Below are 57,671 nucleotides of genomic sequence, written 5' to 3'. Positions count from 1 at the left end.
TTTCAGCTGTTCGCACTTTTGGTTGCACGCTTCGTCAGCCCCTTTCACTTGAAGTATTGTACCATATTTTTATTGGATTCATGGAATTGGATTAGAAGCATGATTTCTTGGGAATGGAATAAAGAGTTAATATTTTGAAGGAGGTTTTGCCGTGATGTCAGGCGGTGGTATCGGATTAATTTTAGTCATTATCTTATTTGCGGTTCTAGCGATTGCTGGTTTCGTCTATCTCATCATCTCACTGATTGATATGTGGAAAGCGTATTCGCGTAATCAAGATCAAACTGCCCTCTTATTCTTCATCATCTCGATTATCGGGATCTTCATCAGTGGTTCATTCATTTCCTACGTCCTCGCGATCATCTTCTATTGGAATCGCGCACGTGGAAAGAGTTGGCTCGGAATCGGTCTGATTCTCGTTTCGATCGTTCTTGCAATCATCGGTGTCATTGCCTTACTCTCGTTCGGTTACGATATGAATAATATCGAGAACATGAACTTCGACGAGCCGATGATGGATCAGGACTACGATTATTGATGTAAGCTACACCCATCTTCTTATGAGGATGGGTGTTTGTTTATCTAAAGGAAAACATAGCGATATATCCTTTTCTTCTACTTGCTTTCCTCAGGCGAGACACGAGCCGCGGCTGCATCGTTCGAACGAACGAGTAGCCGGGTCTCGTTTGTCTCTGACAGCGCGGATCACCGCGCTTTTTCCTGCAGGAGTCGCGTAAAAAGCAGGATACAAAAAAAGCAGCTACCTGATTCGATTAAGAATCAAGTAGCTGTTATCTATTTCTTATAACGCTTGTGGACTGAGGTGAACACCATGCGTGACCGAAATCGTACCTGTCTTCGTATCCGCTTCAACCTCGATTTTTGGTGAGCGACCGCGACCTGATACGAAATGGAGCTTCCGGTTGACAATCTCTTTTTGATCCCGGATTAATTCCATGTCATCGAGGTTGCAGTTGAGACCACCAAAGTTTGTCTCAAGCTCCCCGTAGACTTCAGCGCCGTGCGGCAACATCAGGGCGATGCTTCCAGCAAGCGACGACGCTTTGACCTTCGCATTTTGCGCTGTCTTCAGCTCGCAGCGGACGTTTCCGTTCGCTGTTTTCAGTTCTGAACGTTCGAAGACACCTGCCGTGATGATTTGTCCATTAGCTGTCTTCGCCTTCAAGACCTTCAACTCCGACTCTTCGATTTCAATCGAACCGTTCGCAGTCGATACTTTGACATCCTCACTGAACAAATCACGGACGTTGACCCGACCGTTCGCTGTCATCAGTTGAGCAGATGTCGTATCGAGTGACGTCAACGAAATTTCCCCATTCAGTGTCTGTAAGACGAATGATTCGTAATGACGGCGCGGAACTTTCAGATGGACTGTCGCCCGGACACTCTTATCCTTCAAACGGATCGAGAGTGTGTTCGCCGAGACTGCGTGTTGAACAGCGGCCTGAAGTTGCTCAAGCGCCTGTTCTTCCGTCACTTGTTGGCGGCGGAGCGGACGTCCTGTCACCGTCAATTCGCATTCTTCGAGATCACTCGGTTCGACGACCAAGTTTGCATTGAACAGATCGACGTGAACCGTCTCTCCGCTGAATGGGAATTGTTTGACGTAGGTGACGTTCGGACCGGACGCCTGATTAAGCGAAAGATCACTGTCCTTGATCCGGCTGACGAGATTATCGAACGCTGACATGACTTTCGTCGTCAGTGAATCGACGGAATACTGGTCGACCCGATCATATTGTTCTGGTTCATCGACGTACTTATGTTCACTGGCAGAAGTTGCACGTTCGTCGATCGCTTCGAGCCGCTCGAGTTTATCGAGTGCCTCATCAATCGTTAACTTTCCTTCTTTGACTTGCTCCAATATCAATTGACGCATATCTTGCTTCATGAACCGTTCCCTCCTATTCTTGAACCTCAAACGTGTGTTACATGATACTTTCGTTTAAGTTCCCTTAGTTCCTTCCTACGAATCCTCATCCACAAAAGTTTCACGATTCAATTCGTGCCGCATCGCGTTCAAGGACAGGTGCGAGGTATCGTCCCGTGTAGGATGCTTCGACTTCAGCAATCTGTTCCGGTGTACCGGCAGCAACAATCGTTCCGCCACCGTCGCCACCCTCTGGTCCTAAATCAATCAAGTAGTCGGCCGTCTTGATGACATCCAAGTTGTGTTCGATGACGAGCACTGTATCACCATTGTCGACGAGACGTTGCAAGACTTTCAAGAGACGCGCAATGTCGTGGACGTGGAGTCCTGTCGTCGGCTCATCGAGGATGTAGATCGTCTTCCCAGTCGAGCGTTTATGCAACTCGGACGCCAGTTTAACACGTTGCGCTTCCCCGCCGGACAGTTCCGTCGCGGGTTGACCGAGACGCATGTATGTCAGACCGACGTCAGCGATCGTCTGCAATTTACGCGTGATCTTCGGAATGTTCTCGAAGAAGGCGAGGGCATCTTCAACCGTCATCTCAAGCACGTCGGCAATCGTCTTGCCTTTATATTTCACTTCGAGTGTTTCGCGGTTATAACGTTTCCCATGACAGACTTCACACGGTACATAGACGTCCGGTAAGAAGTGCATCTCAATCTTGATGATCCCGTCGCCACGACAAGCTTCACAGCGTCCACCCTTGATGTTGAAACTGAAGCGTCCTTTTTTATAACCACGCAGTTTCGCTTCGTTCGTCGAAGCAAAGACGTCACGGATGTCATCGAAGACACCGGTATACGTTGCTGGGTTCGAACGTGGTGTCCGACCGATCGGCGACTGGTCGATGTCGATGACCTTATCGATTTGATCCAGACCGGTAATCCCTTTATGGGCACCCGGTTTTTCTTTCGCCCGGTTCATCTCGTGCGCAATCGTCTTATAGAGAATTTCATTGATCAACGTCGATTTCCCGGAGCCCGAGACACCGGTGACGGCGACGAACAGACCCAGCGGAATATCGACATCGACGTTCTTCAGGTTGTTTTCCGATGCTTTGTGGATATGGAGCATCCGACCGTCCGGCTCTTTGCGTGTTGATGGAACAGGAATGAACTTCTTCCCGGACAAGTATTGACCAGTCAACGAGTTCGCATCCTGCATCAACTCTTCCGGTTTCCCGGCTGCCGTGACGAATCCACCGTGATCGCCGGCACCAGGTCCGATATCGATCAAGTAGTCGGCTGCCATCATCGTGTCTTCATCGTGTTCGACGACGATCAACGTGTTGCCGAGATCACGCATCGCCTTCAGCGTATTGATCAGACGATCATTATCACGTTGGTGTAAACCGATCGATGGTTCATCGAGAACGTAGAGGACGCCCGTCAGACGCGAACCAATTTGTGTCGCAAGACGAATCCGTTGCGCTTCCCCACCGGACAACGTACCGGCTGCGCGTGAGATCGTCAGGTAATCGAGACCGACGTTCTCGAGGAACGACGCCCGTTCGTGAATCTCACGGACGATCATCCGCGAAATCGTCTGATCCTTCTCACTCAACTTCTCCGGTAGTTCGTCGAAGAACATGACCGCTTGTTTAACAGACATCTTCGTCACTTCACCGATATGATGATCGGATACTTTGACGGCAAGTGATTCCCGTTTCAAGCGGTGTCCTTGACACGTCGGACAAGCTTTCTTCGCCATGTAGCCTTCCATCTGTTCCCGGATATAATCAGACGACGTCTCCTTGAAGCGACGTTGTAAGTTATTGAGGACCCCTTCGAAGTAGAGGTTCGTATTTCGGACCATCCCGAAGTCGTTCTCATAACGGAAGTGAATCTCTTCCTTCGTGTTTCCGTTCAAGATCGTTTCACGGTGTTCTTCTGACAATTGTTCGAACGGTGTATCCATATCGATCTTGAAGTGGTCGCAGACCGCTTTGAGTAATTGTGGATAATACTGCGAGCTCGTCGGTTCCCACGCCACGATTGCCCCTTCGTTCAACGACTTATCGGGATGCGGCACGACGAGATCAACATCGACCTCAAGCTTCGTTCCGAGACCATCACATGACGTACAAGCACCAAACGGTGAGTTGAACGAGAACATCCGTGGTTCGAGTTCGCCGATTGAGAAGCCACAAATTGGACAAGCATGATGTTCACTGAACAACAGTTCGTTGCCGTCCATCGTATCGACGATGACCCGACCATCCGCGAGGCGAAGGGCAGTCTCAAGTGAGTCCGCAAGACGGGCTTCGACGTCTGGTCGCACGACGACACGGTCGACGACGACTTCGATCGAGTGTTTCTTGTTTTTCTCAAGCGTGATCTCTTCGGCGAGATCCATCGTCTCTCCGTTGACACGGACGCGGACGAAACCTTCTTTCTTCAAATCGTCGAGTACCTTGACGTGCGTTCCTTTTCGTCCGGAAACGATTGGCGCGAGGATTTGCAGACGGGTCCGCTCCGGTAACTCCATCACTTGGTCGACCATCTGACTGATCGTCTGGCTCGAAATCTCGATTCCGTGATTTGGACAAATCGGTTTACCAATTCGTGCATACAACAGACGCAAATAATCATAGATCTCTGTGACCGTTCCAACCGTCGACCGTGGGTTTTTACTCGTCGTTTTCTGGTCGATTGAAATTGCTGGACTCAGTCCTTCAATCGTATCGACATCCGGTTTATCCATCTGTCCGAGGAACTGACGGGCATAGGCAGATAAACTTTCGACATAACGCCGTTGTCCTTCAGCGTAAATCGTGTCGAAGGCAAGCGACGATTTCCCTGACCCGGACAAACCCGTCAAGACGACGAGCTGATCGCGGGGGATTTCGACATCGATGTTTTGTAGATTATTGACGCGAGCGCCTTTGATGATAATCTGATTCTTCTTTTCTCCCAACTTAGGCACCTGCTTTCAATTCTAATATGAGGTCGCGGAGCTCAGCAGCTCGTTCGAACTGCATGTCCTTCGCCGCTTGACGCATCTCTTGGTCGAGCTGCTCAAGCAACGTTTCGCGCTCCGGTTTTTTGAGTTTGTTGAACTTCTCGAGTTTTTCGACGGTGTCGTCGCTCTCGATCGTCGTACTGATGACACCACGAACATCTTTTTTGATCGTCTGCGGCGTGATGCCATGTTCTTCATTGAACGCCATCTGGATCGCGCGACGGCGTTCCGTCTCATCGATCGCGCGTTGCATCGAATCGGTAACTTTATCGGCAAACAAGATGACGTGTCCTTCCGAGTTCCGAGCCGCCCGACCAATCGTTTGAATCAGCGAACGATCCGACCGCAAGAACCCTTCCTTATCGGCATCAAGAATCGTCACGAGTGAGACTTCCGGAATATCGAGTCCTTCTCGTAATAAGTTGATCCCGACGAGGACATCGTATTTCCCGAGTCGTAAGTCACGGATGATTTCAATTCTTTCCAGCGTCTTGATCTCCGAGTGCATGTAGTTGACCTTGACACCATTCTCTTTCAAGTAATCGGTCAAGTCTTCTGCCATCTTCTTCGTCAGTGTCGTCACGAGAACACGTTCGTTCTTCGCGACCCGGTCACGGATGTTATCCATCAAGTAATCGATTTGTCCCGTGATTGGATGAATCTCGATCGTCGGATCGACGAGGCCGGTCGGACGAATGATTTGCTCGACCATCTCTTTTGAATGTTCGAGTTCATATGGTCCTGGTGTCGCTGAGATATAGATTGCCTGACTGACTTTTTCCTCGAACTCCTCGAACCGTAACGGACGGTTGTCTTTTGCCGATGGAAGACGGAAGCCGTGATCGACGAGGACTTGTTTCCGTGCCTGGTCTCCGTTATACATCCCGCGAATTTGCGGCAGTGTGACGTGCGACTCATCGGCAACGAGCAAGAAGTCCTTCGGGAAGTAATCGAGCAACGTATACGGCGTTGCCCCTTCTGGCATCAAGTTCAAATGACGCGAGTAGTTCTCGATTCCGGAGCAATAGCCCATCTCACGCATCATCTCGAGATCGTAGTTCGTCCGTTGTTCGAGCCGTTGCGCTTCGAGCAACTGATTGTCTTCGCGTAGCTTCGCAAGCTGGACCTCTAGTTCCTTCTCGATGTTCGCGATCGCTTTCTGCAGACGGGTATCCCCCGTCACGAAGTGGGACGCCGGGAAGATCGAGATGTGCTCGCGGTCCGCGACGATCTCACCTGTCAGCGGATCCATGTCACGAATCCGTTCAATCTCGTCACCGAAGAACTCGACTCGGACACACTGTTCGTCGCGTGACGCCGGGAAGATTTCAACGACGTCTCCGCGGACACGGAAGCGTCCACGCTGGAAGTCGATGTCGTTACGCTCATACTGAATGTCGATTAAACGATGGAGCATCTCGTTACGCCCCATCTCATTGCCGACACGCAGTGACAAGACGTGGTTGTTGTACTCTTCCGGGTTACCGAGACCATAGATACACGAGACAGACGCAACGATCAAGACGTCCTCCCGTTCGAACAGGGCGGACGTCGCCGAGTGACGTAGTTTATCAATCTCATCGTTGATCGAAGAGTCCTTCTCAATGAACGTATCCGTCGATGGGACATACGCTTCCGGCTGATAATAATCATAAAAACTAACGAAGTATTCGACCGCATTGTTCGGGAAGAATTCCTTGAACTCCGAGTAGAGTTGTCCCGCTAGTGTTTTGTTGTGGGCAAGGACGAGCGTCGGTTTCTTGATTTCCTTGATGACGTTCGAGACCGTGAACGTCTTCCCGGTACCAGTCGCCCCAAGCAACGTCTGATGTCGTTCGCCTTGTTTTAGCCCAGTCACCAATTTTTCGATTGCCGTCGGCTGATCACCGCCTGGCTCAAATGGTGAAACGAGTTCAAATTCCATCGTTTGCTTCCCCCTCATCACGTAAAAAATCTATTTTTATTGTACCACTTTACGAACAAACATTCGATTATGAAGTGCTCCTTTTAGGAAGTTACCCTTTTTTTCGAAAATGCAAAAGTTTCTTTTTTGCTTCGAGTGTTGATCCTCGATTTTTCTGCCGACAAAAAAATCCCCGTCACGGCTGTTCCGTGACAGGGATGTACTCGTTAATGCAAGGACCGCACTTTAGTGCGACCATGGACCGGCTCATTGACGAACAGGATGCCGAGCTCATGATGATCTTGTTCATAGAAGGCACGTTGCGCAAACCGGATGTCTCCGTTATGGTTCATGACTTCAAGACGCAGATACGGTTTGTGTTTTTGGATGGCTTCGTAGAACGATGTTTCCGAATCGACCTTTTCACCATTGACCTTATAAATCGCTTCGCCCGGAATCAAGCCCATCTCGGCAGCTGGTTTATCAGGTAGCGTTCCGAGAATGACGGCACCACGCGTTCCATTGAGGAACAATGGTGTCTGTGCCCGGTTCAATCGCTTGACCCGCTGATGCAACACAATGTGCAGGACGAGCAACAAAACGATCCCGTACAGCCATTCAGCTTGTCCGGTGACGTATGCAAGAACCGTCAATAGAATTGCAACGAGGCTCGTAATTAAACGTCCTTGAACGAGTGGACGCATCAATTCTTTCGGTAACTTACCCGTAAAGAGGAAGCTGAAGCCGATCGGTAACCAGAGAACGATCGGAACGAGTTCTGGGAAACTGTAACGTGGCCACCAGGCTTCAAGCACGTCGCCCGGAACAAAGACGAGCAAAGGCAATAGCCAAAGTTTATTCGCTGACAGCCCACCGATGAAGCGACCACGCTTCGAGACGACGAGTGACGGTGACAGGCGTCGTTGCCCGCGCCACCAGACGAGTAGACATTCCGCGACGAGCGTTAACGTCGCAAGCAATAAAATCATTTTCGGCTCAACCGCTCGAACCGGATCAAGACGCGAATCCATTAGGAACCAGCCAGCAAGTCCAAGCAAGACGATCGGCCAAAGCGGTACGTTCAAGCGAACGATGCCAATCAACAACAACACGCTCGAAAGCGCTAGTAACAACAAAGCGTATTGTGGTGTCACCGTCAATCCAAGCCAGCCACTGACGACGGATAAGACGAGACCAATTAGTAACCCGGGTAAAAGTGTTTCGAGGACATCGCTTCGTTTACCGTGTGTCCGGGAGCGGAACAATCCGCGTTCCCGTTTGACACGCCGGATGCCGATGACCCAACTGACAAGGAGTGCTAACCACAAGGTCGGACTGGCGATGAGACTAATCGCGGTCCAACCAATTTCATCGAGTAATTCCACGCGCATTCAGACCTCTTTCCATTCCTTATTATTGAGCAGCGACCTCGAGTGCTTTTTTCCGCTGGACGTCATTTTTGTCGTCCTCGAGTTTCTTCAGGAGACGCGTCTCCATCTCACCCGCTGTCTGCTGATCGATTTTTCCAGTGACGTCGAGTTTCGCATCCTTTTGTAAGGCTTCGACGGCTTGTTTCATCGTGTCACCGAAATACCCATCCTGTCCTTTTGGCTCGTAACCGATCGCTTCGAGGACTAAGTGAGCGTTTTCGACCGATTTACCGTAATCGCCGACTTCAAGCGACTTTTTGTCAGTCAGGATCTTCGTGACGTTGAAGTACGCTGGTTGCTTGACTTCAATCGTTGGCTTGACCCCTTTTTTATGGATCCAGTTACCGTCCGGCGTCAGCCATTTGTTTGTTGTCAACTTCAAATCACTACCGTCCTTTAAATCATACGCACTTTGGACGATGCCTTTACCGAACGATTTTGTACCGACGACCTCAGCCCCGGCACCTTCCTTCAGACCGGCTGCCAGAATCTCGGATGCTGACGCTGATCCGCCGTCTTCGAGCACGACGATGTTATAAGGTTTCTTCTCGTCTGCCTTCCCGAATTCCTGCTGCCGCTCGCCTTTATTGTTCTCAACTTGATAAATCGGAACGTCTTTCGGAATGAACGGTGCAATCATGCTTGAGACAGCCGTCAAAAGACCGCCCGGATTTCCGCGAACGTCGATGACGAGCCCATCGATATTCTGACTCTCGAGTTTCGCGAGCCCCTTCTCGAACTCTTCTGCCGTCGGTTCTGAGAACTGCGTCACTTGCAAGACACCAATCTTCTTCCCGTTGACGTCCTCAGTCGACGTATAGACCGTTTCGATCGGAATCGTATCCCGTTTGATCGTGATGTCCATCGCGTCTTGTCCACTGCGCTGAATCGTCAGGACGACGTTCGTTCCTTTTTCACCACGGATTTTCTTGACCGCTTGATCCGTCTTTTGCCCTTTCGTCGACTTGCCGTCGATTTCTAAGATGACGTCACCCGGTTTGATCCCGGCTTTTTCAGCAGGTGATCCCTTAATCGGTGAGACGATGACGATCGACTCGCCCTTTTGTTCAAGCGTCGCACCGATCCCTTCGAACGAAGACGATAGATTCGTATTGAACGATGCCGTCTCCGACTCATCCATATAGACGGAATACGGATCGTCAAGCACTTCCGCCATGCCGGACAACGCACCGTCCAGCAGTTCTTTATCCGTTACGTCCTCTAGATAGTTCTGTTCGATCATTTGACGGACCTGATCGACTTTTTTCCAATCACCCGTCGCATTCGCCGACGACGATGACGTCGAGACAGAATCCGTTCCGCCAGCCGCTAGCATCCCGACGGCGCCTGCCCCTAAACCAAGCCCGAAGGTACTGACCGCGATGACTGCTGTTGTAGATTTTTTCACGCTTGATTCCCCACTTCCGTTAAAAAACGCAGTATTTTTTTCAGTATAGCAAAAAAAGATAGGTTACCCTATCTTTTCGGTATTCTATGGGATGTCAAAAGATGTACGGTGCCGGATCCACCGCATTTGGTTGTCCGACCGCCCATTCTCCCTTATGCAATTCGAAATGCAGATGCGGTCCTGTTGACCAGCCAGTTGAGCCAAGCGTCCCGACCGTTTGACCTGGCATGACCGTTTGACCCGCCGACACACTGATCGAGTCGAGATGCGCATAAACGGTTGTATAGACCTGTCTGTCGATCAAATGCGTCACCATGACGACATTTCCGTACCCGGTCGCACTACCGGCACGGAGGACGATCCCACCGGCTGTCGCATGAATCGGAGTCCCTTTCGCATTGACGAGATCGATGCCCGTATGCAACTCCGGCTTCCCTGTCAATGGATTGTTCCGCGGACCAAATGGTGACGAGACATAGCCTTTGACTGGTAAGTGGAATGGTCGACTGACGTCGACATCAACACTCGAATCCGGTGTTGCACTTGGCGTCTCAGTCTCAGGAACCGACGTCTCTGTTTTTGGTGTCTCTGCTTTCGGTGTCTCTTGTTTCTGTTCCTGTTGCGCTGCTGCCTCTCGTGCAGCTTCAGCAGCTTCTGCTTGACGTTTGGCTTCTGCTGCCCGCGCGGCTTCTTCGGCTTTCCGTTTCGCTTCTTCTTTTGCTTTTCGTTCCGCTTCTTGCAGGGCAATCAATTCGTTTTGGATCAGACGGCGCTGATCCGCGAGGATTTCCGCCTCCTCGGCTTTCGAGAACTGCTCTTGTTGCAGTTCCTTGACCTTCGTGTTCAACTGGACGACGAGCTTCCGCTTCAAATCAGACTCCGCGATGATTCGCGTCTGAAGCACGAGTAACTTCCGTTGTTCCTGTTTCATGCTCTCCAGTAATAAGGCCTGCTCCGAACGTTGTTCGTTCAGTTGTTTGACGTTCGCCTTATAGGCTTGCAAGACATTATCATCTTGTTTGATGATCTCGCTGACCGTACTGAAACGCGAAATCAAATCACCGAAGTCCTTCGCGTCGAGCAGGACCTCGATGTATTTGACGTCTCCTTTTTGCTGGACGGCACGCAATCGGCTTCCGAGCAACTCTTCTTGCTGATGCAGTTCCTTCAACGTCTCGGAAATCGCTTCTTCCGTCAGACGCAATTGTTCTTTAGATGCAGCAACAGCCGCTTGTTGATCGGCTATTTTAAGCGCTAAATCATCCAAACGGCTGTTGACTTCATCCAGTTGCGCACGGGCTTCCTTGCGCTCCTGTTTCGTCAAGATTAACTTCTCTGATGTCTGATTCTGTGATCGTTCCGTCTCTTTCAGACGGCTTTCGACCTCCTGTTGTTCCTTCAGCAAATCTTCTTTCGACGTGGCATCAACGGACACACTAGTTCCAATCAAAGCTAAGCTCAGGACGGCAGAATAGAATCGGACTTTCATGAGAAGCATCTCTCCTCTATTTTATTTTTGAGTGAATCACTTAAATCTTCAAGAAACGACCGAGTGATGTCGTAGATCCCCATACACCGATGAATGCACCGAGTCCGAGTAGGATCAAGACGACTTGTGCCGACAGTTCACCTGGTGGAATCAGCGAGAAGATTCCCGCATTCACGGTAGCAAGTTGCGGTTGGATCGCGTTGTAAGAGACTTCGTAACCGAAGTAGACGACGACGATCGGGATGATGGCGCCTAATATGCCCATCAGTAATCCTTCGACGAAGAACGGTGCACGGATGAATCCGTTTTTCGCTCCGACGAGGCGCATGATCTCGATTTCCCGGCGACGGGAGAAGATCGTGACTTTGATCGTGTTCGAAATGAGGAACATTGCCATGAATGTCAATCCGACGATCAGGATGATTCCACCGATCCGAACTCCTTCAAGGAAGTTAAACATCTTTTTAACATAGTCCTTACCATATTCGACACTATCTACATTTTCCATTTTTTTGATGGAATTTGCAAGTGTTTCTGTCTCTTTTGGTGAGGTAGCTTTGACGATATATCGGTCGTGAAGTGGGTTATCCTTTTCAACCGACTGATAAGCTTGTGAGCCTTCGCCAAGTTGCTCCTTGAAGCGGTCCAGTTCTTCTTCTTTCGAACTATAACGAACAGAGTTGACACCCGGCATCTGCTTGAGGGAGTCACCCACTGCATTAATCTTCGACTGGTCTGCTTCTCGTTCGACGAACACTTGAATTTCAACGTCTTTTTCGACGTTATCGGAAATCTTGTTGACGTTGAACATGAGCATTGCGAATATTCCTACGAGAAGTAAAGTGACGGTAACAGCACTGACAGAAGCGAATGTCATCCAGCCGTTCCGGACGAGACCTTTTGCCCCTTCCCGTAAATGACGGAATCCATTAAACTTCATAGCCGTACATTCCTTTCTCTTCGTCTCGGACGATTTTTCCTCCGTCGATTGCTAAGACACGATGACGCATCTTGTTCACGATGTCTCGGTTGTGTGTCGCCATTACGACCGTTGTCCCACGGCGATAAATCTCTTCAAATACTTCCATGATCTCCCATGCTGTATCCGGGTCCAGGTTCCCAGTCGGCTCATCGGCGATGACGAGTGACGGACGATTGACGATGGCTCTCGCGATCGAGATCCGTTGTTGTTCGCCCCCAGATAATTCGTCCGGATAGTTGCGCTCTTTATGTTTGAGCTTCACGAGATCGAGAACCTCGAGGACTTTCTTCCGGATTTGTGATTTGTCTTCTCCTACAACTTCTAGCGCGAAGGCGACATTTTCATAAACCGTCAATGACGGGAGTAGTTTGAAATCTTGGAAGATGACGCCGATTTGGCGACGAAGTTCGGGGATTTGACGGTTCTTCAGCTTACCGACTTCGATTCCTTTAAATAAAAATGAACCGCTCGTTGGTTTCTCTTCGCGGTACATCATTTTCATAAATGTTGATTTACCCGCACCCGACGGACCGACGATATAGACGAATTCGCCTTGATTGATCGTCAAATCGACCTCACGGAGTGCCGTGACGCCGTTCGGATAAATCTTACTGATTCGTTGCATCTTGATCACGTACTTCACATCCTTATTTATTTACTGATGCTGATGGATAGGTCTAAAAACCTACCGACCACCATTATAACAGGGACAAAATTGAACGCACATTACAATCAAATGTCATTTCAGGCGATTATACCATAAAAAAGAGGCACGAATGACGAACACGTGTCGTGTGTCATCTCGTACCCCATCATATCCCATAATTACTTTTTATCAGCGAGCCAGTCGGCAACGGCAACGATTTCTTCATCCTCTTTCAAGAGTCCGGCAGGCATTTGCCCTTTCCCGTTCTTGATGATTTCCTGGATTTCTTCTGAAGAATACTTCGAGCCGACCTTCGTCAGGTTCGGTCCGACGTTCCCTTCAAGGTTGTTCCCGTGACACGATGCACAGTTGTTCGCGAAGATTTTTTCCGCATCGACTGCTGTTTCCGTCTTCGACGAATCATCGTTCATCGTCGACTCTTCCTTCGTACTTGACGAATCGCTAGAGCTTGAATCGTCACTGCCGCCACACGCCCCGAGCGCAAGCGTTGTTCCTAAACCTAACGCAAGTAACAAGTTTTTCAGCTTCATCCGGATATCCCCCTCTTGTAAGTATCTGCAAAAACACTTCTGACCTAGTTAGAGTATAACCGTTATCCGGAAGAGTTAAGCGTGATTTCACAAAAACTTCACGAGTTCGGAACAATTACGGCACATTCCGGTAACGTTTATCATCGGTAAAACCGAGACCGAGCACTTCGTGGGCTTCACTGACGACGAGAAACGCCGACGGATCGATGTGTTTGACGATCTCTTTGAGCGTCGTGATCTCCCCTTGGCGAACGACGACCATCAGCATCGGTTTCCGTGTCCGTGTGAACGCACCTGCTGCCTCGATCTCCGTCGCCCCGCGATCGAGCGTCTCGAAGATTTCCTTCACTAACGCTTCCCGTTGATCGGAGATGATATAGGCGAGCTTGTCGTTCGTGATCCCGAGCTGGACGACGTCGATCATCTTGATCGTGATGAACAAGGCGACGAGCGCATACAATCCGATCTCGAGCGAGAAGATCGTCGCCGCACTGATGACGATCGTTCCGTCGAGCAAGGCAATACAGAGATGGAGCGGCAACTTGGTGAAGCGATGCAAAATTTGCGCAATCAAATCCATTCCCCCGGTCGACGCCCGTCCCCGGAAGATCAGACCGAGTCCGATTCCGACACCGGCACCGCCGAAAATCGCGGCAAGCATCGGATTCATCGTCGCAGCCGGAACATCGAACCGCTCGTAGACGAGGATGACAACCGGTAAAAAGATTGAACCGACGAGTGATTTGACACCAAACCCCATCCCGAGGATCATCCACCCGATCGCTAGTAAGACAACGTTCGCGACGAGTTGGAATAACCCGGGCGAGATCCCAAACAAATCGTTCAAGACGATCGATAAGCCACTGACGCCTCCTGAGGCGAGTTGATTCGGTGCTAAAAATAAACTAAAGGCACTTGCGACGAACAAGGACCCGATTAACAAATACGCATAATCGCGCACGACTTCCTGACGTGTCGATGTCATGACATTCCATTTCCCCTTATCGATTGATTCTCGTGTTTCATTTTAGCGGAAAAGTCAGACAACGACTAGATAGGCGGAACAACTCACAGTGTTCCCTTTATACCGCACTAAAGGGCGGACTATAGCGGACGATGCCGCTAACACCGCGCAACCCATTTCGTTCAAGCGCAAGGACGAGAAAGACCTCTGGCGGAACGGGGAACGGTGGGTGAATATCATAGTCGATCGCCCGTTCGAAACCGAACTGTGGATAGTAGCTGTCGTGACCGAGCACGACGATGTGTGATTCACCGGCGTCCCGCGCATCCTCAATCACTTGACGGATCAATTCGGAACCAATTCCTTTTCGTTGCCAGACCGGCCGGACGCCGACTGGTGCTAAAGCAAGCGACGGAATGTCATCGATATGGATCCGGCTTAAGAGGACGTGTCCGACGATTTCTCCTTTATCAGTTACCGAGACGCGACCGAAGACCGGTTGCGCTGCTTCATCCTCGCGTAAGGCATCGACAAGGTTTGCCTCGTTCGGTTGTTCGAATGCCGCTTCGTGAACGAGCCGGATTCCCGCTGCATCCTTGAAGCCTTCTTTACGAATGATCATCAGATATTGCTCCCTTCGAGTGGTTTTGTTGCAAGAAGCGTAAATTCCTTCGGAATGTTCTCACCGTTCCAGCCCCGATGCTCATCGAATCGCTTTAATGTGAAACCTGTTCGCAGGACACCGTTTAAGATTTCGCTCAGTGTAAAATAGCGGACGGAGACATCCGGAAAATCGGTTTGTTCCGCGTCCGTAAAGTGTGTCTTATACGCCAAATCACCCGCTTGTACCGCTTGATCGAAATAACGCGGTCGATACGTCAAGTCCGCATCGATCCAGCGACCGACCGGGTGAAAATCACTAAGGATCAACTGTCCACCGGGTCGCAAGATTGTAAAGAGAATCTGCAGAAAACGCTCGAGATCCGCAAAATAATGCAAAATCCCGCCTTCTAAGTAGAGGAGATCAAACGTATCGCGATATCTTTCAAGGTCAATCGCGTAAAGATCGCCGACGACATAGTGGATTGATGTCTCAGCATGGTGCGCCAGTTCAAGCGCATACTTGGCATTCTCCTCCGAGATATCGAACACCGTGACGTCTGCCCCGAGTAACGCTAACGGCACCGCCTTGCGTCCGTTCGAACCACAGATGTTCGCGATCGTCTTCCCGGCGACGTCCTCGAGATGACGACGATGTTTCTTTAGGCTTGCGGCTGGATCTTGTTTGATGATCGCAGCATATTCCGCCGGTGTTCCGTCGCGCTTCTCCCAAAATTCATACGCCCGGTACTCCCACGCTTGTTTGTTGATCCGACTTTGCTCCTGCATCACTGTTCCCCCTTTGACGGTCAAAAAACCAGTCGAACATCGTCCGACTGGTTGGTTGTCTTACATATTCATGAGACGGAGGTACGCATCGATGAAGCCCATGATGTCACCATCCATTGCCCCTTGCGTGTTCCCGACTTCATAGTTCGTCCGGTGATCCTTGACCATGCTGTATGGGTGGAAGACGTACGAACGAATTTGGCTACCCCATGCGATATCCGATTTTTCACCACGGATCTCGTCGAGTTTCTTTTGTTGCTCTTCGATTTCGCGTTGGTAGAGTTTTGCTTTCAACATCTTCATTGCCGCTTCACGGTTTTTGATCTGCGACCGTTCCTGTTGACAGGAGACGACGACGCCTGTTGGAACGTGGGTGATCCGGACAGCCGAGTCTGTCGTATTGATGTGCTGACCACCGGCACCAGAGGCACGGTACGTATCGATCCGTAAATCTTCCGTACGGACTTCGATGTCGATGTCATCGTTGAATTCCGGCATGACGTCACACGAGACGAACGATGTATGACGGCGACCTGACGAGTCAAATGGTGAAATCCGGACTAAACGATGGATCCCTTTTTCGGCTTTTAAGTATCCATAGGCATTGTGCCCTTGAATACGGAGCGTGACTGATTTGACACCCGCTTCATCACCCGGTTGGTAGTCCATCGTTTCGACTTTCCAGCCTTGCTTGTCGCAGAAACGTTGGTACATCCGGAGAAGCATCGATGCCCAGTCTTGCGACTCGGTCCCACCCGCACCTGGGTGTAACTCGAGGATCGCGTTGTTTGCGTCATACTCACCGTTCAAGAGGATTTGAAGTTCGAAGTCTTCGAACTTCTTCTTGAGATCGCCAAGTTCTGACTCGAGCTCTTCTTGAAGATCCGCATCCGGCTCTTCCTTGATCAATTCGTACGTCAAGGCGACGTTCTCATGACCTGCTTCGAGTTCTTTGTATTTGTCGACCATTGCTTTTAAGCCGTTCGACTCATCGATGACTTTTTGCGCCGATTCCTGATTGTTCCAGAAGTCTGGGTACGTCATCTCGTTTTCAAGTTCTTCGATCCGAGCAATCTTCGACTCGAGGTCGAGTGATGCCTTATATTCGTCGAGTTTCTTTTCCATCCACTCGGCGGTGTTGCGAATTTCTGCTAATTCCATGTGTTCCACCTTCTCTTTCCGTGAAAGAGAGGCAGGAATCTCCTGCCTCTCTTTCAGTCGATTCATCACTTATGCCTGACGGCCGTGACAGTTCTTATATTTCTTACCGGATCCACACCAGCACGGATCATTGCGTCCGATTTGATCGTTAGGATTTTTCCGGACCGGCTTTTTCTTGACCGCTTTGTCTTCCTTACCTGAAACGGCGACTTCGTCTTGGACGACTTTTTCACGTTTGAGGTTTGGATCGAGATCCGCACGAAGGACAAATTGTGTCACTTCTTCTGCGATCGCAGCGTTCATCGCATCAAACATCATCGAACCTTCCGATTGGTATTCACGGAGCGGGTCGTTTTGACCGTATGCCCGGAGGTGAATCCCTTCACGGAGTTGATCCATTTGATCGATGTGGTTCATCCAGTGTTGGTCAACGGCACGAAGAACGATGACTTTTTCAAACTCATCAAATGCTTCGGCTGGTACTTCTGACCGTTTGTGCTCGTAGTGTGCGAATGTCCGCTCTTTGAGCAACTCGATGATTTCTTCGCGTTCTTTTCCGAAGAGGTCGCTTTCCGTGACCTTCTCTTCGATCGCAAGCGTCTGGTTTGCCCATTCTGCAAGCGCACCGATGCTCCACTCTTCCGGTACGAACTCGACCGGTGTGTACTGATGGACGCCTGCTTCGATCGTCTGCTCGATCATCGGACGGACGATATCTGACACGGAACCCGCATCGAGAATTGCTGCCCGGTCCGCGTACATGACTTTCCGTTGGTCCGCCATGACGTTATCGTAGCCGAGGACTTGTTTCCGCGCATCAAAGTTATTGCCTTCAACGCGTTTTTGAGCCGATTCAACGGCGCGAGACACCATTCGGCTCTCGATTGGTTGTGAATCATCCATTCCGAGACGATCCATCATCGATTGCAACGAATCGGAACCGAAACGACGCATCAATTCATCTTCAAGTGACAGATAGAATTGTGATGCCCCTGGATCCCCTTGACGACCAGCACGACCACGGAGCTGGTTATCGATCCGGCGTGATTCGTGACGCTCTGTTCCGAGGATGAAGAGACCACCTTTATCTAAGACACCTTCACCAAGCTTGATGTCGGTACCACGACCAGCCATGTTCGTTGCGATCGTGACTGAGTTCGCTTGACCCGCGTTCTCGATGATTTCCGCTTCACGTGCGTGGTTTTTCGCATTCAAGACTTCGTGACGGATGCCACGTTTCTTGAGGATGTTGCTGAGCAACTCTGACGTCTCGACGGCAACCGTACCGACGAGGACCGGCTGTCCTTCGCGGTGGGCACGTTCGATTTCGTCTGCGACAGCAGCGAACTTCCCGTTCATCGTTTTGAAGATCAAGTCCGGCATATCGTTTCGGACGACTGGTTTGTTCGTCGGAACCGGTACGACGTGCATGTTGTAGATATTACGGAATTCTTCTTCCTCCGTCTTCGCTGTACCGGTCATCCCAGCAAGCTTTGTATACATCCGGAAGAAGTTTTGGTACGTGATCGTCGCAAGCGTCATCGATTCGCGTTGAATCTCGACGCCTTCCTTCGCTTCGATTGCTTGGTGCAGACCTTCCGAGTAACGACGCCCTTCCATGACACGACCTGTGAACTGGTCGATGATCATGACTTCGTCTTCACGAACCATATAGTCGACGTCGCGATGCATGACCGCGTTCGCTCGTAGTGCGAGACTCAAGTGATGGTTGAGTGAGACGTGCTCGAGACCGAACAAGTTATCGATGCCGAAGTATTTCTCAGCCCGGTCGATCCCTTGCTCCGTCAACAGAACACTTTTCGTTTTGATGTCGACTGTGTAGTCTTCATCTGCTTTCATGATTTTTGCGAATGCATCCGCTTGCGAATAGAGCGCTGTCGATTTCTCGGCAGACCCTGAGATGATGAGTGGTGTCCGTGCTTCATCGACGAGGATCGAGTCGACTTCATCGACGACAGCGTAATGGAGCGGTCGTTGTACACGGTCTTCTTTATAGAGGACCATGTTGTCACGCAAGTAGTCGAAACCGAACTCGTTGTTCGTTCCGTACGTGATGTCACAGCTATAGGCTGCTTGTTTCTCCTGACGCGACATGCTTGAGAGGTTCAAGCCGACCGATAGACCAAGTGCCGCATAAAGAGGCTCCATGATGTCACGGTCACGTTTTGCGAGATATTCGTTGACGGTAACGACGTGAACGCCGTTGCCAGCGAGGGCATTCAAATAAACAGGGAGTGTCGCAACAAGCGTCTTACCTTCCCCGGTTTTCATTTCGGCGATGTCCCCGTTGTGCAGGACATATCCACCAATCAACTGAACGCGGTAGTGGCGCATGCCGAGAACGCGTGTCGAAACCTCGCGACAGACCGCGAAAGCTTCCGGTAAAATATCATCTAAGTCTTCTCCGTTAGCAAGACGCTCACGGAATTCAACGACTTTTCCTTCAAGTTCTTGATCCGATAACGCACCGATTTGTGTCTCGAATGCTTCTACAGCGTCTGCTGCTTTTTCGGCTTTCTTCAGGACACGTTTCGTTGGTGCAAATAATTCTTTTAGAAAATTAGCCATGCCTTACAGTCCCCTTACTTCGAACGATTCTTTGAACGAACAGAATTCCGAGATTTTTCCTTTATTCAGTGTACCGAATACGACGTCAAATTTCAACAAGCGGACCAAGCAGCGGTCTCGGTCTTTTGTCATAAAGCAAACGTATCGTGTTTAAAAATAGTTTTCCATCATATCAAAAAGGGACCCGCCCGTAAGAGCGAGTCCCTGTTGCATTCATTATTCTGGTTCAATCAAACCGTAACGACCATCTTTACGACGGTAGACGACGTTCGTGTTGCCCGTTTCTGCGTCTGAGAAGACGAAGAATGCGTGTCCGAGCATGTCCATCTGAAGAATCGCTTCTTCCGTGTCCATTGGTTTGAGTGTGAAACGCTTCGTCCGAACGAGTTCGAGTTCTGCCTCGTCCTCTTCATAGACTGGCGCTTCCGCTTCCGGTCCTTCGAGCGTTTTGAAGTACTCTCCGATGCCGCCTTCTTTAGCGCGTCCTCTCCGGTTCAACTTTGTTTTGTGTTTCCGGATTTGACGTTCGAGCTTATCGACGACGAGGTCGATTGCTGCATACATATCGCCATTGATATCCTCTGCACGGAGCAAGAGGTTTGGCATTGGAATCGTCACTTCGACTTTTTGCTTCTCATTGTTGACTTTGAGATTGACATAAGCCGTTTGCGCTTCCGTAGGAGTTGTAAAATAACGAGTTAACTTTTCAAGCTTTTTCTCGACGTAATCCTTGAGAGCATCTGTGACGTCCAAGTTTTCACCGCGAATGTTGTAGATCATGTAAACTCCTCCTTAAGTAACCGGTTGAACCTATGAATTCGAGATGCTTCAGTCGTTTCCTTCTGAATATTCGAAATTCTTTGGTTCGTTTTTATTATAGCACGATAAGTGAAGGAAGACCATGAAAACGATGACATTCTCATGAACGTTCCCACCTGTTCTTAGCGTACGATAATATTGAAGCATGTTGATGTTAACGTATATACCCGTTTTATTCGAACTCAAAACAAAAAACCGCTTTTAGGCGAATAGCCTAAAAACGGTGGCGGCTGCTATTGGATTAGATCTTTGAAACGTTCGCAGCTTGTGGACCACGATCGCCTTCAACGATTTCAAATTCCACTTCTTCGCCTTCTTCAAGTGATTTGTAACCATCGACTTGAATCGCTGAGAAGTGTACGAATACGTCTTTCGCGTCAGACGTCTCGATGAAACCATAACCCTTTTCAGCATTAAACCATTTTACTTTACCTTGTTCCATTCGAATTCACGTTCCCTTCGCAAACCAGAGTTCGAGAGCAAGCTCTCTACGGCTTAGTCTATCAAAAGAAGGAATTATTGACAATTAAAAATTCTGATTAATTTGAATTCATTCCGAAAAATGAATAATATTCCCTACTTATTGGTCTATATTTTAAAAAATTACGTTGTCATTACAGTTGTATTATTGTATTATATCGTTAGTAATTACCTATTTTATCCATTGTCCTATCTTAAGGAGGATGTAGTCGAATGCGACCATTCCATAATGACGAAAAGTATCGAATCACGAAACGGACGGTGGCGATTCTCCCGTGCTACGACATGATGAAGCAATCCATCATCGTACTCGAGGATGGCTCGACCATCATGACACCGCTTCGGCCGTATCAACTACTGCAGCTTTCCTGCAGGCAATACAACAGTTCCATTGAGGAACGCATCGTGACAGCAAAACGTGTCGCATCTGTGAAAGGAAAAGTCCCAGTTGTTATTGAACCGACACTTGGCCTCGTGTTTTTCCCAACGAAATCACCGAAACGTGATGATTGCGAGTGGTACGCTTGGAGCCACATGTCCGAAGTCATCGAGGAAGACGGACAGACGAAGCTCAAGACTCGTAATGGCATGATCCTTCCCGTAAACGCCTCTCCTTACATCGTCCGCAACCAAATGAAAGCAACTGGCGAGCTGATGGCTCGTTATCAACAATTGAACGCGATGACATTAGAGGAACGCTTTAATGCAATCAAATCTTAAAGATTAACCGTAAAAAAATCAGGGTTGGGCGATGAATTCGCTCAATCCTTTTTGGTTTCTGCCGATATATAATGAGATGATAGTTTTAAAAAACAAGGAGGCTTCTCGATGAACATCCAATTGAACCCGGCACGTCCGGCGCAATCCCCTGGTCAGACGCCGCTTTCGGAGACGAAGACCTATAAGGGAACGGTCCTTGAGCAGACCGGACCACATACGGCTCTCGTCCAGGTCGGTCGGGATAAGATCGAGATGACCTTCACGGGCGACGTCCCGACAGGTGATTTTCAGTTCAAGGTCAAAGGACAGACCGCAGAAGGTTACTTGATCGAACAACTGACACCCGCGACACCGGATGCGGAAACCCCACCTGTCCTGTCCGTTCCGTCAAACGTTGATCCTGCTTTGCTAGAAGGCGTGCCGGCTGAACTAAAGCAAGCTGTTGCGAAGTTACTCGCAAGCGGTCAACTGCCGCAAACACCGGAAATCGTCGCTCAGCTCGTGACGGCATTGCAAGGCACGTACAAGAACTTAGCACTCGAACTCGTGTCGCGACCGGACACGACACTGCCCATTGACGCTGACGTCTTGATCGCAAGTCTCCTCGCGACGACGGAAGATTATCCGGACGTCCTGCCGGAACGAGACGCCTTAAAGGAGCAGCCGACGTTCGAAAAAGCCGTCGCGCTTGACGTCGCTCGCGTCACACTACCGACGCAACGCGAGATCGAGACAGCGTCGCCCTTGCATATCCGGCAATACATTGAACACCTTCCAGCGGAGAAACGCCCGGCACTCGTCGCTACGCTTGAACGAGGCGATGTTGAAACAGTTCGCAAACAGCTGACGCCCTACTTCCCGCAAGCGCCGCTCGAGCCAAAGACGAGCGTCCGCGAGCAACTGATCGGTCTGACGGCACGGGCAAGTCAACCGGAACCAGTAACGGGGCAAACGGCACCGGTCCGTTCTGCTTTGACGCTCGTCCGCGAAGTAACACCACGTCTCGCTGAAATCACCAACGATTTCAAGAGCCAACAGCGAACGATCGTTTCGCAACTCCGGCAGATCGAACCGCTCGTCGAGACACGTCCTGTCCAGATGGTCGCCGTCATCGAGAGTACCGCACAACGCTTAAAACAAGTCTTCCAACAAACGGATGCTCTGTTGCATACCTCGATGAAAGATGAAAAACAGCTGATTCATTTCTTATCGAAACTCGAACGGGGCGCGGAACTGGCGCTACTCGGACGCGGCACGGAAGCAAAAGCCGTCTTACAGGAAGTTCGCATTGCGTTTGAAGCATTCCGTTATGCGCCAGCAAACATTCGTCCGACTTACTTACCGGAGATGCAAGGATTACCACCGCAAGCACCAGCGTTACCGGTGCCGGTCGCAACAAAAGCTGTTCCGTATGAGCCGCAACAGAACAGTCCACGCCTTTTGCAGGAGACCGTCCAAAAGACGCTTCAGCTCCAGACAGCGGAACTGAAACTCAGTACGCCGGCAGCGAATCCGGAAGCCGCCAAATTGCAGACGTTCCTCGCAGCACAACAGCAAGTTAATAAACCGGACAGCCAGCAACAGTTGAACCAGATTCTGCTGGCGTTGCCGGTCCAACTCGTCGAAGCGACGGAAGGACTACATGTCCATTTACAGAACAAACGCCCGGACGAAGTGATCGACTGGGAAAACAATACGTTGTATGTCCAGCTCAATACGCCACGCCTCGGTGAGATTGGTGTCCGCGTCGAGACCGTCAATCGAAAGATGCAGATCACGATTGAAAATGATTTTCCCGTTCTTGAACAACTGGCGACCCCGTTCCTCGAGCGGACGACGGACGCCTTACAAGCAACTGGTTACCAAGATGTCCGGATCCAGTTCCGTCCATTCACGCGCGAGCAAGTGACGGAGACCGTCAAACAAGACGAGACGCCACGTGGCTACGACTATCGTATCTAAAAAGGAGAGACCGTTATGTATCAGAAAATCGATTTAACCGGACGCAAGACCGCTGCCGTCCTCCGCTACGATGAAGCATCCGGTCAAGCACCGGTCGTCGTCGCTCGGGCCAGCGGACAAGCCGCCGATCGAATCCTGCAAGAAGCACGGGCGAACGGCGTCGCGATCGAACACGATACGTCCTTGCTCGGTCACTTGCTTGATCTCGATCTCGGGACAGCGATTCCGCCGCAACTGTACGACGTAATGGCAGAACTGCTCTTATTGATCGAAGAACTCGACAACGCGAAAGGACGGCAGACATGATAGAACAAGAACTTTACGCGATGACCCCGCAACAGCTGACGGAAGTGATGTTGACGGGACTCGTCCTTCAATATGACCAGGCTATTCTCGCACGTGACGCGAACCGCTTTGACGAAGTCAACGAACGCTTACAAAAAGCCTATCAGTTACTCGACAAACTGCAGGCAGGGCTAAACGACGACGGTGGTATCATCACCGCACAACTCGATGCGCTCTATTACTATCTTGCCGAGCAGACGTTACAGGTCTATAAGACACCACGTACCTTAGACGAACTACTCGAACTGGCAGAAGATTTACGCGTCACTTGGCAAGCGGCACAGACCGTCGATCGACCGCTCGTGCGCGCCGCACATCATCAACGATACGAAGGGATGGAATACGAATGAGAATCACGAATAACGTCCAAGCCTTAAAGGCTTATCGCAATCTCAGCATCAACCAGACGAACGTCAAGACGACGATGGATAAACTGTCGAGCGGTCAGAAGATCAACCGGGGCGCGGATGATGCAGCTGGTCTCGCGATTTCAGAGAAGATGCGTAATCGCTTGAAGGCGCTCGATAAAGCGGAACAGAATGTCCTCGATGGTATTTCGATGGTCCAAACGATCGAAGGTGGACTCAGTGAGACACACAATCTATTACAACGGATGCGCGAACTCGCCGTCCAAGCGGGCAACGGCACGCTCGCAACGGAAGACCGGACAGCAATCCAAGAAGAGATCAACCAGCTGACGAACGAAGTTTCACGGATTGCGAAGACGACACAGTTCAACGGCAAGGAATTACTAAGCGGTAAGTTCAACGATGCCGATAGCGCCCTGTTCATCCAGACGAACGCAGGAGCAAACGAAGGCATCTCGATCACGATTGACGACATGCAAGCTCTCGCGCTTGATATCAGTTCAACGACACAAACGAATCCGTCGATTCGTCCACTTGATTTTCCGAGTGGGAATGCACCCGAGTACGCCCTTAGCGTCATGACGGCTACGGACGCAAACGACGCGATCAGCCGGTATACGAAAGCAATCGATACGATTTCCCAGCAGCGAGCACAGCTCGGCGCAATCCAGAATCGATTTGAAGCGACGTCATCCGTCCTCAGTGTCAGTGTTGAGAACTTAACAGCATCGGAATCACGAATTCGCGATACGGATATGGCGCGTGAGATGATGGAATATGCGAAGTACAACATCCTCAATCAATCGGGGATGGCAATGATCGCTCAAGCAAACGCCTTGCCGCAAGGCGTCTTACAATTACTCAACTAAGGAGGCAGACCCGATGGATATCCGCCGCATCCAAGAAACGCAACGACTCCAGTCCTTAAAAGGTGGTCCGCGTGAAGTCGAGGCGTCGACGACGTTCTCTGCCTTGATGCAAGAGAAGCGCGACCATAAAGGTTACGAGCGCCTGCAACAGAAGCTCGCCCTCGTCGAAGAACATGGACAACTGCTCGCTGAAAGTCAGACGATCGAGCATCTCGAAAGCTATAAGGAAAAAATCAAGGACTTCTTAAAAGACGCCCTCGACCAATCGCAACAACTCGAAGAGAAGCGCGGCTTCAACCGCCGCGGTCGGACGAAGATTTATAAAGTCGTCGAGCAAGTCGATGCGAAGCTCCTGCAGTTGACAGATACGGTCATCTCTGGCGAATCGCGCCGGCTCGATATCCTCGACCAAGTCGGCGAGATCAAAGGCATGCTCGTCAACGTCTTCGTGTAATCTAGAATTAGAGGAGTTCCCCTACATGCCAGACTTATACCTTAAAAAATGCACCTGCCCCTACTGCTTGAAGACGACCGAGACGAAACGTGTCCTGTCACGACATATCCGTGTCGCCTCGACCGACTTTGATGGCTTCATCCGCCATCAAGGCGTCAATGTCTATCTGTACGAACCGGTCCAGTGTAGCCATTGTCGATTCTTCTTCCACGAGTCGTTCGGAAAATTATCGCCGGACGTTCGGGCGACCTTGCAAAATCACATCCTGCCGACGCTTCCCGTCTTGCCGTTTGTTGGCACAGAACGGACGATCGAGCAGGCGATCCAGCTCTATAAGCTGTGCCTCTACACGGCTCAAGTGACAGAGCAAAAGCCGGCGATCCAAGCAATGCTCGGCGTTCGTCTGTCTTGGTTGCATCGCTTAACCGGTCAATCAGCGGAAGAACAACTCTGGGCCAACCGAGCAATCGAGAAGTATGTCTCGCTTTACGAAAATTACACATCCGTTAAAGAAAGTGGTATTCCAGAAGATGTTCTATGGCTTCGGATTGCTGATTTATATGCTGTGACAAAAGACAAAGAACATGCCCGTTTATGGTACAGCCGTTTGTTCCAAAGTCAAACGGCGACCGACAAAGTTAAAAAAGACGCACGAACCCACTGGGAATGGGTGCAAGAGCAGGATTGATCCTTGTTCGTCAATAGACGCAACAAGGATTTTTTTCACCACTCGTCGAAAGGAGCCAACACACCGCTTCAGGAAAGGAGGTCCGCGATGCGACCGACGTTACCACTTCTTTATTTACTCATCACCTATGGGGTGATGTTGCTCGTTAGCAGAACACCATTCGTTCCAATAATTGCCGTTCTTGCGACGCTACTTGCTGTGACGTTCGTCGCTGTTAAAGCCAGGCGTTGGTTCTTTCCAAAACACCCGGAACGTTCGGTCGGCATCGCGATTCTCTTGTTCGCAAGTGGTCTCTGGATCAACTTTATCCTGACCTTCTTCCCGCACCCACCGGAAGTTGACTCTGCTGCGAACCTGACATTGACCGCCTTTTTAATGTTGACGGCCATCGCCTTTTCCCGATTGATCGACTGGTCATCGATCCGTCATGCGCGGCTTCTCTACGTCGACGGTATCCTCTTATTCGGGATGGTCTTCGTCTTCGGTTACACGGTCATACTGCAACATGTACCGATGTTCGCTCGCTCCGACATCGAGTTCGTTGCCATGCTCGGCTACGCGATTAGTTTCATTGCGCAGTTGTTCTTCTTTCTGGTCTTATATGCGACAGGACTTCGTGGACCAGCACACAGACGACTGATTCGGGCGATGATGGTATTCATCTTGGCGAACTTCGGTTATTACACATTCTTCATTCGCGATCAATTAACGTTTGCCGCTTGCTTCTTCCCGCTCTATGCAGTCAGTTTGTTTGAGCTAGCTATCTACTTTAAAGATGTTCCACCGAAACAGCCGGCACGCGATCGGCTCGGTCGACCGTATTTGCCGTACATCAGTCTGCTCGTTCTGTTGACGGGCATCACGTTCCTCCCGATGGCGCAGGATGTCTACTTCCCGACCCTGATCATTTTGTTCTCGTTGTTTACGTTCCGGCAGTTTTTCTCCGAACGTCTCAATCGTCAGTTACTAACGGAACTCGAGACGTTCGAAGTCGATTTGACACACCGGATCGACCGCCATACAATGCAACTCGAACTCCGGAAGGAAGAGTATCGCCGCCTGTTCCTCGCCCACCCACAACCGATCATTCGCTTCGACGGCAATGGGCATGAGAAAGCGATGAACCCGGCAGCAGAACGTTACTTCCCGCACGGGTATGTTCCTGATGCGTTAGTCGATCAATTGATCGCGGCATTTCTGAAACTCGAGACTGGTGAAAAGCAATTATTGATGCGTCCTGTCGATGGACGGACGTTCGAAGTAACCTTGATTCCGATTCCGGGTGAAGCGGATTTATACGTCATTCTGTCCGATTTAACAGAAGCCTTATCGCAAGAAAAGTGGCTTCAAGAGCTCGGCTATCACGATGTATTAACGGCACTTCCAAATCGCCGTTATTTCGAGGATCACCTTGGAGCGCGGCTCGCAACCTTAACCGAAGGATCGCTGCTTTTCATCGACCTCGATGGCTTTAAGCAAATCAATGACCGCTACGGCCACGACGCCGGAGACTACGTCTTGCAGGAAACAGCACGTCGGTTGCAGCTTGATTTAACGCAGGATGATTTAGCGGCACGCCTCGGTGGAGATGAATTCATCGTTTTCCTCGCTCGCAGTCGCGCGGAGACGATCACCTACGCTGAGAATGTCCTCCTTCGCTTGAACGATCCCTTCTTCTTTGACGCGACTGCGATGCAGGTCACGCCGTCAATCGGCATCGCCCGTTATCCAGACGATGGTCGGACGACGAGTCTACTCTTGATTCGCGCCGACGAAGCGATGTACACCGTCAAGCAAGAAGAGAAGAACGCCTACCGCTTTAAATGAACGGCAAAATGCCCCGTCCACAGAAATGGACAGGGCATTTTTTGTCATGAGCTTACGACTCACGACGATATTTTTCTTCTTCGTAGGCATCCGGTGCATCGGAGACAGGGCGTTCGAATTCTTCCCATGATTCCGATTCAACGTCCGGTTCAATGAACTGATCGTACGAGCCGTCCGATTGGAAATACGGCTGCGGTACGGGACGCTTCTTGTCTTCCCGCTTGGTCACGAAAGATCCCTCCCTCACACAAGAAAGTTACTGACGAGAATCAAAATACGGTGAAAAACTATGATCGACTTCTTCGTACGGATCAACGTACGATTTACGACTCGTTTGCGTCTGACGCAACTGACTGATTTGTACCCCTAATTTAGCCGTTTCCGCTGATAATTTCAAGTCGATTTTCCGACTATCAGCGACGAGCTCCTGGATGACGGCTTGATTGGCACCAGCAAGCAGATTCGAGTGCGCCGCGATGAATGCTTCTCGTTCGTTCAGCAGACCTTGAATCTTCTCGATCCATTCGTCATACGTCTCTTCATTCGGCGTTTGATCAAGCAGTTCAATCAGTCGTTTCGTCTTCAGGCGAAGCGGATCGAGCGGACTCATCGTTGCCGTGCGAGTTTCATCGCTTCTTTCCACGTTTCGCGGAATTCTTCCGCAAAACCGATCACTTCGTCGATTGCAACGAGGTCATTTTTGACATTCGCATCAATCAGGCGTGTTTGCATGTAGTCATACAGGCTATTCAAGTCTTTCGATAGCGCAATCGATTGATTGAGCGTCAATTGTAACTCCGAAATAATTGCTTGTGCTTTTTGGATGTTCGTATTTTTTTGTTCGATCATCTTCTGTTCGATCGCTCGTTTCGCAAGCATCGAGAATTTGATCAAACCTTCGTATAACATCAGTGTTAAATCTTGAGGTAACGCTGTCGTTACCGAGTTCGTTTGATACGTCGCATAAGGGTTCATCGCGTTTCCTCCTTTTTATTGTCCTTGTCCGAGATAGCCAGCAAGCGTTGATGACTGACTGTTTGCTTGGTTCATCGCTTGTTCCATCGCCGCGAATCGGCGATAGTAACTGTCTTCTTTTCGTTTTAGCTTGTCTTCCCACGACAACATACTCTTATCGAGATCAGCGAGTGATTTTCCGAGCCGATATGTCGTTGAAACTGCACCGTCCCGACCGGCGACTCCAGAAATCTTATCGCGGAGTGTCGTTGCGAAGCCTTGAATCTGACGAACGAAACCGTCAATTCCGTTTTGACTTGGAACTGGATTACCTTGCCCATCCTTCGTCGGTTCCGGGGCGTCAGCAGTAAACAGTTTAAAAACACCTTCCGGCTGTTCTTCAAGCATCTTCTTCAGTTTCGTCTCATCGATTTTTAGCTTCCCACCGTCACGGAAATCACTCGTTGAAGTAATTCCGATTTGTGACAAGTACTGGAGTTGAATCGTATCCGTACCTGACGTATACGAGTAACCCGTATCGATTTTCGACGAGATCGCACTCCGAAACTGATTCAGTCCGTCCTGTAAGTAGCTATCGTTCTTCAAAACACCACTCATCGCTTTTTCTTCCCACTTCTTGACTTCATCCTCGCTCAGTTCCTTGCGTTGCGCATCCGTCAATGGTTGGTAATCACGGTATTTTTCTTCACGGACTTTTTTGTTCATCTTATCGATAACGTCGTTGTATTTATCGACGAAGTTTTTGATCGAATCAAAGTTTTTCTGTGTATCGAGCGTCGTATTGATCGTCGTCGCTGTCGTCGTGACATTGTTCAAGGTGATTGTCAGACCGTTCTGCGTAAAGGTATTCGTTGTTTGTTCGAGTTGTTGTCCACCAATCGTGTATTTAGCGTTCTGACCTTCACGACCAAAGGTTTTGTCCTCTGAGTTAATCTTTACGGTGTTATTTGAAGCATCAACAATCGAGATGTCGGCACCGTTTGGATTCAAGTTACCGGTACTCGTTTTCGTTAAGACCAGTTTTCCTGTTAAATCGTTGAAGACCGCGTTCATACTAAGACTGGTTTTACCGTTGATTGCTACTGTCAAATCCGAGATTTTTTGTGTTGCATCCAGTTGTAAAGTTTCCGTCACCGCTTTGCCTGTTGCATCGAAGGTATTGATTTGGACGTTGATTTTTCCATTTGCGTCTTTCGTGAACAATCCACTCTCTTCAAGTGTGGCATCACTTTTCTTCCCACTTGCTGCGACCATAGTTATCGAAGCCGCACTAGCCAGTTGATCAATGCTGTCAATCGTTACACTACCTGCTGCCGCAACTGGACTTGCCGTTACCGTCAGCGCAATCGGATTAGAACTCGTGACGGTTTTCGATTGATAGTTCTTCGACAACAGCATATCGCTTGCCGCTGTCCGAAAATCAAGTAACGCCCGGTTCATCTCTCGGTACGCATCACGCTGCCATGTCAGTGTCTGCTTTTTTTGCGATAATCGATCGACCGGCGCTCGTTCCGCCTGCATCAGTTGTTTAATCATCGTTTCTGTATCTATGCCACTTGCAAGACCACTCAGTCGAATACCTGCCATCCAATCAGTCCTTTCCGTTAAATCCGTTTATCGATTAATTGATTAAATTCCATGAAGGCCGCAAAGAAATCGAGTTCCTTTTTACTCGGTATTTCCTGAACGACGTTATTGTTCGTATCGACAACTTGAATATAAAATTCGTTTAATTTTTCATGCTTGACGAATTTCAATCCTGTTCGTTGAAGCTCAAGTTTGATGTTTGCTTGTTCCATTGCTGTTTCAAGTTTTGTAATATGCTGTGGTGTCGGTAGGACAACGACTCCTTCTTCTGCTAGCGCTTCCTGATTCGCTTCCACAAACACATTCCGTGTCGCTTCGTACGGTAGGACGTTCGAAGGTAGATGAAGGCGAATTTCCGTATTGATGGAATTCATAGTCGGTCACTCCTTAAATATTCTCTATGTAGTATATCGGTCAATTCATCTGATTTGTTAGAGTTCTAGTACAACAAAACAAAAAAGGCCACGGAACGAGTCCGTGACCTGAACAATCGATATGTTCCAATTACGATTAACGGAGTAATTGGAGAACGCCTTGCGGCTGTTGGTTCGCTTGCTACGCGCATTAGCTTTCGCTAATGATAAGACTATATCTTCATCCTAGATATACTAGGAGCTGGGCACTTCCCCCGCCGTTTACGGAGTACGGATTTCATAACCATCGGACAAGTCCATTAGGTCGTCTATCCTAGTCGTTGAACCTTCACCAAGGTTTCCCTACAGGTGCTTGGCTGCTGATTGTCCAATCCTCAATGTTTTTCAAAACGATCACGCTCGCCGTTTCCAGCCACGTTGTCGTACATCAAGGCTCTCAGGAGTTCCAGCAATTCACCCAGTCATGATCTAATCCGTTACCAGATTAGACGCCCGGTAGTATCAATCATCGGAGGAGTTGAAGAACGCCCTGCGGTGTTTGATTCGATTGAGCCAACATCGCTTGTGCAGCTTGTCCAAGAATCGAGTTTTTTGTTTGGTTCATCATCTCTTTCGCCATATCAACGTCACGGATACGTGATTCCGCAGCTGTTAAGTTTTCAGAAGAGGTTTTGAGATTGTTAATTGTGTGCTCGAGACGGTTTTGGTTCGCACCAAGTTTTGAACGTTCAGCTGAAACCTTCTCAATCGCTTTATTAATTGTATCGATTGCAGCCGTTGCAGTTGCTGAATCTTTACTAATATCTAAAGCACCAGCAGTAGTTGCTGCAGCGCCGGGAACATCATCAGCTGTTCCAAGAATTGTATCTGTACCTGCAGTAGTTGCTGTAGCAGCTGTTGCTGTAGTATCACCTACACCTAAAGATTTAGCATCCATTGCCGAAATGCTAATCGCCATTGTTTGACCTTTGTTAGCACCAATTTGGAATGTAAGTGCACTAGCACCTTGACCATCCAGTAATTTTTGGGTGTTAAATTCAGTAGTATTTGCAATCCGTGTAATTTCTTTTGCTAGTTCGTTAGATTCTTTTTGCAATTCTGCACGGTCTGCTCCAGTGTTCGTATCATTCGATGATTGAACTGCTAATTCACGCATACGTTGAAGGATGTCATGAGTTTCATTCAAAGCACCCTCAGCAGTTTGAATCATTGAGATGCCATCTTGTGCGTTACGCGAAGCTTGATCCAAGCCTCGAACTTGTCCGCGCATTTTTTCAGAAATTGCAAGACCTGCTGCATCGTCTCCTGCACGGTTAATGCGAAGACCTGAAGCGAGTTTCTCCATTGATTTGCTTTGCGCACCAGTTGCAGCTGAAAGTTTGTTGTGCGTGTTAAGTGCTGTTACGTTGTGATTGATAATCATTGTAATTTCCCTCCATAGGATAAGTTTTTTGTCTCTTTGAAGATCCGTCTTCTCCGAGATGTGCCCCCTGGCCGGCCCAAGGGTGACACGGTAGAATTAGTCGATGACTGCTTCCACCTTATATATCGTCGCCCATTCAAAATATTTAACAACTTTCTTCAAAAAAAATGCAAAAAAAATCGCACATCCATGTCGGATGTACGATTTCTAATTAATTACAGACGCGTTGCACCTGTCTCTTCTTGTAATTGTTCTGCTACTGCTACAAGCTCTTCCATCGCCCCGTTCACTTCGCCGAGTGATGCTGCTTGATGGCTTGACGCCTGCAAAACTTGCTCCGCGTGCTTCGATGCTTCCTCAACCATTGCAAGGATATTCGCTGTCGTTAAGCCAACTTGATCGATTTCTTGATCCGATTTGACAACGAGTTGATCGACCGATTTAACGCGTGAGTAAACATTTTCTGTAGAATGATGAATCTCTTCGAACGACGATCCTGCTTGTTCTACGAGTCCGACACCTGTAGCGACTTCACTCTGAACATCCGTCATCGCGTTCGCTGTATCGTTGACGAGACGCTTGACGCCAGAAATCAAATCGGTGATTTCTTTCGCTGATGTTGCCGTCTGTTCAGCGAGTTTTTTAACTTCTGCTGCAACAACGGCAAATCCACGTCCTGCTTCTCCTGCTCGTGCCGCTTCAATCGATGCATTCAAACTGAGTAAGTTTGTTTGTGCCGAAATATCACTGATGACATCCGTGATTCGTGAAATCTCACCTGTCATATCCGTCAGACGACCGTTTAGTGTCGCCGACTGTTCCATCTTCTTCGAAATCATGTGCATCGCTTCGACAGAATCTGTTGCGAGTGTCTTCCCGTTTTGGGCTTCCGTCTGCATGACTGTCGCTGATTTCAAGGCTTCGTTCATTTCTTTTGCTACTTCATCCATCGTCCGTTTGACGGCACCGAGGGCATCCATTGATAAGTAGGCTTGATCGACATTTTCGTTCATCTTCGCGGACAGTTCTGCCATTGCTGAACGAATGCTTTCACCCGACGCATTGCCTTCCTGGACTGCTGCTGCAATCTCTTGCGCGGACGCTGTCAGCTTATCGCTCGAGCTTCCCATCTGTGTCGCTTGTTTACGGATATGTAAGACCATCACTTCTAGTTCGTGCATCAGTTGGTCGACTTCATCCCCGCGCTTCGCTTCTTCAAAATCGACGTTGAAGTTGCCGTTCGCGACTTCGCGTGCCGTCTCTGTCGCCTTTTCGATTGCTTTGATCGGTTGACGTAGAATCAATTGCGTCAACGACGTCCCAATCAACGATAATAGTAAGCCAATCCCTGCTCCAATCCAGATCGCGTTCGTATCCGCGACATCAAGTCCACGGTGGAGATAGAGCACGAGCTGAGCTGAGATGCCGCTCGTGATGACTGAGATCGCCAAGACCCAAAAGAATAACCGTACCTTCAAGTTGCTTCGTAATTTACGCATAACCGAAACTCCCTTTCCTGTATCTTCTTTCACCGTCCTCTCTATCGGTTTCTTTTGTAACCGTTTTAAGTCAGTTGACCCGATTTTCAAAAACGATTCCCAGTGAACTGACAAAAACACATCAAAAAGAGTGATGGATCAAATCTTCCATCACTCTCTTTTTCTTATTTCCGCTCAATCTCAACATACTTATACGAGATATCCGTTCCGACATTATGACGGGCGAGATTCTTCACTTCCGTATTTTGCAGGAAAGCATTCTTCCGTTGGTAGACAGGCGAGATCGCTTGATCGTCGAGCAACACACTTTCCGCTTTACTGAGTAACGCGAGACGTTTGTCTTGATCGAGTTCACTTTCAGACTGCTTCAAGAGACGATCATATTGTTTATTCGAGTAATCCATCATGTTGAACGGGTTACCTGTCGTGAACAAGTTCAAGTATGTCGTTGCATCCTGATAGTCCGGCGCCCAGCTCGCGAGCGACAGATCGTAGTCCCCGCGCCCTTCACGGGCGAGACGTTCTTTCTTCGGGAGTGACAATAGTTTGACGTCGACGTTCTGTTTCTTCAACGCCCCTTGGATATACTCACCGATTTTTTTCGAGACGTCGTCATCTTCGATCAACATCGTCAACTCAAGATTTTGCTTCGCAAGCACTTTTTTTGCCGCTGTTGCATCATATGATGATTTGATTTGACGCGCATTATCGTATTTCGGATCAAGTTCTTGCGGCACGATGTAATCCGCTGGGAGTGATCCATTTCCGAGTAATGTTTCTGTCAGTGCCTTTTTATCGTATGCCGCGTCGATTGCTTGACGTGTTTTCTTATCCTTTAAAGCATCCGTCTTTTCGTTCATCCGGATGAAGAACATCCGCGAATCGCTGAACGTGTTGTACTCTTTTTTCCCTTTGTACGTGACGACGTTCTCTGAGTTGAGTGGTGCGACATCGAGATCGCCTGACTCGAACAAGTTGATCGCAAGCATCGGATCCTTGATGATTTTGACGTCGACTTCGTCAATCTTGACGTTTTTCCGGTCTGCGTACTCAGCATTCTTCGCAAGCGTATACCCTTGCTCGGCTTGATATTTCTTGAACGTGAATGGTCCGTTGTAGACGTTCGTCTTTGGATTTGTTCCGAACTGGTCGCCTTCTGCTTTGACGATATCTTCCCGGACCGGCATATAGGTGCCGAACGTCGTCATGCTAAGGAAGTATGGTGTCGGACGTTTCAGTTCGATTCGGAGCGTCTCGTCGTCGATTGCTGTCGTTTTTTCGACTGGCTCGAGCAAATAAGCGAACGGTGAGTTCGTTTTGATGACGCGCTCAAATGCATAACGGAAGTTCTCTGCTGTGACGGGCTTTCCGTCCGACCATTTGGCATTCGGGTCAAGCTTGAACGTATAGACTTTTCCGTCTTCAGACACACTATGTGATTTCGCTGCCGCTGGAACAAGTTCGTTGTTCGCGTCGAAGCGATAGAGTCCTTCATAAATTTGGTTGAAGATGTTTGACGTGATAGCGTCTGCCGGGTCGACCGACAGGAGGTCGTAACTCTCCATCGTATGCAGGACCTTTTTGTCCGCTTGTTTGTCTTCTGCTGGTTCTGTCGTTGCACATCCTGCGAGTAAAACTGCCGTGCTCGCCGCTGCGATCAATGTCTTTTTCATGTGTAGTGCCTCCTGAGAAATGTGATGAGCGTTGGATGATTCGGCATTTGACATACAACAAAAGGCGCCCTCTACGCATAGCTAACAGCTAATGCATAGAGGACGCCTGTATCCGCGCGGTGCCACCTCTGATTAAGACGAAAAATCGTCTCCACTTGTCGCTGGTCCAACAACCAGCTAGCCCGGTAACGGGGGCAACCGTCCTGTCTACTCGAAGGTTCAACAGGCTCTCAGCGGTCCATTCTCGTTCAGCTTACCGTGTCAGGCTCTCACCATTCCTGACTCGCTTGGTCGGCAGTGTTGACGTTACTTACTCCGCGTCGTCGATGTAATTGATATGGCTTAACTTGTTGTTTACTTTACACGGCTTGTTTTTCGCTGTCAACGAAAAAAACTCAGAACGGGTGGTCTTCTTGTTTTTCTTGTTCCCGACGGACCGGTCGTGGTTGAATCGGTTCGACGTGTTTGACATGTGTTCGTGTAACGATGCGGTTACTGAGTGCTGCATCGACCAAAATCGTGATCGCTGCTGCCATGTGCAAGAACATCCCGACGACGGGAATGACACCGACCGTTGATGCGACAATCCCGACGATGTTCCCTTTTGAGACATTCCCGGCACGTGCCGTCAATACGACGACGACGATGTGAAACGCGAGCATCAACCACAGGGCATTATAACCTGAGAAAATGACGATCGAACCACCTAAGAGCGGAATCCCGAGCACCGCTTCCATTCCACCTGATACCCACTTCAACGTCCGCAATGAATTCTGTCGACTCTCCATGACGTCGCCTCCTCTTTTTTTCCATATGTCTAGTATACGACGGATTGCAGAAAAGGTTCCAACGTTTTTGTTTAGTTTCTGTAATAACAACTAAAAAAGAACGATCCGCAGACCGTTCTTCGATGATGCATCACACGTCCACTCGACTCCTACAGGAAAAAGCGCGTTCGCGCTGTCAGAGACGAACAAGACCCGGTTCTGCGTCGAAGACGACAGAGTCGCGGCTTGTGTCTCGCCTGAGGAAAGCGAGTGGAAAAGTCGTGATGCTCATTTCAATTAAACCGCCAACACGTGGAACTGATAGCCACGATGCACGACGAACCCTGCCTCTTTGTAAAGATCGAGTGCCCGGTCGTTATCCGTCTCGACGTCAAGTTCGAGTTGTGTCCGACCTGTCCGGAACAACGCTTGAACCATCAATTTCAGCATCTTTTTCCCGTAACCATTACCTTGCGCTTCCGGACGAACCGCAAACGCATGGATGCTCGCTTGTGTATCGGAAGCGAGATAAGCACGGATGACGCCGACCGGTTTGCCGCTTGCGACACCGATGAACGTAATCCGGTCATCGGATTCGATCGCTTGATAGATCGACTCTGCTTCTTCGTCCGTGTTCCCGAACGATTTGCCGAGCGTCTCAACGATGAACGGACGGTCGTCTGCTGTCGCTTCGCGTAATTCGAAATCCGGATCGGCTTTCAAGAACAACTGCGCCTTTTTCAAGATCATGTTGTACTCGGTCATCCGGTACTCAGCACCTAATCCTTCGAGGACAGCTTGACCTGACTCACTTGCACCGTCAATAACGAACGTGAATGCTTCAACGCCTGCTTCCGTCGCCCGCGCCCGTGCTGCTTCAACGAGTGTCGTGAAAATGCCTTGTTTCCGGTAATCCGGATCAACGAAGACATTCAATTCCCACTCCGTCGGTAAGTACGCGAATGCTTGTAAATATCCAATCAATTGTTCGCCATCATAGATGGCGAAATCGTTCTCGCCGACCCAATCGGCTGCGACTTTTAATTCAATGCCATCGTGATCGTTGACACATTTTTCGAGTTGTAATACATCTGTTGTTTGTTTGACGTCTGTGACGTTCCATTCCATATTCATTCACCTCATTTTCAACTATACCGAACGAACAAAAGAAGCACTAGCAAAAGCTAGTGCTCATTGCAGTTTGAATGTCTTCATCATCTGCGGGACGTCCTTGACGATCAAGTTCTCGATCGCTTTTTTGCCGACAGCACCTTTGACGGCTTCCGTCGGTAAGACGTAGTAATACGTTTTACTACCTTTCGTCCCGAGATATGTACCATATCCGATTTCACGGTCGAACTGTTTTTTCGAGAGCTTCTTCGGCTCGTAGTTCAAGTTAACGAGCAGCTGATCCGCTCCCTTAACTTTATAGTACAACGCGAACGTGCCGCTCCGCGTGACGACACCGTATTTCGATTTAACCGTCTTGTTCTTAACGAGCTCGACTTTATCTTGTTGGATCGCCTTTTTTAACACGTCCGTCGTCTTGACGGTATAGCCGAACGTCTTATTTTCGACGACCCCTTTACTATACGTCACGTTGCTTGCAGCAAAACCCGTCACCGGAGTCAGACATGCTCCGAGTAAGACTCCTGTCATTGCGATTCGTTTCATGCTGACTCCCCCTAAAATGATTGATAGTAATGGATTCCCTTTTGTGAAATAGGTAAACTCTATTCTCGAAAAAGATTTGACGGAATTGTCTAAATTTCTTACGATAGGGATAACGAAACGAAATGGGGTTAAAGCGATGACTGAACAAGAACAATTAACGCAAGAACAGCTCGATAACTTGCTCAAGAATGCGTTTGCAATGCAGGTTCCGATCCTCGAGAAGTTCATGAAGGATACACACGATCGTTACGCACTCGCAACGACGTCATTCAAGCGTGACATGGAAGCGATGAAAGAGACGGAATGGCATCAGTTCTTCGCAAGTAAACTATTACCGCACTTCTTCCTCGAGCACCTTGGATTTGGTGCCTCGTTCCGCTTCAACGGACACGATAAGGAAGTCGATCTTCCAGAAAACGTCGTGCCGGTCCGTAATGATGCTGATGAGCAAATCGACAAGGTCGTCCTCGGGGTTAAAAAGGCGATGCAAGATGAGCACATCAAGAATCACGATCTCGTCGCGAACTTCTATAAGGAAACACTCGAACTCGCTTGCCAGATGGGCAGCCGTGTCGGGATGAGCGATGAGTTCTATACTCTCGTCAAACCAAGTCTCGTTCATGCGAACGAAGGCGAATGATCTTTAACTTCTACCAACATTAATAGGAGAACAGTTTCTGTGTGATACGGAAACTGTTCTCCTTTTTCGTGTCCCTATTTCAGAACGAAGTAGCTCATCCGCGACTCCTACAGGAAAAGAAAGTGCCAATAGCACTTTCGTCAGGGACTAGTAAGACCCGGCAGATGGTACGGAGTGCAAGATGCCGCGGCTTACTCCCGCCTGTGGAAAGCAAGGATGACGGAATCGTTCGTCAGAATCCCCTACCATTCTATCCCATCAAAATCGAACGTAGAACACCGCTCCCCCACCACTTCGGTCGCGAACACCATAGTCGAATTGATGACTATCGAGAATCATCCGACTGATCGCAAGACCGAGTCCATGCCCGGCACTGCCTTCTTGTTTGACGTAGACGTCCCAGATCGTCGCCCGGTCTTCTGTTCGGACACCCATTCCTTCATCCTCGACCGTCAATTCGTCATGCGTTAAACGAACGGTGACCGTTCCACCGACAGGTGAAGCAAAGCGGGCGTTCATCAAGAAATTGATCAGGACACGTTCGAACATCCGTGGATCAAGGGATTGCCTCACCGGTTGCAGCTCCATCGCCAGCGTCAGTCCTGCCTGTATGAACGTTCCACGCAGACGTTCAACTGTCCCAAGCACGAGTTCATCGAGTGCCACATCCGTCTTTTCAAGCGGCATCCGTCCACCGGCAAGCTTCGAATAAAGTAACGTCTCGTCAATCAGATGACCGAGTCGATCCGTCTCCTCGATGATGCTCGTCGTCACGTCGGGCAGTTCGGCGACGGGAATGACACCTGCCGCGAGCGCCTCGGTCTCGTTTCGAATGATTGCGAGCGGCGTCCGCAAGTCATGGGTGATACCGGCGATGAACGTCTTTTGCAGATGATCCTTTTGTTTGAGTTGTGTCTGCATCTCATCGACGGCGTCAATCAACTCCCCGACTTCATCCTTCGGTCGGGCTGGCAGGACGACGTCCGTTTCGCCAGCACCAATCTTTTGGGCAACGGAACGAAGCGTGACGATCGGTCGTGTCAAGTGTCGTCCCATATAGTAAGCAAGTAATGATGCGAGTAACAGCGTCACGAGTAACGCAAGTCCGATCGCGAGATAAACACCACTCAGCGCACTACTCGCCAGTGGTGCTTGTCGGACCGTCGTGATGCGCGTTCCATCAACGGTCAGCTGATATGTCAGCAACCGTTCGTCTTGCACTTCGATGACGTCTTTTTTCTTCAGCCCATCTAAAAGTGGTAACCGTCCCGCTGGTCCACGCGCACCGATCCGTTGCGTTAATCCATCCGTCGTCAAAAAACCTTGAATGTCACGTGGAATCGGCGTGTCAGCTTCAAGCGCTTGTTTGATGATGTTCGCTTCCCGCGCGAGTTGATCGTACCGTTCGCCTTCCGCGAACCGATTGACGAGGAACGCCGTCAAGACGAAACTGAGGACGCCCATCACGAACAGCGGACCGACGACAGCGTATAAGAACTTACGCATCAAGGGACGTCGTTTCATTCAATCGCCTCCAATCGATAGCCGACCCGGTGCACCGTCTTCAATTGTTGTTTAATGACGGGTAGCTTATCCCGCAATTGTTTGACGTGCGTGTCAACCGTCCGGGTATCGCCACCGAATGCGTAACCCCAAACGTCGTCAAGAATCTGATCCCGGCTCAGTGCCTCATCGAGATGTTCGATGAAGTAGAGCAACAGTTCGAATTCCATCTTTGCGAGACTGACTGCCTGTTCTCCCAACTTGACTTGGCGTCCCTTCTCATCGATCGTCAAGTCACCGAACGCATGGCGTGCGACCGGACGGACTTTTAGTGCCCGTTCAAGCCGGATCGTCAACTCCTTCAGGACGACTGGTTTGACGAGATAGTCATCGGCACCGAGTTCGAGTCCGAAGACACGGTCATCGGCTTCCCCACGCGACGTCATCATGAAGACGACCGGTGGCTGGACTTGTGATTTGATACTTGGCACGAGTGACCAACCGTCACCATCCGGTAAGCGGACGTCGATCAAAACGGCATCAAACGCCCTCGTCAGGCACTGCTTCGCCTCCGCTAATGAACCGGCAATCGTCACCTCATACGCATGATGCCGGAGGAAGCGTGCCGTCACCTGCGCTAATTTTTGTTCATCTTCAATCAATAGTACGTTCATGGTCATCCCTCCACTCTTAGTGTAGCGCCTTTTTGCCTACATTTGCCTTTCTTCGCAGTTTCTTTGCAACTTCCTCACAACTTCTCTTTCGTCACCCTCTACCATAAAAGGTGAAAGGAGTGATCATCCCATGACATTCAAAAAACAATGGATCACTGCATTGACAATTAGCGCATTAACCGTCGGAGGCGCATCAGCATACGCTGCGACGAACGACGACTCGAGCACAACAAAACAAGCGAAACACGGGCACCACTTCGAAGGTATGAAAAAGCACGACATGACGTTACTCTTGAAAAAATTGAACCTGACACAAGCCGAGGCAGATGCTGCCCGTGAGAAAGGACAATCGATCGCTGATCTCGCAAAAGCAAAAGGCATCTCGTTCGCTGATTACAAGAAGGCAGAACTCGCAGCAGCGAAAGAACAACTCGCAAGTCTCGTCAAATCAGGCGACTTAACGCAAACGCAAGCAGACGACATGTTGAAGCGTCAAACGGAACGCTTCAGTGGCGTCAAGAGCTACGATGAACTCAAAGACAAGATGCCGATCGGTCGCCACGGTGGACCTGGTTTCTTCAACGAATCGTTGATTGCTGACGTCCTGAAAGCACTCGGACTGAGTCAGTCGAAATTCGATGCAGCGAATCAATCGCTCGCTGCTTATGCGAAGGCACAATCGATTAAGTTCGCTGACTACAAAAAAGCGTTGCTTGCAGCTCAGACGAGTGAACTCAATCAACTCGTCAAAGACGGGAAGATGACGAAAAAACAAGCAACAGAAATCAAGTCTCGTCTGACAGAGGAATACAAGGACGCGAAGAGCTATGATGATCTTCCGGATCGCGAACACGATAAGCGCGGTGACCATGGACCAGGTGGTGTCTTCGGTGACGCGACATCAGCGATTCTAAAAGCACTTGGACTCGATGAAGCGAAATTCAAAGCAGCGGATCAATCATTGCCTGAATTTGCGGAAGCGAACAAGATTGCTTACGCGGATTTCGAGAAAGCTGTCCTAACAGCGCAAAACGCTGCGATTGATCAACAAGTCAAAGATGGCAAGCTGACAGACAAACAAGCGAAACAGATCAAAGAACACATCCAGTCTCGCGCGGATGAAGCCTCAAGCTACGCTGATCTCAAGAAAGGACCAGAGCGCGATGGTCATGGTCGCGGACACGGACATGGTCCGGACGGTGACATTTCAGGAGCACCGGATCAAGGAACGGATGTCGATCCAAATGCCAGTGACACGTCCATCGATTTAGCGATTTAAAATTTCGACCGAAGCTCCTGCATGAGAGCTTCGGCTTTTTTGTGTTCGATTTAGGACAGATGTCTTTTAGTCGTGATTTTCATATACTGGTTCACTTTTTTGAAAAATAAGTCTATTTCTTGAACGAAGGTTGCAATTTCCATTTCCTACACCCGATACTAGTAAAGAGAACGCTAGTATTGTAAGGAGGTGACGTGGATGGCTTTTCATGAAGCGATGAATCGGATTCGTCAATCCGACACAGCCCCACTCTATATCGGTGGACTTGAAGTGTCCCGTCCGGAAACGGCGGAAGCCTTCTTTCAGCAACAGACAGATGCAATCTTTTTATTCGATGCCTCTGGAACGATCATCTATTTCAATGAACAGTTACCAGACATGCTCGGTTATTCCGCTGAGACGCTCTATGAGCATTTCGCAGTGTTCAATCCGCCAGATCAAATCGAAGCGGTGACTGCCTTTTTCACACGTGCCTTAAGTGGCGAGACCGTTCATTATACGGCACAAGGACTCCACGCTGATCAACACCGGGTCACATTGAAGATCACGAACATGCCAGTCGAACAAGATGGACAAGTCATCGGTGTCTATGGTGTCGCGCGTGATATCACACGTGAGACACAACTCGAAGAAGATGTCACGTCGATTCGCTCTCAACTCGAACTGACGGAACAGATTCCGGAACTCATCGTCTTCCATTTTGATGTTCAAAAGCAGACGATCGAATTCTCCCCTGCCTTACTGCATTTTTTAGGCCTTTCAGAAGTCGATGCGACGACACTCGATCAAGCACAACTGTTCAGTCGGATTCATCCACGTGACTTCGATCCGCTTCAGTTCGAGATGGAACGTTTGATTGCGGGTGAAAAGGAACGCTTTGAAATGGAAGTCTCCCTGCTGACGGCTGACGATACCTATCAGCTGTTACGCTTGAAAGCCTTTCACCGTCCGCACCATCCGAATCATCTGTCGGTCGTCCTGTATGATTTATCGGAAGTCGACGAGGCACGACGTCAACTCGTCACGGAACGGGCGCAGGCGCGTGAAATCTACGAAGCCGTCAATGCCGCGATCTCGCAAATTGACTTAATTTCGGGGCGAATTCTCTTTCACTCACAAGGGTTCCTGCACATCTTCGAAGAGTTACCGCAGGACTTAATCCTTAGTCACGAATGGTTATTCGAACGATTAGACGTTCGCGATCATGCGGCGATGAAACAGTTCATCGGACGGTTAGTCGACGGTCAGGCGGGAACGATTCAGTACCGTCTTCACTTTCCAGATGGTCGTATCAAATGGATTGAGGACCAACAGATCCCGGTCTTCCAACTGGACGGCACGATTGCCTATACGAATAGCATCATGCATGACATCACGCTTCAAAAAGTGTACGAGGAACAATTACGACAGCTCGCTTTGCGTGACGCCGTGACGCGCCTGCCAAACCGGCAAGCGCTCATCGAGACAATCGACGCGTGGCAAGAAAAGAATCAATCGTTCTTCGTTCTCACCGTCTCCTTCAACCGAATCGCTGAGATCAACAACGCCTTTGGACACGGTTCCGGTGACCAATGGTTACAAGGAACGGCAGCTTTATTACAACAAACGAAACCGGACGAGACGTTTCTCGGGCACCTTGGCGGCGATGAGTACGCCTTGCTCGTACCGACGAGCTATAAACAAAACGTGACGACATGTGCGCAGTCATTGCTCGACTTATCGGAAACACCGATCTCAATTGAACCGTATGCCTTGTTTGCGCGGATCTCGGTCGGGGTCAGCCGGTATCCGGAAGACAGTACGGACGCCGTCGAATTATTGAAGCATTCCTATACCGCCTTACGTCGCTCACGTCGTGAAAACCACAGCACGATGCACCACTACGCATCGAATCTTGATATCGATTACTATCGTCGTTATCGCCTTGAGCAGGACTTGCATTATGCGATTGAACGTAATCAGCTGTTCCTTGAATATCAGCCGAAGGTCGATAGCTGGACCGGAAAAATCGTCGGTCTCGAGGCGTTAATTCGCTGGCAACACCCGGAATGGGGACGGATTCCACCGAACGACTTCATTCCGCTTGCCGAAGAGAGTGCCTTACATGTCGCAATCGGCGACTGGGTCGTCGAGACAGCGTGTCGTTCGATGCAGCACTGGAAGACGACAGGGGCAGAGCTCGTTCCGATTTCCGTCAACGTCTCACCAAAACGATTCTTGATTCCTGGTTTTGAACATCATATCGAGCGGATGCTGTCGACGTATCAGCTCGCACCTGAATTACTCGAACTCGAAATCACGGAAGCCGCCTTGATCATGGATGACCCGATGACGAGTCGGACGCTCGAATACGTCAGTCGGATCGGCGTTCGAATCGCACTTGACGACTTCGGAAAAGGCTACTCCTCGATGGTCTACCTGCAACGGTATCCGATCAACGTCATCAAGATTGATCGACAGTTCGCGACCCACATTACGGATGACGCCAAAGCCCAAGCGATTGTCAAAAGCATTCTCTACATGGCAGGTGAGTTCAATCTAACGGTCGTCGCAGAAGGCATCGAGACGCTCCGTCAGCTCGATACGTTCCGGACGCTCAATTGTCCGAGTATCCAAGGTTACCTGTTTAGTCACCCAGTGTCAGCGGACGTCATGGAATCGTTTCTCCTGCGCGAGATCTTGTATCCGATCGAAGCCTGTTCCTTATCGAGCGATACGGTTCCTCGCTTCTCTGTCTCAGGAAAAGTTCGCATGTTGACACATCACACCCAGTCGTTTGAACTACCCTTCTCCGATATCGAAGCCCATCGGACGAGCACGCGTGCGATCTACTTTTCGACGAAGACGTCGTTGCCGTTGTCAGATGCGACGTTTGAGATTCGATTGAGTGAAGGATTACAACTCGTCACTTGTACAGTGACGATCAACGGACAGGAAGATGAACAATATATCGGCGAATACACGAATCCGACAGAAGCGGAACAGATCATGCGCTTCTTCCAGTCGTTACGCTATCGCCCTTGACCTCTCCACGAAGACGTTCACACACGTCTTCGTGCTTTTTTGTTATAGTAATCGTAAAGCGTTTTACTTCAGAAGGGAGGAATGGCATGCAGTCACCACTACCTACGAAACATCATCGCCGTTCTACGAAAGGTCAGCTTTTTCGACGATTCCTGATGCTGACGATCGGTGCCATCATCTTCGCGCTTGGACTGAAAGGATTCCTTGTTCCAAATAACATCATCGATGGCGGGATTGTCGGAATCTCGATCATCGGCTCAAAAGTGACCGATACGACGCTCGCCTTATGGCTGTTCTTCTTGAACATTCCATTCATCTTTTTTGGCTACAAACAAATCGGAAAGACGTTCGCCCTATCGACGTTATACGCAATCTTCGTCATGGCGATCGCAACGAAACTCCTCGAACACATCGGTCCGCTGACGAGCGTGGATTTGCTCGCGACCGTCTTCGGTGGCTTGATTCTTGGAATCGGCGTTGGAATCGTCATCCGTTCGAGCGGTTCACTCGACGGAACCGAGATTCTCGCTGTCTCCTTCAGCCGCTCGACACCGTTTTCAGTCGGTGAGATCGTGATGTTCTTCAACGTCTTCATCCTCGGCGCCGCTGGATTCGTCTTCGGTTGGGACCGGGCGATGTACTCGTTGATCACCTATTTCGTTGCCTTCAAGACGATTGATGTCGTCATCGATGGACTCGATCAGTCGAAGAGTGTCTGGATCATTTCGGAGAATTATGAAGAGATTGGTCTTGCAATCATGGACCGACTTGGTCGAAGCATGACGTACTTAAACGGAGAAGGTGCCTTCACCGGCGACGGCAAAAAAGTCATCTTTTGCGTCATCAGTCGCCTCGAGGAATCGAAACTCAAAGACATCGTCCGCGACTTCGATGAGCAAGCCTTCATTGCGATCGGCAACATCCATGATGTCCACGGCGGTCGCTTCAAGAAAAAAGATATCCATTAACCGAACGAAAGGAAGGAACACGGGTGTGGAAAAAACATCGTAAGAAAATCATCGGCGGGGTGATTGTCATCGTGACGCTTGCCGTCATCGTCGTCATCGGGATTTCCGCTTATGTCGGCTCATCGTTGACGCAACCGGAGCGCGAAGCATTGACGACGACACCGAAAAAAGCGGAAGGACTCGACTATGAGGACGTCACCTTCCGCTCCTATAAAGACCGGACACGTTTGTCTGGCTGGTGGATGCCTAGCGAGGACGCAAAACTGACGGTCGTCTTCGCCCATGGTTACGGCAAGAACCGGGAGCAAGAAGATGTTCCAGTCTTCCCGTTATTCAAGAAGTTCCACGACGCCGGCTATAATGTCCTGACGTTTGATTTCCGGGGATCCGGTGAATCGGACGGAAAACGCGTCACGGTCGGTGCAAAGGAACAAGATGATTTGCTGACGGCCGTTCGCTACGCGAAGTCACGGTCTTCAAAACCAGTCGTCCTCTACGGGATCTCGATGGGTGCTGCAACATCACTCGTGACCGCTCCAAAGGCGGACGTCGTCGGTGTCATCGCCGACAGCCCGTTTAGCGATCTCGAGAACTATCTCGCAACGAACCTGCCTGTCTGGAGCGGATTACCGAACTTCCCGTTCACCCCGATCATTCTGGAGATCACGCCACCTCTGACGGGTCTCAATCCAGAACGGGTGAAACCGATTGAAGCGGTTCGACGGATTGAGTATCCAATCCTGTTGATCCACGGGAAGGACGACGATGCGATTCCAGTCACGGAAAGCATGAAGATTCAAAAGGCGGCGCCGCGCTCCGAGCTCTACGTGACGGAAAACGGTGGACACGTCCAGTCGTATGCGCACGACCGAAAAGCGTATGAAGAGAAAGTCATGACGTACTTGTCAGATCTGCATTGATGAAAGGAGATTGACATGCAACAGTTATCGTTGTTCCTGACCTTTTTCGTCGCACTGACAGTCATGACGATCGGACTGCTCGTCTCCCGCCGTGCCGGCTATCGTTTACCGTACGGACGAACGATCGCCTTGATTTGGACCGGCTCTGCCCTGATCGGACTCACCCTCTACTTATTACGTTAAACGAACAGCCGCCCGCTTCCTTGACGGAAACGAGCGGCTGTTGTTTGTGCTTATCGTTTTAGTACGGCAGCGCCGACGATCTTCAAGACTTCCGGACGACTGAGTTTTTCTTTCCCTTTTGCAAGGGCATCCAGCGTTCCATGTGCGAGTGCAAGTGGAATGTGACAGAATTCATAAATCGTCGTCTCCTTCGGAATGGACGCAAGGTAGGCATCGGCTTCTGCGAGATTCTCACGCGCATAAGCAAACATCGTATCCGTCGTCCAACCAGGTGGGAAGTAACCGACACCACGCTCCGCATCCTCCTGTTGGTTACGCAGGATGTTGACGGCTTGTAAACCACGACCAAATCCAATCGCTTGCTGTTTATCGGTAACGATACCAGCCTTCCAGTACCAAATGTCGGATAACATGACACCGACGAGTCCCGCGACATAATACGTATACTCGTCAAGATCCGCTTCCGTCTCGACCGTCCAGTCACGCTCTGCCCAGACCGCCATCCCTTCTGCCATCTCCGCCGTCGAATCGAGGACCTTCGGACGAATCGCGGCCGGACAATAGGCGATCCACTCCGGTAGACGGAGTGTTACTTCCGGTAGATGCGCTGTGTAGGGCGCAATCAACTCGAGATAGGTCGTAGCGGAGAACGTGCCCCGCATCAATAACGCCGTCTCGCGAAGTAACATCGTCTTGACGTCCGTCGCCAAGTCCTCATGGTCTTCAATCTCATCGATGGCACGCATGCATAGATAAGCAGCACCGACCGCTTCCTGTAAGTCTTGCGATAGTCGACTAATCGGGATATAGAAGGTGCGACTCGTCGCTTTTAATACACGGTTCGCGTCTTTTTTCAGCTGCTTCGTCTCATTCATTCCTGACAACTCCCTCTTTGGCTCAAAAGGTTTCTTTTCTCTTCATTACTATACACGATTCAACGCGTTTCAGCATTTGTTTCATGATAAGAAAGACTCCCTTTGCAGCACATTCGGGCAAAGGGAGTCTTTTCGTCCTCGTTTGAAGCGCATCGTTCATCAAAAAGATACGTTCCGATGACATTCAAATGGAATCATTTTTCCTGTTGTTTCAAGAGTTGTCCGATCAATCCAGTACTACGAGACGCTTCCGTGTTCTCTTCTTGAATCGACAAGTAGACTTCCTTACGATGGATGTCGACTTGCCGTGGTGCCTTGATACCAATCTTGATTTGGTCACCTTCGATCGCAAGAATCGTCAGTTCGATGTCGTCACCGATTTGAATCGCTTCTCCCGTCTTTCGTTTCAGTACGAGCATCAGCGACCACCTACTTCCGTCAGACTACCAATCAGATGACGATTCGTGTATGTATCGTCTAGGATGATTTGTTTTGCGAGTCGTTGTTTCGTTTCCATGACGAAAGGTGCTCGTAAGTTCGTCGTCGACGTCGTGAATGGATCGCGTAATGTGACCGTCGTATAGACGGCGACTTGCGCCGTATCCTCGATTCCGAGTTGCTCTTTTGCTGCTTCCGGCAACTCGAAGACGTATTCTGGATCAATCCAGAACGGGTTCGTCACGACGAAGGCACACTCCGGCTGATCAATCGATTGAAACGACCAGAACGGAACGCCTTCTCCGAACGGGAGCAAGATGAAGCGTTTTGCTTCCGGAAAACCTGGTAATTCGGACGCGAAGGTGATGATTTCCGTCTCGTCAATCGTAATGGTTCCAAAAAAATCCGTTTCGATCTGCATGTCGTTATCCTTCCCCATCGAATATGCCACCAACCGGCCACATATTCAGTTGATTTTGTTCTTGTAGATAAATGTCGACCTGACCTTCTTTCACAGTCAGTTCCGGTCGATGCGTTTCGACATCGATTTTCGGACGATTCGCGGTATAACTTAATCGTACCTCAGCCGGTGTATAGGTCGTCTTGACTCGATCGAGGCTCCGCGGAATGAATCCGAGAGTCGCCACTTCAGCAGGTGGTGTATCATTGGCTTTCGCAATCCGCGCGACAGTTCCACCGCCCTGCTCGATCCGCATCAGTTGATCGCCTTCAGAGGCTCGTTTCGCGACAGCTTCCTGCCCTTTTTGTCGTCCATAAGTAGCATACTGCCGAACGGATTCGAGCGCAGGAACGCGCCCCATCTCGATCCAGGCTTGCGTCGAATCGATCTCAAGGCGTGCCGCGACGGTTTCAATCGATAGTTCCCCACGTGGTTGTTCGATCGACAGGGAGGCAGGTGTCTGCTTCTGCTCGATTTGCGGACGCGTGATGTTCATCCCGATTCGTGCCGCCGTCTGACGTATTTCAAGATGCGGAAGATTCATCTGCCTTCACCCCTTATCGTAGGAAATCGAGTAATGTCGGCTGAATGATTCGTGCCCCGGCGCTGAGTGCTGCGCGGTGTAACGTCTCGTATGACTTCAGCTCCATGATGACTTTTTCTGCCTCGATGTCTTCGTTATCCGACATGACCGTCTTCGCGATGATTTCTTGGTCCTCGAGCCGTGATGTGTTCAAATCCATCCGGTTGACCCGTGCTCCGAGATCTGCACGTGTCTCGACCGTTCCATTGACCATCTCATCGATATCTTTCAACATCCCGGATAAGGTAGCCCCGTTGTTATCAGCGTTCGTACCGAGTGCATCATAGACTTTTTTCAACGTTTGGAACGTTTCCGGTCCAAAGACGCTGAGTGGTGAAATGTTAACTTGGACTTCGATACCAGAAGAAACTTCATAATTGATGGATTCCGTCTCCTTACCTGTCGGATCCCCATCCGTGAAGACACCGTCAACAGGACCAGTTGTACTCGCTAAGTAATCACGCAATCCGTCCATCGAGACGAATGCCGTATCCGTCTTCGTTCCGTTGAAGATGCCTTTTTCATTGTATTTCGTATTCGCGAGCGTTCCGATGTGTTCAATCAATTGACCGACTTCGCTTTGGATCGCTTTACGTTGTGTTACATCATACGTATCCGTCGCCGCTTGTGTCGTCAACTCACGAATCCGACTCATTGCTGATGTGACTTCGTTAAGGGCAGAATCCGTCAAGTCCATCCAGCCCGTTGCTTCGCTGGCATTTTTCTTGAACTGTTCGACTTCTCGTACTTCCGTCCGGTAACGCACGCCTTGCATCGCAACGACTGGATCCTCAGACGGACGTTGAATCTTCTTCCCACTGATCAATTGTTCCTGAAGCGTGCTCAAGCGCTGATAGCTTGAGGATAAGTGCCCGATATTCGTTTTCGTCAACATCGTTTGTGTTACTCTCATCTATTCATCACCGTCCTACGAGTCCCATACCGTTGATGATTTTATCAAGCATCTCATCGACGGTCGTAATATTTCGTGCTGCTGCATTATAAGCGTGTTGATACTGAATCATCATCGTCATCTCTTCATCGATCGAGACGGCAGACATCGACATGCGGCGCTGATCCGCACTTTCCATCAAGACAGCAGCACTCTTACCAAGGCGTCCGACCTGATCGGTCGAGACCGCCATATCGCCGATGACGTTTTGATAGAACGAGCCGATCGTCGTCGTCGTTTTCGACTCCGTGAATTCGATGCTCGCTGTCTTCATCTTCGCCAGTTTCAATGCCCCTTGACTATCCCCGATGTTACCGTCCGTCGACGTCGCGATGTTATCAAGACTAGCCTTGATGTCCGAACCGACGGAGATCGTTGCTGCCGTGATGTCACCGCTTGTTGATGCGAAGAAGGCGTTTGATCCCGCTGTACCATCTTTCTTCAAGTTCGTCGCATGCGCAGCGTTAAAGGCATCCGCGAATGTCTTTGCCATCTCATTGAGTTGACTTTCCATCTTGACGTATTCCCCGACGGCTTTTCCGTCTCGCTCTTGCCCGTACATCTCAATTAGTCCTGATAAACGTCCTGTTGAGAAGCCGCCGAGCTGATCAAACGTATAGGTTTGCGTCTCCGATTTGAAGCCGGTGTACAGTCCTTGGTCGTTCGTCGTGAACGTCAGTGTGCCCGCTTTCGGTAAGTCGGAGTCGACAGCAAGTAGCTTGTCCCCGTTCGGAAACTTGATGTTGACGTCGATGCGCCCTTCCGCATTGCGCAACGCATTCCCCATCTGTCCTGTTTCGATCGCCTGAGCATCTACTGTCACTTTTTCGAAATCGACATATTGAGCAAGCTCATCAAAGTAACGATCTCGTTCATCGTAGAGTGCGTTTGGTAAAGCACCAAGTGGTTCGACAACGTGGATTTCCGTATTGATGTTATGGATTTTTTGTAAGAGGTCGTTGACTTTTTTCGTCGAGACCTCGATTTCACTTTTTAAGTCTGTTTTGACTTGATTGATCGCTTTTGCCATGTAATTGAAGGTCTGCGTGAGAGTCTCCGCCTTTTGTCGGACGACACTGCGTGCACCTGAATCTTGCGGATTCGTCGACAAGGTCTGGAGTGATTCCCAGAATCCATCGAATGCTTTTGCAAGACCGGTGTCAGACGGTTCATTGATGATATCTTCCATCCGCCCGAATGCCGCTTGTTTCGTACCGTAATAAGAGACCTTCGTCACTTCATCCCGGTACTGCTTATCGAGCATGACATCGCGAATTCGCTCGAGCATTTCTCCGCGGACCCCAGTTCCGACTTGTCCATTTCGTCCAGATCCAAGTGAAATCGAAAGTTGTTCCGTCGTTCCCATGACGAGACGCTGGCGAGAGAATCCTTCCGTTCCGGCGTTCGCAATATTATTTCCAGTCGATTGCAGAGCCCACTGGTTCGTCGTTAATGCCCGACGTCCTGTCTCAAGCCCCATGAAAGTCGATCCCATCCGTATTCCTCCTTACGCGTTTCGATTGAAGTGTGTCTGGTTCAGTGCGGACTGTCCGTATGTGAAGTCGTCCGCTTCTGGAATCAAGAGTTGGAGATGCCAATCCAAATAATACAGGGATTGCTCCAGCAACTCCGCGTTTAGTGTGTTGAGCTGTCGCAATTGACCGATCGTCTGCAACAACGTTCGGAGTGAGTCGACATCTTCCGGATGTGTCGCGATCCATTCCGTCATCGTCACACTCCCCATCAGTGCGAGCCGTTCTTGTTCTAATCCTTCGATTCGTTTGATATGTACGGGTTCTTCTTTGACGATTTCAGACAAACGACGCATGTCATTTGCAATCAAGACTTGCTTCTTTTCTTCTGCGAGCGCAAGTAAATGAGCATGCGCCTCGTCGAGCTGATTGATGAGTTGCATTCGGTTTCTCCTTCCGAATTGAAAAGGTTCCATTCATATAAAAAACGACCCGCGCATCCGTGCCCCGAGTCGCCTCCATTGTCTACGATGTCCAACTTACAGGTTCAAGAAACGTTCCGCGATTTTTTTCGCATCCGGTTTATAGGTTCCATCCTGGATCGCCTGTTTGAGGGATTCAATCTTTTCAGTCCGTGACGACTGTGTCTCGTTGAAACGCGCACGCGCTTCTGTAGAGATACTGACTTCGTCTGGACGATTCGTACGTTGGTTTTTTGTTCCTTCTACTGATTGAGTTCTTTCGTACGTTTTGGGCATGTTCACCCATTTCGTAGAATCAATTCGCATGTGAACACCTGCTTTCTAGACTACAAGATTCTTAGTTCAAGTCCGATACGTCCTTGGTTTCGAAGAGTCAGAAGAGTCAAGCATCGCCTGGGCGAGGTCACGTCGTAAACGATCACGACATGTGGCACAAATCGTGCCTTCACGGGAGGGCTTCCCGCAACTCTCACACATGATTTCCATCTGGGAAATCTCGGAGATCAATAAGCGCCCTTCCTTGATGTAACGGAAGACGGTATCTCGACTAACACCCGTTCCGATCTCGACATCTTTAGGTGAAGTTCGGATTTTTCGTCGTTCTCGCAGAAATTCGCGTACCTTCTCAAAATCCGTATGATCCTTTCGTATGCAATCAATACACAGTTCTGAAGATTGACGCACGACTAACTTCCCGCAAGATTTACAATTGATGACATCCATTTCCTTCACCTCACATAGAGTATCGGCAGGAATGTTACTTTCTTAAACACTTCGAAATAAAGTTACAGCAGAAATTTCTTTCGCTCCCGCTTCCTTGAGTCGAAACATCGCTTGGCGAAGCGTCGCACCTGTCGTATAGACATCATCGACAAGTACGATGTTCTTCCCCTTGACGTCACTCGTTATGCAAAACGGATTGCTACGCGCAAGTCGCGCTTGTCGTCCTACCTTACTTTGTTCTGGACCATCTAGACGACTTAAACATGGAGCAATCTTTCCACGCATCCGACGTGCGATCAGCTCCGCTTGATTGAAACGGCGATCTGAGAGACGTTCCGCGCTTAACGGAATCGGCACAAGAACTGCTTGCTTGATTTTTACCTTCTTCAAGTCATCGGTAAACATCTCAAGCAACGCAGTATCACCGAGAAACTTGAAGCGATGCATGAACTCCTTCGCTGCATCATTGTATAGATAAAGAGGTACTGTTTGGAGCGTCAGCCCTTGCCTTCGCCATTCTGTGCAGTCTGAACAGCACACTGGACCCGGCTTTCCACAATCGACGCATTCCCCTCTTTTTACAAACTTTATTTTACAGGTCGGACAGGTCGCTTGCCTAGTCCAGAGATTTCCGAGTTCCCAACTAGGTAAATAGACCTCTTGACAGAATAGACATCGATTCATGGTCGTACAGCGTTCGCTTTCTTGATGTGATGGATCGCTTCGTACATCGCATCACTCCGGTCATTGGCGCAAAATAAAATGTCACCATCCGGGTATGCCGCCGATCGTCCGACTCGTCCGCTGATTTGAATCAGGGCTGCCGTGCTGAAACCTTGATCCGCATCCAGAATCGCGACTTGAACGTTTTCGATCGTCACACCCCGCTCAAGAATCGTTGTCGTCAGTAAGATTCCTGTCGACTGTCGAAAACGCTGGACCTTCTCGACTCGTTCCGAGTCTGCAGCATGGACGGTCTCGACGTCATAGCCTGCTGTCGCGAATCGGTTTTGCCATCGCTCGAGCTCCGCGATTCGTGAGACGAAGACGAGCCGTGGTACAGCGCTATGACGCGCCAACCAATCGAACACGGTCTGTTCGCTATACGGTACGACGAGCTTTGGGACCGGTAACGGATAGCCATGATAGCGTCGCATCAGCCGAACCGTGGGAAACCGTCGATGCCAAAACGAAGGCGTTGCACTTAATAAAATCAGCGCGGCATCTTTCGTCATCGCGCGCTTGACGTATCGATGTAACGTCCGGTCGAGCCGGTACGGAAACGCATCGACCTCATCCAAAAAGACGACGTCGAAACAATTCCGGTAATGAATCAATTGATGTGTCGTACTGACCGTGATGTCACCCAGTTCAAGACGGTCCGATGAACCACCATACAAGGAGACGATGGAAGCGTCAGCGAATGCCCGCTTCAAATGTCCCGTCAATTCCCGGACGACGTCTGCCCGTGGTGCTGCGACAAGCACACGGCGTCCGCTAGCGAGAGCGTCTGCGATTCCCGGGAAAAGAATCGGTGTCTTCCCGGCACCACACACGGCATGAACGAGAAGCCGTTTGTTAGTTAGAACCGTTCGTTGGATCGCTTGAGCAACACGTAATTGTGCCGGCGTCAACGTCAATGGTCCATGTTGTGCCGGTGTCACCGGATCAAGTGCCCGCTGATCCGTCACGAGTCGTCCACAGCTTCGTAGTTTGCCGTAAGCGAGACATTTCCGACAATAATAACAGGCTTTACCACATGTACAGTCTCCTCGCACTGGAAGCGCGCCACATCGTTGGCAACGCCATGTCACGGCTGGTCTGAATCGGTATGTCACTTGTGGTGCGTCGATCCATTCAACAGGTACGAGTCGTCCTCGAAGATCCATCGTCATCTCTCCTTTTCTGTTTCGTCTCTTTCTCGCGGACGTCCGTCATCTCCTTGTGAGCGTTCCACTACTCAACTTGAGCTTTTGACTCGCAGAATTTCGAGGTAACGCCATACGGTACGGTTTCAACAGGCGTTTCCATATAGTCATCCATGATTTTTGAGGATTTTGACAAAACAAAAGCAGCAGGTATCCTCATGAAGAGAATTCCTACTGCTTCCGCTCCTATCTTATTCTGCTGCGTGATACCATGTGACACCGATTGCCCCTGGTCCGAGGTGTGTACCGATGACGGGTCCAAAGACACTCATCTCGATGCGTGCCTGCGGGAAAAGTGCCTTCAGTTCAGCAATCTCTGCCTCTGCTTTCGCAGAATCCTCGGCATGGATGACACCGATGACATAACCTGTACCATCACCGCGGATATCTTCCTTCATCATTTCCTCAATCCGATTGACTGCCCGCTTAAACGTTCGAATCTTTTCAAACGGAACGATTTTTCCATCAACGAAATGAAGGACCGGCTTGATTTTCAGGAACGAGCCGACGAATGCCTGCGCGACACTCAAACGTCCTCCGCGCTGGAGGTGTTCGAGATCGTCGACGACGAAATACGCACGAATCTGTTCCTTTAATGTCTCAAGACGCTGGACGATCGTCTCTGCCGTCGCTCCTGCATCTCGCAAACGAACGGCTTCTTGGACGAGAAACGCTTGCGGCATACAGGAAATACGTGAATCGACTGGATGGACGTTGACATGATCCACCATCATGTTGATCGTATGTAACGCTTGGTACGTTCCGCTGATCCCACTTGATAGTGTAATACCGATGATATCTGTTCCTTCTGGCAACTGCTCGAACGACGACACGAGATCACCGATGTTCGGTTGTGAGGTCGTCGGGAGACTGCCCGTCTGGATGCGTTCATAAAATTCAGCTACTGAGATATCAAACCCTTCCCGGTAGGCGTCACCGTCGAAGATGACACTAAGTGGTGCGACGTGCACTTGATGTTCTTCACAATAGGTAGTTGGCAGATAGGCTGTGCTATCCGTTAAGATCACAATCTGGCTCATCCGTGAATTTCCTCGCTTTTATAGTTCCGTCGTGACGCTGCCAAATGTGACACGCCACAATCGCTTTTAAGTGTAGCATTTTTTACTGGATAAAAAAAGAAAGACGGAAGCGAGCGCTCCTGTCTTTCGAGATATTAAACGACGACCCATCCACGACGGATGGATTCGACGACAGCACCGGTCCGGTCCGGCACATTCATCTTCCGGAGGATCGATGAAACGTGGTTCTTGACCGTCTTTTCACTGATGTATAACGTATCACTGATCGCACGGTTCGAGAAACCGTCCGCTAACAATTGCAAGACTTCACATTCGCGACGCGTCAAGACGTGGAGTGGTGCTTCCGCGACTCGTTTTTCAACAGGTTGTGACGCCATCGTTTGTTTCATCTTCATCAAACGACGGTATTCCTGCAATAAGTTCGGTGTGACTTTCGGGTGGACATATCCACCTTCGCGGTACACGGAACGAATCGCATTGACGAGTTCGTCCGTTGCCATTTCCTTTAAGAGGTAACCGACTGCACCGGCACCTAGGGCGTGCATGACATACGTCTCATCATCATGAATCGATAAGATAATGACACGTACGTCCGGATAGACTTCCATCAGACGTTTTGTTGCTTCAACACCGTTGACTTGCGGCATGTTGATATCCATTAAGACGATATCCGGTTGATGGGTTTCGACGAGCGAGATGACTTCTGCTCCGCTTTCCCCTTCCGCTACGACAACGAATTCTTCTTCGAAATCAAGAATTCGTTTAACGCCTTCGCGGAATAACTGATGATCGTCGACGATGACTACTTTCACTTGCTCGTTGTTCACAGTGTTTCCCCTCTCCCTTCGGATTCCTCGATTGGAATCTTGACCTTGATGACCGTACCTTTTCCGGGATGCGTCTCGATATCGAATTCACCATCGATCAATTCGATCCGTTCACGCATACCAACGAGTCCGAATGACTCGTCGCATGATGCGACGATGGAATCGAAATCAAATCCAACGCCATTATCCTTCACGTGGATTCGTACGGAATGTTGATATTGTTCTATGATAATACGAATGTCACTCGCTTTGGAATGCTTTACTGCATTTTGGACGGCTTCTTGGACGATTCGGAAGACAGCAACTTCATACGTCGAATCGATCCGTTCACCGCCTCCTAGATAATTGAAGTGAACCGGAATATTCGAAATTTCTTGAATATGGCGAAGATAGCGTTCGAGCGTCGGAACGAATCCGAGATCGTCAAGCGTCATCGGACGTAAATCGTATATGATACGGCGGATATCGGCAAGTCCATCCCGAATCAACGTCCGTAAACGGTGAATCTCTTCAAAAGCTGCCTCTGCCCCATTATGCTGGTGAATCTTTTCAATCAAATCAGCCCGGATCAAAACGTGGGCAAGCGTCTGCGCCGGACCATCGTGCATGTCGCGCGACAAGCGGCGGCGTTCATTTTCGGCGGACTGGAAGACTTTTAGACCCATCTCCTGTTTTTGCATCGCCTTTTCATATTTTTCATTCATCATCTGCATATCGTCCGTCAAGAAGTTGAGGACGACCGAGACACGTCCAATCAATTGATCTGCCCGT

At 49.7% G+C, this 57,671-nt stretch carries 59 protein-coding genes and 1 other annotated feature (2 of these 60 cut by a window edge); of the genes, 15 read left to right on the top strand and 44 right to left on the bottom strand.

Annotated elements, in window-relative coordinates:
- A protein-coding gene (gene hprK, locus KNQ15_RS03265; protein WP_023469231.1) for an HPr(Ser) kinase/phosphatase crosses the window boundary here: on the bottom strand, positions 1 to 28 show its start. It extends 908 nt beyond the left edge of the window; 28 of the gene's 936 nt are visible here — the first part of the coding sequence; its start codon is at positions 26 to 28; its stop codon lies beyond the left edge, outside the window.
- A 126-nt stretch (positions 29 to 154) separates the two neighbouring features.
- Between hprK and KNQ15_RS03260 the strand changes: the two genes are divergently transcribed.
- Positions 155 to 538, top strand: a complete 384-nt coding sequence (locus tag KNQ15_RS03260; protein WP_023469232.1) for a hypothetical protein — start codon at positions 155 to 157, stop codon at positions 536 to 538.
- Positions 539 to 802: 264 nt separating this feature from the next.
- On the opposite strand, the gene KNQ15_RS03255 is transcribed toward KNQ15_RS03260, so the two are convergent.
- The 16 genes from KNQ15_RS03255 to KNQ15_RS03180 all read right to left on the bottom strand — a co-directional run bounded on the left by KNQ15_RS03255 (position 803) and on the right by KNQ15_RS03180 (position 20,686).
- A complete protein-coding gene (locus KNQ15_RS03255; protein WP_029342488.1) occupies positions 803 to 1,912 on the bottom strand; it encodes a DUF4097 family beta strand repeat-containing protein in 1,110 nt (369 codons plus the stop codon).
- 100 nt (positions 1,913 to 2,012) lie between these two features.
- On the bottom strand, positions 2,013 to 4,868 hold the full coding sequence (uvrA, locus tag KNQ15_RS03250; protein ID WP_029342489.1) for an excinuclease ABC subunit UvrA: 2,856 nt from the start codon (positions 4,866 to 4,868) through the stop codon (positions 2,013 to 2,015).
- A gap of 1 nt (position 4,869) precedes the next feature.
- Positions 4,870 to 6,837, bottom strand: coding sequence for an excinuclease ABC subunit UvrB (gene uvrB, locus KNQ15_RS03245; protein WP_214727782.1), 1,968 nt, complete (start codon positions 6,835 to 6,837; stop codon positions 4,870 to 4,872).
- 206 nt (positions 6,838 to 7,043) lie between these two features.
- Positions 7,044 to 8,207, bottom strand: a complete 1,164-nt coding sequence (locus KNQ15_RS03240; RefSeq protein ID WP_214727780.1) for a PDZ domain-containing protein — start codon at positions 8,205 to 8,207, stop codon at positions 7,044 to 7,046.
- 22 nt (positions 8,208 to 8,229) lie between these two features.
- Entirely contained in the window at positions 8,230 to 9,654 is a 1,425-nt protein-coding gene (locus KNQ15_RS03235; protein WP_214727778.1) for a S41 family peptidase, read from the bottom strand.
- A 94-nt stretch (positions 9,655 to 9,748) separates the two neighbouring features.
- Complete coding sequence (locus KNQ15_RS03230; protein WP_214727776.1) at positions 9,749 to 11,143, bottom strand: murein hydrolase activator EnvC family protein; 1,395 nt, start codon at positions 11,141 to 11,143, stop codon at positions 9,749 to 9,751.
- A gap of 40 nt (positions 11,144 to 11,183) precedes the next feature.
- The gene (ftsX, locus tag KNQ15_RS03225) at positions 11,184 to 12,083 is read right to left on the bottom strand and encodes a permease-like cell division protein FtsX (protein ID WP_214727774.1); all 900 of its coding nucleotides are present in this window, start codon (positions 12,081 to 12,083) and stop codon (positions 11,184 to 11,186) included.
- Positions 12,073 to 12,759, bottom strand: a complete 687-nt coding sequence (gene ftsE / locus KNQ15_RS03220) for a cell division ATP-binding protein FtsE (RefSeq protein ID WP_029342495.1) — start codon at positions 12,757 to 12,759, stop codon at positions 12,073 to 12,075. Before ftsE ends, ftsX begins: the two co-directional genes overlap by 11 nt.
- A gap of 191 nt (positions 12,760 to 12,950) precedes the next feature.
- Positions 12,951 to 13,322: a cytochrome c551 gene (gene cccB / locus KNQ15_RS03215; RefSeq protein ID WP_029342496.1), complete on the bottom strand. Its 372-nt coding sequence runs from the start codon at positions 13,320 to 13,322 to the stop codon at positions 12,951 to 12,953.
- A 115-nt stretch (positions 13,323 to 13,437) separates the two neighbouring features.
- Positions 13,438 to 14,307, bottom strand: a complete 870-nt coding sequence (locus tag KNQ15_RS03210) for a YitT family protein (RefSeq protein ID WP_023469242.1) — start codon at positions 14,305 to 14,307, stop codon at positions 13,438 to 13,440.
- Positions 14,308 to 14,404: 97 nt separating this feature from the next.
- The gene (locus KNQ15_RS03205) at positions 14,405 to 14,908 is read right to left on the bottom strand and encodes a GNAT family N-acetyltransferase (RefSeq protein ID WP_029342497.1); all 504 of its coding nucleotides are present in this window, start codon (positions 14,906 to 14,908) and stop codon (positions 14,405 to 14,407) included.
- Positions 14,908 to 15,675 carry a class I SAM-dependent methyltransferase gene (locus KNQ15_RS03200; RefSeq protein WP_214727772.1) on the bottom strand — a complete coding sequence of 256 codons (768 nt, stop codon included), beginning with the start codon at positions 15,673 to 15,675 and terminating at the stop codon, positions 14,908 to 14,910. Before KNQ15_RS03200 ends, KNQ15_RS03205 begins: the two co-directional genes overlap by 1 nt.
- 60 nt (positions 15,676 to 15,735) lie before the next feature.
- Positions 15,736 to 16,836 (bottom strand): peptide chain release factor 2, encoded by a 1,101-nt coding sequence (gene prfB / locus KNQ15_RS03195; RefSeq protein ID WP_023469245.1) that lies wholly within the window; start codon positions 16,834 to 16,836, stop codon positions 15,736 to 15,738.
- A gap of 69 nt (positions 16,837 to 16,905) precedes the next feature.
- Positions 16,906 to 19,425 carry a preprotein translocase subunit SecA gene (gene secA, locus KNQ15_RS03190; protein WP_029342500.1) on the bottom strand — a complete coding sequence of 840 codons (2,520 nt, stop codon included), beginning with the start codon at positions 19,423 to 19,425 and terminating at the stop codon, positions 16,906 to 16,908.
- Positions 19,426 to 19,641: 216 nt separating this feature from the next.
- Positions 19,642 to 20,205, bottom strand: coding sequence for a ribosome hibernation-promoting factor, HPF/YfiA family (gene hpf, locus KNQ15_RS03185; RefSeq protein WP_023469247.1), 564 nt, complete (start codon positions 20,203 to 20,205; stop codon positions 19,642 to 19,644).
- Between the two features lie 280 nt (positions 20,206 to 20,485).
- On the bottom strand, positions 20,486 to 20,686 hold the full coding sequence (locus KNQ15_RS03180) for a cold shock domain-containing protein (RefSeq protein ID WP_023469248.1): 201 nt from the start codon (positions 20,684 to 20,686) through the stop codon (positions 20,486 to 20,488).
- A gap of 251 nt (positions 20,687 to 20,937) precedes the next feature.
- Here KNQ15_RS03180 and KNQ15_RS03175 point away from each other — a divergent pair, with 251 nt between their 5' ends.
- The 8 genes from KNQ15_RS03175 to KNQ15_RS03140 all read left to right on the top strand — a co-directional run bounded on the left by KNQ15_RS03175 (position 20,938) and on the right by KNQ15_RS03140 (position 27,957).
- Positions 20,938 to 21,444 (top strand): competence protein ComK, encoded by a 507-nt coding sequence (locus KNQ15_RS03175; protein WP_029342501.1) that lies wholly within the window; start codon positions 20,938 to 20,940, stop codon positions 21,442 to 21,444.
- A 108-nt stretch (positions 21,445 to 21,552) separates the two neighbouring features.
- Positions 21,553 to 23,406 (top strand): hypothetical protein, encoded by a 1,854-nt coding sequence (locus KNQ15_RS03170; protein ID WP_214727770.1) that lies wholly within the window; start codon positions 21,553 to 21,555, stop codon positions 23,404 to 23,406.
- Positions 23,407 to 23,421: 15 nt separating this feature from the next.
- Positions 23,422 to 23,712, top strand: coding sequence for an EscU/YscU/HrcU family type III secretion system export apparatus switch protein (locus KNQ15_RS03165; RefSeq protein ID WP_029342503.1), 291 nt, complete (start codon positions 23,422 to 23,424; stop codon positions 23,710 to 23,712).
- Complete coding sequence (locus KNQ15_RS03160; RefSeq protein ID WP_214727768.1) at positions 23,709 to 24,101, top strand: flagellar export chaperone FliS; 393 nt, start codon at positions 23,709 to 23,711, stop codon at positions 24,099 to 24,101. The genes KNQ15_RS03165 and KNQ15_RS03160 overlap by 4 nt, the downstream gene beginning before the upstream one ends.
- The gene (locus KNQ15_RS03155; protein WP_214727766.1) at positions 24,098 to 24,988 is read left to right on the top strand and encodes a flagellin N-terminal helical domain-containing protein; all 891 of its coding nucleotides are present in this window, start codon (positions 24,098 to 24,100) and stop codon (positions 24,986 to 24,988) included. The genes KNQ15_RS03160 and KNQ15_RS03155 overlap by 4 nt, the downstream gene beginning before the upstream one ends.
- A gap of 13 nt (positions 24,989 to 25,001) precedes the next feature.
- On the top strand, positions 25,002 to 25,442 hold the full coding sequence (locus KNQ15_RS03150; RefSeq protein ID WP_058705025.1) for a YaaR family protein: 441 nt from the start codon (positions 25,002 to 25,004) through the stop codon (positions 25,440 to 25,442).
- A 25-nt stretch (positions 25,443 to 25,467) separates the two neighbouring features.
- Positions 25,468 to 26,130 (top strand): DUF2225 domain-containing protein, encoded by a 663-nt coding sequence (locus tag KNQ15_RS03145; protein WP_214727764.1) that lies wholly within the window; start codon positions 25,468 to 25,470, stop codon positions 26,128 to 26,130.
- An 87-nt stretch (positions 26,131 to 26,217) separates the two neighbouring features.
- Positions 26,218 to 27,957 (top strand): sensor domain-containing diguanylate cyclase, encoded by a 1,740-nt coding sequence (locus KNQ15_RS03140; protein ID WP_214727762.1) that lies wholly within the window; start codon positions 26,218 to 26,220, stop codon positions 27,955 to 27,957.
- 52 nt (positions 27,958 to 28,009) lie between these two features.
- On the opposite strand, the gene KNQ15_RS03135 is transcribed toward KNQ15_RS03140, so the two are convergent.
- The 11 genes from KNQ15_RS03135 to KNQ15_RS03085 form a co-directional block, all read right to left on the bottom strand.
- Positions 28,010 to 28,186 (bottom strand): hypothetical protein, encoded by a 177-nt coding sequence (locus KNQ15_RS03135; protein WP_169738097.1) that lies wholly within the window; start codon positions 28,184 to 28,186, stop codon positions 28,010 to 28,012.
- 27 nt (positions 28,187 to 28,213) lie between these two features.
- Positions 28,214 to 28,600: a hypothetical protein gene (locus KNQ15_RS03130; RefSeq protein ID WP_231496899.1), complete on the bottom strand. Its 387-nt coding sequence runs from the start codon at positions 28,598 to 28,600 to the stop codon at positions 28,214 to 28,216.
- Positions 28,564 to 28,932 (bottom strand): flagellar export chaperone FliS, encoded by a 369-nt coding sequence (gene fliS, locus KNQ15_RS03125; RefSeq protein ID WP_035410054.1) that lies wholly within the window; start codon positions 28,930 to 28,932, stop codon positions 28,564 to 28,566. The genes KNQ15_RS03130 and fliS overlap by 37 nt, the downstream gene beginning before the upstream one ends.
- Positions 28,933 to 28,947: 15 nt before the next feature.
- A complete protein-coding gene (fliD, locus tag KNQ15_RS03120) occupies positions 28,948 to 30,519 on the bottom strand; it encodes a flagellar filament capping protein FliD (RefSeq protein WP_214727760.1) in 1,572 nt (523 codons plus the stop codon).
- Between the two features lie 17 nt (positions 30,520 to 30,536).
- Positions 30,537 to 30,893, bottom strand: coding sequence for a flagellar protein FlaG (locus KNQ15_RS03115; protein ID WP_214727750.1), 357 nt, complete (start codon positions 30,891 to 30,893; stop codon positions 30,537 to 30,539).
- 505 nt (positions 30,894 to 31,398) lie between these two features.
- Positions 31,399 to 32,316: a flagellin Hag gene (hag, locus tag KNQ15_RS03110; RefSeq protein WP_214727742.1), complete on the bottom strand. Its 918-nt coding sequence runs from the start codon at positions 32,314 to 32,316 to the stop codon at positions 31,399 to 31,401.
- A gap of 215 nt (positions 32,317 to 32,531) precedes the next feature.
- Complete coding sequence (locus KNQ15_RS03105) at positions 32,532 to 33,815, bottom strand: methyl-accepting chemotaxis protein (protein ID WP_050678723.1); 1,284 nt, start codon at positions 33,813 to 33,815, stop codon at positions 32,532 to 32,534.
- 164 nt (positions 33,816 to 33,979) lie between these two features.
- A complete protein-coding gene (locus KNQ15_RS03100) occupies positions 33,980 to 35,488 on the bottom strand; it encodes a peptide ABC transporter substrate-binding protein (protein WP_214727727.1) in 1,509 nt (502 codons plus the stop codon).
- Between the two features lie 95 nt (positions 35,489 to 35,583).
- Positions 35,584 to 35,821: a binding site (T-box leader), on the bottom strand.
- Between the two features lie 62 nt (positions 35,822 to 35,883).
- Complete coding sequence (locus KNQ15_RS03095) at positions 35,884 to 36,276, bottom strand: hypothetical protein (RefSeq protein WP_214727725.1); 393 nt, start codon at positions 36,274 to 36,276, stop codon at positions 35,884 to 35,886.
- 276 nt (positions 36,277 to 36,552) lie between these two features.
- Complete coding sequence (locus KNQ15_RS03090) at positions 36,553 to 37,383, bottom strand: GNAT family N-acetyltransferase (protein ID WP_214727723.1); 831 nt, start codon at positions 37,381 to 37,383, stop codon at positions 36,553 to 36,555.
- 63 nt (positions 37,384 to 37,446) lie between these two features.
- A complete protein-coding gene (locus KNQ15_RS03085; protein ID WP_214727721.1) occupies positions 37,447 to 37,929 on the bottom strand; it encodes a hypothetical protein in 483 nt (160 codons plus the stop codon).
- A 136-nt stretch (positions 37,930 to 38,065) separates the two neighbouring features.
- Here KNQ15_RS03085 and KNQ15_RS03080 point away from each other — a divergent pair, with 136 nt between their 5' ends.
- Positions 38,066 to 38,569 carry a hypothetical protein gene (locus KNQ15_RS03080; protein ID WP_023469278.1) on the top strand — a complete coding sequence of 168 codons (504 nt, stop codon included), beginning with the start codon at positions 38,066 to 38,068 and terminating at the stop codon, positions 38,567 to 38,569.
- Between the two features lie 258 nt (positions 38,570 to 38,827).
- On the opposite strand, the gene KNQ15_RS03075 is transcribed toward KNQ15_RS03080, so the two are convergent.
- Positions 38,828 to 40,093, bottom strand: a complete 1,266-nt coding sequence (locus tag KNQ15_RS03075) for a HAMP domain-containing sensor histidine kinase (RefSeq protein WP_214727719.1) — start codon at positions 40,091 to 40,093, stop codon at positions 38,828 to 38,830.
- Positions 40,090 to 40,746, bottom strand: a complete 657-nt coding sequence (locus tag KNQ15_RS03070; protein WP_214727717.1) for a response regulator transcription factor — start codon at positions 40,744 to 40,746, stop codon at positions 40,090 to 40,092. Before KNQ15_RS03070 ends, KNQ15_RS03075 begins: the two co-directional genes overlap by 4 nt.
- A gap of 130 nt (positions 40,747 to 40,876) precedes the next feature.
- Between KNQ15_RS03070 and KNQ15_RS03065 the strand changes: the two genes are divergently transcribed.
- The 5 genes from KNQ15_RS03065 (at position 40,877) to KNQ15_RS03045 (ending at position 47,120) form a co-directional block, all read left to right on the top strand.
- Entirely contained in the window at positions 40,877 to 42,025 is a 1,149-nt protein-coding gene (locus tag KNQ15_RS03065; RefSeq protein WP_214727715.1) for a hypothetical protein, read from the top strand.
- A 198-nt stretch (positions 42,026 to 42,223) separates the two neighbouring features.
- Positions 42,224 to 45,049 carry a sensor domain-containing protein gene (locus KNQ15_RS03060; protein WP_214727713.1) on the top strand — a complete coding sequence of 942 codons (2,826 nt, stop codon included), beginning with the start codon at positions 42,224 to 42,226 and terminating at the stop codon, positions 45,047 to 45,049.
- Positions 45,050 to 45,135: 86 nt separating this feature from the next.
- Positions 45,136 to 46,017, top strand: coding sequence for a YitT family protein (locus tag KNQ15_RS03055; RefSeq protein ID WP_029342524.1), 882 nt, complete (start codon positions 45,136 to 45,138; stop codon positions 46,015 to 46,017).
- A 23-nt stretch (positions 46,018 to 46,040) separates the two neighbouring features.
- Complete coding sequence (locus KNQ15_RS03050) at positions 46,041 to 46,937, top strand: alpha/beta hydrolase (protein ID WP_034786099.1); 897 nt, start codon at positions 46,041 to 46,043, stop codon at positions 46,935 to 46,937.
- Between the two features lie 15 nt (positions 46,938 to 46,952).
- Entirely contained in the window at positions 46,953 to 47,120 is a 168-nt protein-coding gene (locus KNQ15_RS03045; RefSeq protein WP_156772520.1) for a hypothetical protein, read from the top strand.
- A gap of 50 nt (positions 47,121 to 47,170) precedes the next feature.
- Here KNQ15_RS03045 and KNQ15_RS03040 read toward each other — a convergent pair whose 3' ends face one another.
- The 14 genes from KNQ15_RS03040 to KNQ15_RS02975 all read right to left on the bottom strand — a co-directional run.
- Positions 47,171 to 47,995 carry a squalene/phytoene synthase family protein gene (locus KNQ15_RS03040; protein ID WP_029342526.1) on the bottom strand — a complete coding sequence of 275 codons (825 nt, stop codon included), beginning with the start codon at positions 47,993 to 47,995 and terminating at the stop codon, positions 47,171 to 47,173.
- A gap of 194 nt (positions 47,996 to 48,189) precedes the next feature.
- On the bottom strand, positions 48,190 to 48,414 hold the full coding sequence (gene csrA, locus KNQ15_RS03035; RefSeq protein WP_029342527.1) for a carbon storage regulator CsrA: 225 nt from the start codon (positions 48,412 to 48,414) through the stop codon (positions 48,190 to 48,192).
- Complete coding sequence (gene fliW / locus KNQ15_RS03030; RefSeq protein ID WP_029342528.1) at positions 48,414 to 48,854, bottom strand: flagellar assembly protein FliW; 441 nt, start codon at positions 48,852 to 48,854, stop codon at positions 48,414 to 48,416. Before fliW ends, csrA begins: the two co-directional genes overlap by 1 nt.
- A gap of 4 nt (positions 48,855 to 48,858) precedes the next feature.
- Entirely contained in the window at positions 48,859 to 49,437 is a 579-nt protein-coding gene (locus tag KNQ15_RS03025; RefSeq protein ID WP_029342529.1) for a DUF6470 family protein, read from the bottom strand.
- A 13-nt stretch (positions 49,438 to 49,450) separates the two neighbouring features.
- Positions 49,451 to 50,389 carry a flagellar hook-associated protein FlgL gene (gene flgL / locus KNQ15_RS03020; protein WP_214727711.1) on the bottom strand — a complete coding sequence of 313 codons (939 nt, stop codon included), beginning with the start codon at positions 50,387 to 50,389 and terminating at the stop codon, positions 49,451 to 49,453.
- A gap of 7 nt (positions 50,390 to 50,396) precedes the next feature.
- Positions 50,397 to 51,923: a flagellar hook-associated protein FlgK gene (gene flgK, locus KNQ15_RS03015; RefSeq protein ID WP_214727709.1), complete on the bottom strand. Its 1,527-nt coding sequence runs from the start codon at positions 51,921 to 51,923 to the stop codon at positions 50,397 to 50,399.
- Positions 51,924 to 51,935: 12 nt separating this feature from the next.
- On the bottom strand, positions 51,936 to 52,343 hold the full coding sequence (locus tag KNQ15_RS03010) for a flagellar protein FlgN (protein ID WP_069940938.1): 408 nt from the start codon (positions 52,341 to 52,343) through the stop codon (positions 51,936 to 51,938).
- A gap of 96 nt (positions 52,344 to 52,439) precedes the next feature.
- The gene (gene flgM / locus KNQ15_RS03005; RefSeq protein ID WP_047393186.1) at positions 52,440 to 52,688 is read right to left on the bottom strand and encodes a flagellar biosynthesis anti-sigma factor FlgM; all 249 of its coding nucleotides are present in this window, start codon (positions 52,686 to 52,688) and stop codon (positions 52,440 to 52,442) included.
- 36 nt (positions 52,689 to 52,724) lie between these two features.
- A complete protein-coding gene (locus KNQ15_RS03000; protein ID WP_214727707.1) occupies positions 52,725 to 53,105 on the bottom strand; it encodes a hypothetical protein in 381 nt (126 codons plus the stop codon).
- A gap of 42 nt (positions 53,106 to 53,147) precedes the next feature.
- Positions 53,148 to 53,552, bottom strand: coding sequence for a ComF family protein (locus KNQ15_RS16715; protein WP_251137574.1), 405 nt, complete (start codon positions 53,550 to 53,552; stop codon positions 53,148 to 53,150).
- Positions 53,553 to 53,785: 233 nt separating this feature from the next.
- Positions 53,786 to 54,994, bottom strand: coding sequence for a helicase-related protein (locus KNQ15_RS02990; RefSeq protein ID WP_214727703.1), 1,209 nt, complete (start codon positions 54,992 to 54,994; stop codon positions 53,786 to 53,788).
- 230 nt (positions 54,995 to 55,224) lie between these two features.
- Complete coding sequence (locus KNQ15_RS02985; RefSeq protein WP_047393177.1) at positions 55,225 to 56,073, bottom strand: DegV family protein; 849 nt, start codon at positions 56,071 to 56,073, stop codon at positions 55,225 to 55,227.
- 134 nt (positions 56,074 to 56,207) lie between these two features.
- Positions 56,208 to 56,900, bottom strand: coding sequence for a response regulator (locus KNQ15_RS02980; RefSeq protein ID WP_029342537.1), 693 nt, complete (start codon positions 56,898 to 56,900; stop codon positions 56,208 to 56,210).
- Positions 56,897 to 57,671: the 3' portion of a sensor histidine kinase gene (locus KNQ15_RS02975; RefSeq protein ID WP_069940941.1), read on the bottom strand. The gene runs 398 nt beyond the window's last position; 775 of the gene's 1,173 nt are visible here — the last part of the coding sequence; the start codon falls outside the window, past its right edge; its stop codon occupies positions 56,897 to 56,899. Before KNQ15_RS02975 ends, KNQ15_RS02980 begins: the two co-directional genes overlap by 4 nt.

The organism is Exiguobacterium sp. s168 (genome assembly GCF_018619035.1).
GTDB lineage: Bacteria > Bacillota > Bacilli > Exiguobacteriales > Exiguobacteriaceae > Exiguobacterium_A > Exiguobacterium_A acetylicum.
Note: the sequence above shows the minus strand (reverse complement) of the source record. Positions and strands in the feature narration are given on the sequence as shown.

Bases quoted from the DNA above. Each gene is read 5' to 3' on its own strand.
- KNQ15_RS03260 (WP_023469232.1), top strand. From the start codon at position 155: ATGTCAGGCGGTGGTATCGGATTAATTTTAGTCATTATCTTATTTGCG.
- KNQ15_RS03255 (WP_029342488.1), bottom strand. From the start codon at position 1,912: ATGAAGCAAGATATGCGTCAATTGATATTGGAGCAAGTCAAAGAAGGA.
- uvrB (WP_214727782.1), bottom strand. From the start codon at position 6,837: ATGGAATTTGAACTCGTTTCACCATTTGAGCCAGGCGGTGATCAGCCG.
- KNQ15_RS03240 (WP_214727780.1), bottom strand. From the start codon at position 8,207: ATGCGCGTGGAATTACTCGATGAAATTGGTTGGACCGCGATTAGTCTC.
- KNQ15_RS03230 (WP_214727776.1), bottom strand. From the start codon at position 11,143: ATGAAAGTCCGATTCTATTCTGCCGTCCTGAGCTTAGCTTTGATTGGA.
- ftsX (WP_214727774.1), bottom strand. From the start codon at position 12,083: ATGAAGTTTAATGGATTCCGTCATTTACGGGAAGGGGCAAAAGGTCTC.
- cccB (WP_029342496.1), bottom strand. From the start codon at position 13,322: ATGAAGCTGAAAAACTTGTTACTTGCGTTAGGTTTAGGAACAACGCTT.
- KNQ15_RS03210 (WP_023469242.1), bottom strand. From the start codon at position 14,307: ATGACATCGACACGTCAGGAAGTCGTGCGCGATTATGCGTATTTGTTA.
- KNQ15_RS03205 (WP_029342497.1), bottom strand. From the start codon at position 14,908: ATGATCATTCGTAAAGAAGGCTTCAAGGATGCAGCGGGAATCCGGCTC.
- KNQ15_RS03200 (WP_214727772.1), bottom strand. From the start codon at position 15,675: ATGCAGGAGCAAAGTCGGATCAACAAACAAGCGTGGGAGTACCGGGCG.
- prfB (WP_023469245.1), bottom strand. From the start codon at position 16,836: ATGGAATTAGCAGAAATTCGCAACACCGCCGAGTGGATGGAAAAGAAA.
- secA (WP_029342500.1), bottom strand. From the start codon at position 19,425: ATGGCTAATTTTCTAAAAGAATTATTTGCACCAACGAAACGTGTCCTG.
- hpf (WP_023469247.1), bottom strand. From the start codon at position 20,205: ATGATCTACAACATTCGCGGTGAAAACTTGGACGTCACAGATGCTCTC.
- KNQ15_RS03180 (WP_023469248.1), bottom strand. From the start codon at position 20,686: ATGGAACAAGGTAAAGTAAAATGGTTTAATGCTGAAAAGGGTTATGGT.
- KNQ15_RS03175 (WP_029342501.1), top strand. From the start codon at position 20,938: ATGCGACCATTCCATAATGACGAAAAGTATCGAATCACGAAACGGACG.
- KNQ15_RS03170 (WP_214727770.1), top strand. From the start codon at position 21,553: ATGAACATCCAATTGAACCCGGCACGTCCGGCGCAATCCCCTGGTCAG.
- KNQ15_RS03165 (WP_029342503.1), top strand. From the start codon at position 23,422: ATGTATCAGAAAATCGATTTAACCGGACGCAAGACCGCTGCCGTCCTC.
- KNQ15_RS03160 (WP_214727768.1), top strand. From the start codon at position 23,709: ATGATAGAACAAGAACTTTACGCGATGACCCCGCAACAGCTGACGGAA.
- KNQ15_RS03155 (WP_214727766.1), top strand. From the start codon at position 24,098: ATGAGAATCACGAATAACGTCCAAGCCTTAAAGGCTTATCGCAATCTC.
- KNQ15_RS03150 (WP_058705025.1), top strand. From the start codon at position 25,002: ATGGATATCCGCCGCATCCAAGAAACGCAACGACTCCAGTCCTTAAAA.
- KNQ15_RS03145 (WP_214727764.1), top strand. From the start codon at position 25,468: ATGCCAGACTTATACCTTAAAAAATGCACCTGCCCCTACTGCTTGAAG.
- KNQ15_RS03140 (WP_214727762.1), top strand. From the start codon at position 26,218: ATGCGACCGACGTTACCACTTCTTTATTTACTCATCACCTATGGGGTG.
- fliS (WP_035410054.1), bottom strand. From the start codon at position 28,932: ATGAACCCTTATGCGACGTATCAAACGAACTCGGTAACGACAGCGTTA.
- fliD (WP_214727760.1), bottom strand. From the start codon at position 30,519: ATGGCAGGTATTCGACTGAGTGGTCTTGCAAGTGGCATAGATACAGAA.
- KNQ15_RS03115 (WP_214727750.1), bottom strand. From the start codon at position 30,893: ATGAATTCCATCAATACGGAAATTCGCCTTCATCTACCTTCGAACGTC.
- hag (WP_214727742.1), bottom strand. From the start codon at position 32,316: ATGATTATCAATCACAACGTAACAGCACTTAACACGCACAACAAACTT.
- KNQ15_RS03105 (WP_050678723.1), bottom strand. From the start codon at position 33,815: ATGCGTAAATTACGAAGCAACTTGAAGGTACGGTTATTCTTTTGGGTC.
- KNQ15_RS03100 (WP_214727727.1), bottom strand. From the start codon at position 35,488: ATGAAAAAGACATTGATCGCAGCGGCGAGCACGGCAGTTTTACTCGCA.
- KNQ15_RS03095 (WP_214727725.1), bottom strand. From the start codon at position 36,276: ATGGAGAGTCGACAGAATTCATTGCGGACGTTGAAGTGGGTATCAGGT.
- KNQ15_RS03090 (WP_214727723.1), bottom strand. From the start codon at position 37,383: ATGGAATGGAACGTCACAGACGTCAAACAAACAACAGATGTATTACAA.
- KNQ15_RS03085 (WP_214727721.1), bottom strand. From the start codon at position 37,929: ATGAAACGAATCGCAATGACAGGAGTCTTACTCGGAGCATGTCTGACT.
- KNQ15_RS03080 (WP_023469278.1), top strand. From the start codon at position 38,066: ATGACTGAACAAGAACAATTAACGCAAGAACAGCTCGATAACTTGCTC.
- KNQ15_RS03075 (WP_214727719.1), bottom strand. From the start codon at position 40,093: ATGAAACGACGTCCCTTGATGCGTAAGTTCTTATACGCTGTCGTCGGT.
- KNQ15_RS03070 (WP_214727717.1), bottom strand. From the start codon at position 40,746: ATGAACGTACTATTGATTGAAGATGAACAAAAATTAGCGCAGGTGACG.
- KNQ15_RS03065 (WP_214727715.1), top strand. From the start codon at position 40,877: ATGACATTCAAAAAACAATGGATCACTGCATTGACAATTAGCGCATTA.
- KNQ15_RS03060 (WP_214727713.1), top strand. From the start codon at position 42,224: ATGGCTTTTCATGAAGCGATGAATCGGATTCGTCAATCCGACACAGCC.
- KNQ15_RS03055 (WP_029342524.1), top strand. From the start codon at position 45,136: ATGCAGTCACCACTACCTACGAAACATCATCGCCGTTCTACGAAAGGT.
- KNQ15_RS03045 (WP_156772520.1), top strand. From the start codon at position 46,953: ATGCAACAGTTATCGTTGTTCCTGACCTTTTTCGTCGCACTGACAGTC.
- KNQ15_RS03040 (WP_029342526.1), bottom strand. From the start codon at position 47,995: ATGAATGAGACGAAGCAGCTGAAAAAAGACGCGAACCGTGTATTAAAA.
- csrA (WP_029342527.1), bottom strand. From the start codon at position 48,414: ATGCTCGTACTGAAACGAAAGACGGGAGAAGCGATTCAAATCGGTGAC.
- fliW (WP_029342528.1), bottom strand. From the start codon at position 48,854: ATGCAGATCGAAACGGATTTTTTTGGAACCATTACGATTGACGAGACG.
- KNQ15_RS03025 (WP_029342529.1), bottom strand. From the start codon at position 49,437: ATGAATCTTCCGCATCTTGAAATACGTCAGACGGCGGCACGAATCGGG.
- flgL (WP_214727711.1), bottom strand. From the start codon at position 50,389: ATGAGAGTAACACAAACGATGTTGACGAAAACGAATATCGGGCACTTA.
- flgK (WP_214727709.1), bottom strand. From the start codon at position 51,923: ATGGGATCGACTTTCATGGGGCTTGAGACAGGACGTCGGGCATTAACG.
- KNQ15_RS03010 (WP_069940938.1), bottom strand. From the start codon at position 52,343: ATGCAACTCATCAATCAGCTCGACGAGGCGCATGCTCATTTACTTGCG.
- flgM (WP_047393186.1), bottom strand. From the start codon at position 52,688: ATGCGAATTGATTCTACGAAATGGGTGAACATGCCCAAAACGTACGAA.
- KNQ15_RS03000 (WP_214727707.1), bottom strand. From the start codon at position 53,105: ATGGATGTCATCAATTGTAAATCTTGCGGGAAGTTAGTCGTGCGTCAA.
- KNQ15_RS16715 (WP_251137574.1), bottom strand. From the start codon at position 53,552: ATGCATCGCTTCAAGTTTCTCGGTGATACTGCGTTGCTTGAGATGTTT.
- KNQ15_RS02990 (WP_214727703.1), bottom strand. From the start codon at position 54,994: ATGGATCTTCGAGGACGACTCGTACCTGTTGAATGGATCGACGCACCA.
- KNQ15_RS02985 (WP_047393177.1), bottom strand. From the start codon at position 56,073: ATGAGCCAGATTGTGATCTTAACGGATAGCACAGCCTATCTGCCAACT.